Source organism: Sphingomonas faeni (assembly GCF_040407565.1).
GTDB lineage: Bacteria > Pseudomonadota > Alphaproteobacteria > Sphingomonadales > Sphingomonadaceae > Sphingomonas > Sphingomonas faeni_F.
Window position 1 is genome coordinate 1 of sequence record NZ_JAPZPR010000007.1, and the last position, 57,549, is coordinate 57,549.

Here is a 57,549-nt window from a genome sequence, read left to right on the forward strand (position 1 = left end):
CGCCAGCAGCAGCGACCCCGCCATTGCCAGCCTCCGGTTCCGCTTCGCTCCACCTACGCCCGGCAATGGCGGCGGAGGCGACAATGCACTAACTATCTACCCGGACCACCCGGTGGGGGCTGCTCAGCTTGTCGTGGGTCAGCGACATGAGCGATGCTGGCCCCGGTAAGCGGGACCGGCTTTCGGTTGAACTGGATCCGCTTGGCTGTCAGGCTCAGACTATTCGATCAGGGAGAGGCGCGATGGACACGATACGGCGGATTGGCTGGTTCTATTTCATCGGGTTCATGGCGGTCGTCGCGATCGGGTATGTTCCCGCATTCCACGATGCCGACGGCAATCTGTTCGGGCTGTTCAAGCTCGACCTGTACGACGACAGCCTGCACGCATTTTCGGGACTATGGGCCGGGGTCGCAGCCTGGTGGTCCTATGGCGCGACGCGAACCTATTTCCGGCTGTTCGGTCCGCTCTACTTTGCCGACGGGGTGATGGGGCTGTTCCTGGGCAGCGGCTATCTGGACGGCGGCATCTTCCTGTACGGGCCCATCAAACAGTCGCTTTATGCGCATGTCTTCGCCAATCTGCCCCATTTGCTGATCGGCGGGTATGCGATCTGGGTCGGCTATCGGTTGGCTGCGACGCAACGGACGGCGGTCGCGTGAAGCGACGCTGGCGCCTGCTCGCGGGCCTTGGCGCTATAGCAGCCGCGTTGGTGCTGGTGCCGATCGGCGGGATCGAACTGGGCTGTCCCGCGGTGCCGGGGGGCGCCAAGATGCCGCCGGGCCAAGGCATAGTTCCCGTCGCCGCGCGTCGGCCGGAGGCGCGGACGTGGCTGACCTATCCCGAATGGCACATCGTCTATTCGGCCGAGAGCCTGGGGCGCTATCTCGGCAAGGGCGGGCGGCCTAGCGGGTATGACTATGGTGCGGATGTCGCCGGCTTCTGGCGCAGCTATTGCGCGATCAACCGCATCGCCGGAGCACAACCGGGCGCCGCCGACGCCAAGCAGATGATCTACGTCATCGGCATTAGTTTCACTGTCGAGATGGCAGTCAAGGCGGGCTGGGAGTCGACGATCGGCCGGGTCAGCGAATGGCTGGGTGGCTGGCACAGCCCGGAGGATCGCTACGCTGCCCGCGTTCAGCAACGCTATGGCGCATTCATGCACGAGGTACCGTGGTACGGCTTCGACTTCGTCGGCACGCTCGCCGGTCTGTGGCGTACGCATGGCGCCTGGTCGATCGTACGCCGCCCCGAGCGACGCGTCGCGCTGAGCATGGAATATGGCGTGAAGGCCGTATACGCAACGGGGATCGGCGCGCTCGCGGCGATGCAGCCCGACGCTACGACGCTGGTCATGACCGTGGACGCGACGCCGCCGGCCATCGCGGCCGTTGATAGGCGTCTACATCCGCTGGCGACGAAAGACGGCCGAACGCGCGTGAGCGCGCCGCGTTACGGGCAGTTCACCGACTTGCTGGTCAAGCTGGCGGAACACCGCGTCGTGGTGGAGAGCATTGCCGGCAACCGCACCATCTTCATGACGGTGCTCGCGCCGACCCCAGCGGTGCCCAGCGCGGCGCTGCTCGCGATGCCGCTCGGCGATCGCCCGGGCTGGTCGCGCTACGGCGTGTCCTTACCGGTGACGGAACTGACGGGGCGCATCGCCGCTGTCCGCGCATCGGGGGCGACGATCGAGCACGTCTATGATTACTAGGGTCGCGCGCACGGTGGCGTTGGCCCTGCTGGTGCTCGGGCTTTGGACGCTGGTGATGGTCGCGATGCCGTTCGTCGGCCCTGCGGGGCGACAGGTAGCGGTGATAGGCGACGGCGCCGCTGCGGTGCGGGCGATCGCAGCGGCGGGCGGCAGCGTCGTCGAGGTCCGCCGCGGTGCGACGCTGGCGCGCTCTGCCGATCCCCGCTTCGTGGCAGCGCTTTACGCCGCGGGGGCACCGCTCGTGATCGAGGGGCGGGTAGCCGCCGGATGCTTCGCGAACGCGGGGGCGTAGCGCGCGTACCAGGTGTTGCTGAAGAGCCCGTCGGGATCCCAGGCACGCTTGGCGGCGAAGAATGCGCCGATCTCGGGATAGGCGCGTTCGAGCTGCGCGGGCGAATAGTGAAGCTGATACGGCAGGAAGAACCGCCCGCTTTGCTTCGAGGTCAGGTCGATGAGGTCGCTGGTCAGCCGACGCATCCGCGCAGTCCCTTCCGCGGTGGTCGGCTGATTGAGGTAGAGGACGACCGAAAAGGCGGGGGCAGGGGCATAGGACAGCGCGTTGTCCTCGATCCCGACCGCACGGATCGAGGCGTTGACGACATTGGCGTCCTGCGACCGGAAAATGTCGCGCATGCCATCGATGAACGGCACGATCCGGTCACGCGGCACGAAATACTCGTGGAGGATATCCGTCTCGCCGGGGAGGTCGTTGAACAGATAGGCGACCGAATCGTGCATCGGGTCGTTGCGCGCGACCAGGCAGGCTTCGCCCGCCCCCTGCGCCTGCGCACGCGTCACGGTACAGGTCTCGATCCGGTGCTCGATGTTCTTCTCGCTCCACCATTTCAGCGACTTGAACAGGTCGTTCTTCTTGGCGAGGTTGACCGTCAGCCGCCGAACCTTGGTCGACGCGACCTCGCCCAACGGTTGCCGCAGCAGCGTCTGATCCTCGGGGAAGCGCCGATATTCATACACCAGCGCCTCCTGCAGCAGTGTCTTGGGCGCGGTCGAGAGGTGGACGTAGCTGAGGCCGACACTGGGATCCGCGGCGATCCGCGCGAACGTGTCGGGAAAGGCGCGATAGTCGATCAGCTGGCGTTCGGAGCGGTAGATGTCGTTCGGCACGACATCGAGCACCGCGGACAGGATCACGGCGAACAGCCCATAGCCGCCGACGATGTGGCGGAAGAGATCGGCATTCTCGTCGCGCGAGGCGGTGACGATCCGGCCGTCCGCGAGCATCACGCGCAGGCTGCGCAACGATCCCATCACCGCGCCCGCCTGATGATCCATGCCGTGCGCGTTGACCGAGATCGACCCGCCGACCGAGAAGATGTCGGTCGACTGCATCGCCTTCACCGCGAAGCGGGGATGCACCGCAAGCTGGATCGCATGCCAGGTCGCGCCGCTGCCGACGGTCACTGTCCGCGCGTTCTCATCCAGCCGGATCGTCTGCATTCCCCGCATGTCGAGCACCACGCCGCCCGCGCGGAACGCCTGTCCGCCCATCGAATGCTTCACGCCTGCCGCCGATACCGGCAGGTGGTGTGCTCGTGCATAGGCGAGCGCGGTCGCGACATCGGCCTCGCTGCGCGGGCGGACTACGCCCGCCACGGCGGTACGGCTGAGGCAGCTTGCGTCGTTGACGGTGCCGCCGCGTTGCGACCAGCGCGGCTCGGCGACCGTGGCCGACGCAGTCGATGACGCAATCCCGGGCAGGTGGGGTAGAACGTCGGCGCAGTCCTTGGGCCCGGTCGGATCAGCCGCGAGCGGTGCGACATAAAGCGCCCCGGCGCCGGCGGTCAGCGCCAAGGCGGAGACGCCCACGAGAAGATATCGGCGTCGTGACACGGGACCTCGCCTTCTGCGTCATGATCGCGCCCAAGCCGTTGCCAAGGTCGCGTCAGTGACGTTCGTTGCTAACTCGCTGGAGGCCGCCATGCAAACCCAGTTGGCCACGCAGGGTCGCCTCGCGACCAACACACCCTGTTGGCGCAGCTCCAGCGGAGGCACGTACGCGGGCGATGGGCCCTCACAGAACGAAGCGGCCGAGTTCCGGTGCCGGGAAGGTACGATATCGCCTGAAGTCCCAGGAAACTGCATTTGCCAGGCGATCGACTTCAGCGAAGTCTCCCGCATCAGCCTTCGCCGAGTCTTCTTCGAGCAGCGCCAAGCCAGTGCTGTATGATACAGCCCCGTGGGAAAGAGGCACTACCAGGACGTGTCGGTATCTGGAACCATCGCAACCGCTTACATCGACCTCGTAGAGCGTGTACCGGGACTCCACCTCGGACACGATCTTCGGATCATTGACGAGCCGATACGTGAGGTCTGTTCCGTCCCCCTTCAGGTATCGCTTGAAACGTTTCATCGAATGGCATCCTGACACAACGAACCTAGTCCCCTTGGGCAAGGACCTATCGGCGGACCTTACAAAGCCAGTAGCTAGCGGACGATGGCATTTTCTTGAAACCGAGCCTGCAAGGCTACACGGTCGCAGCGGTTATCGAACGCTTCCTTGGCCGGAGATGCGGTTTGCTCAGCTGCCTTCGGGACCTCACCGTGTGGAGGTGCGGTAAGCTATCGGACGCAGCTACCACCGTCGCGGTATTTGGGGGGGGGCGACGGCGGTGCAGTTCGGTGCGGATCGCGGCCGCACAACGGGGGCGACGTGAATTCGCGCATGCTCCCCAGGAGGCACGGGACGGCGCAAGCCGACACGCTCACCAGCGGCCGGTGGATGTTGAACCCGTTGGGTTCGGGGCTTGGGGAGCTTCAAAGTGCTCACGCTATCGGCGGTCCTTTTGTATTTAGATCTCACAGGGCCTCTGTGTGACCGCTCGGCGGATTTGCACGATCAACAAAAGCGCGGACGCGGGCGAGGATGGCGCGCAGTTCGGGGCGGCGGACCTCGGCGATCACGTCATCGACCGTCGCGGTGTCCAGCTTCCTTCGGCGCGCAAGCTTCTCGGCAACAGCGCGGCCGCACCCGCTCGGCTTGCGGAGCATGCGGCGGACGCACTCGAGCACGGTGGGCGGCTGTAGCAGGATGAAGGCGTTCGAGATTCGCTCGCTCTGTTATTCGTCAGGCAGTGCGTCCTCGATCGGCACGCACCGCCGGATCCAGTCTGGGAAACCGCACGCCTTCAGTCGATCGAACGCCTCACCGACGGCGCTTCACGGTGTATCTTGTCCGCGATCCACCGATAGGTCGGATCGAGCCGGTCGTCCTTGGGGCGACGTGATACGGTTCAACCTCGCACCGCAGCTTGCGTAGCCATGCCTCGGCGGTTGGTTTCTTCCATACCGATCGACAAAGAACTGCGCAGAAGAGCAATTACGGCCCCGCCAACCGTACACCCGCCAACCGTACACGCGACCGCAACCCGGAAGCCCTTGTCGGCAGGTTCGTAGACGGCTCCGCTGTCCCGAGGCGGTAGCAACAATGGTAGAATAACCCCGAGGGGAACGAGCGATTCTAGAATGGACAGAAGCGTCCTGCCCACCTGTGACGACGCCACAAAGAACGATCCGAAGGCAATCCGTCGTAATGTCAGCACCATCTCAGGCACGAACCTCTGCTCCATTGTCAGCAGTGACGAAGGCATCCGCAGAGGGGGGGCTTTGACAAGACGAACTCGAAAGAGCGGCCCTGCCTGAAGGCTGCTGAACCCGGTAAGCGATGACGCCCTCACGAAGGCCGGCGTCATACTCGACGATCTGCTGTCCGAAGGCGAGCGGCCACGCGCGCTGTTCGAAGCTGACACGGCCAAGCGCGACCGACGGATGGACGCACGCGACACGGTCAACGGCAAGTTCGGCACGTGGACGGCGGTGACGGCATCGCTGGGGCTTACGCGCGAGTGGAAAATGCGGCCGGAGATGCGGTCGCCAGCGTGGACGACCAACATTGCACAGGTACTTGTAATCCGGGCAAAACGGTTGAAGAAACACCGTATTGGCCGCGCTTTTCAAGGACATGTGATGCTCGAAGTCGGTCATGTCGACCTGCAGTTTCTCCGTCGGCCCAAGCCGCCGTCCGTCAGGATCGAAGTGCCTGACCGCTCTGCGTCCTACGTTGCATTCGACGCGGACGCCTTCGAGGTCGAGGCTGCGGTTGCCCTGCGGGGCGATGGAACTGGCGCGCGCATCGGTTGGACGCAATTGCAGACGCTCGAGGTCGATCGCGCGGTGTACCGCGGCCTGACGCCAGACGCCGGCAAGGTGCATGTTTTCCGCGACCGCTCAAAACTGGGTGGGGTAGGCCCCTGCCGTGACGTTTCGTTTGCAACTGACGTGTTCACCGCGCCTCCGGGTACGCAGAGAGCGTTGGGATACACGCCATTGCGCCCCTTGAACGTTGCCCTGACGGCCGCGCGTTTGCCCGGGACGGTTCGAGTTTCGCATGGCGACAAGCCCGGGCAGTGGTACGACGCCCTGCGCGACAATGACCGCACGAACAAGCCGAACTACCTGTCATGGGCACTCGTCGAGATGCGCTTCTGCGCTGTGCTTATCCTCCAACACAAAGGTGGCCGGCTAGAGCAACTGAAGCATTTCAAGTGGAGCTTGCGGTGGGAAGACCGCTTCGAACCGGTAAGAGCCAATGGCAAAGTCGCTACCGTCCGCAGGGTCGGCGGGGCGACGGGAAATAGGATCGCGTTCGAGCCTTTCAGGGATGGCCCCGTCACCGATGGGCGCCTCGCCTCTCTTATTGCGGCCAGCACGGCGCAAACGTGCAACAAGCGGGGGGAGTTACGATACAATACCCCTGAAGTGCACAATTATGCCAGTTGGTAACCGCTGATGGCGGTCATGACCGATCGCCGTCGGACGGAAGGCAGGTCGAGCACAATCGCCGCCTCATACGGGCTTGTTGCGCGTAGGAAACACTGGTCCACGCACGGACATGCTGACCGCCGGATATGGCCGCTGCAACGCCAGCACGTCGTCATAGCTACCGGTCAGCCAGCGGTCGTGATCGTCCGGCCGCAGGATCGTGATCATCGCCTTCGGATGGATCGGAGCCACCAGTTCGTTCGCGTCGCAAGTGACCATCGCGAAATAGCGCTGATCGCCAACCTGCCGCCAGAAGCCCGCGACCGCGAATACGGGCTGGTCGGTCACCCCGAACCACATCTCTCCCTTGATCGGCGTCTTGCCATCGCCGAGGTCGGTGGGCTCGCGGGCCCATTCGCAAAACTCCGTTAGTGGGATCAGGCAGCGGTTGGCCGGATCAGTGACGAGCGACCGCCATTGCGGCAGATGAAGCGTGCGCACGTTGGTCTGCGCGACCTTGCGTCCCGCCTGCTTCGCCTGCCCCGCCAGGACGTCCCATTCCATCACGTCGAGCCCGCGGCGGCCGCCTTCGTTCCGCACGACGTACGCCCGGCCGAACGGCCGTAGTTCCTTCGGGTCGAACCGGTTGTCCATCGGCTTATCGGCAAGCCATGCCGCACCGAACCGTTCGGTGATGGTTTCAGGCTCGCCGTCGAACCGGGCACGATTACACATCGATCAGATCCCGAGGCCGCGACGCTTGATCTCGCCAAGCAACGCTTCGGCTACCGGGTGGCCCACTTCGCCACCCGACTGTTCGTAGGCGCTGGTCAGATCCGCGTCCGATGCATCGTTCAACAGGCCTCTGACTTCGGCGCTGAACTCGTCGACTTCCCCGGCCGCGGCATCCGCAGCGTCGTCGCTGGTGATGGCGGGCTCGTCGCCGGGTGCCGGCGCATGCGCCATCATGGCATCCTGCTTGAACAGGTCGAAGGCGTCCGCAGCTTCGTTGCGTTCCTCCAGGGCGATCTCGAGGCGGGTGAACAGGTCGAGCGACGGTGCGGTGTTTTCCATCGCGCGAGCCTAAGCCCGGTTCGTCGTGTCGCGCAATACGGCGCTGAGGCACGTAGATGGGGCGCAGGTCGTTCCGCGCGACGCTTGTCGTCTAATCGGTGAGTCGATCGCTGGTGGGGGGCTGCCGGGAACTAAATGGCGCAGCAGCTATTGGTGAGTTCTGATCAAACAGGGGTAAAAAAATGAAGAAGGCATTCGTTATCGCGGTGGCAGCAGGGCTCGTCTCTCTGTCGGCATGCAATTCCAGCCCACGCGAACAGGCCGCCGACAAAATCGAGTCCAACACGGAAGCCGTCGCAGACAATTTGGAAGACGCCGCGGATAACGTCAGCAACGACGCCGCCGAGGCACGCCTTGAGAACAAGGCGGATGCAGTTCGCGCAACGGGTCAGAATCAGGCTGAAGATATGCGGACGAACGATCCCGACACCAACCTGTCGAACGGTATCTGATTTCACGACACAGAACGAGCCGCTCCCAAGCACAGCTCGAACTGGAGGGGCACCTGAGGACACTCGGGTGCCCTTTTCGTTTAAAGGATTGCCGCAGGAAAGCGTGCCGACGCTGATCGACGCGGAGTTCGCGAACGCGCCGAGGACGAATTGTGCGTGCTCGCCGATCAAAGGACCGGCGCTATCTTTGACACGGGTGGACCAGCCATCGACGCATCGCGGGCTAACCCCCGATGCGCCGAGTCTCGTACAGGTTAGAAACGCACGCCCATTGCGTACACGACCTGCTGTCGCGTCGGCTTCAAGCTTGCGCTAATGACGTCGGTTTCTGCCGACAGCCGGCCGTATTTCGTGTAGACGTATTCCAGACGCCCATAGACGCCGCCGCTCAGTGCGGCTTCGACCCCGGCACCGACGTGAAAGCCGTCAAGATTGCGACCAACATTCTCGTCGGCCAGAATAAGTTCGTAGTCGCGGTAGTCGACAGATACGCGACCATTCGAATAGCCGCCCTTGCCGTAGACCAAGAATGATTCCCCGACGACTGCGCCGACCCGAGCACCAGCCGTAATGTTGCGGCCCGCTCTCACGCAGAGCCGGTCCAGACCGTAGAGTTCACTGCAGGCTTTCGTGGTGGAGCCCTCGACGCCCGCATAGCCGCCGATGACCAGCTTGTTGTCGGGGCTGTAGTCGTAGCCCACCTCGCCACCGTAGGTGAAACCGCTCTTGTCCGCCGACCGGCTGACGCGATTGCGGTTGTCGGACAGTGTCGCACGGATGTCGGGGTTGTCCCATCCCGCACGCAATTCGATACGCGGGCCGTTGAACGTCTGGACGATGTCCTGAGCAAATGCAGACGTGGAAACGAGAGCGGCCAAAGCGGCGGCTCCAAGGGCAACGATCTTCATTAGTACCTCCCGTAGCCAGCTCGATCACTGGCTGCTGCCTTAAAGCCGAATTAGGTTAACTAACTCATCGGTTGGCCTTCGCCGGCGAGCAAGATCACCGTCAAAAAGCATTTCGATGTTACCCCGTCGATGGGGATGATGGGCTTTCCATGGAAAGAGACCGCGCCGTTGGTCCGTATGGCCGCCGCCGGTCAAGTGGGACGATCGGTCGAGCGATATACTGTTCGAAGGGTCGGATCAGGTTGAATCGCTGAGTTGCAGACAAACGCCGAGGCTACGCTTTCGGTGCTGCGGTTCGATCGCGATCGGCGAATATGAAAACTGGGAAATCTGCAATTTCTGTGGTCGGGATGACGATCCTGTCCGAGCGGCTGATCCTGATTTTAAAGGCGGCGCAAACCGTGAAAGCCTCGACGAGTCCCAATCGCGGATAGGGCTTGCTTGCTGGCCGGCTGGCTGGCGTTGCGAAGTGGACAAGCTTACCGCCGTCAACGCGAGCACCGTTACCGGCATAATTATAGAGGGTACGTTCGCGCGATCAGCGATGATGTGATGGCCCGCCGGGGCTGTTACTTCGGCGATCGGATGGTTGATCAATGCGCCAAGCGAATGATCCGGTATCGTCGTCTGTCGAGTGGCTCCCGGCGACGAACGTTGACCCTAAGTCCGCGGTTGTCTGACCAACATCAGTCGCGCAACATTGGTCGCGCACACCGACCTATTCGATCGCGAGGAACGCTGTAACCGTCAAGCGCCCGTTAGCCGGATTGGCGGAGAAAACCGCGCTGGGCGAGATCGCGCCGCTGTGCAGAACATAACTTCGATACAGCAATGCGCGATTATACATCGCGTCGATCAAGGCCGTACGTTCGAACAGGGGCGTATCCCCGGCGATATATCCGCCGGGTGCAGTAGCGTCGACCTGGTTGCCGAGCCGCGCGAAGAATGCAGCGGCTCGCGTTTCGTCGATCGTCTCGAACCCGGTTTCGCGATGCCGGAAGAACGCGGTACCGTCGCGGATCGTTGGTGAGAGATAATGCACCAGCGCGATCCGGTCGCGGCCATAGGCGTCAACGTGCGGCAGGCGTTGCCGGATGTCGAGCGCGTCGGGCGATACAGTGACGATCGCGAATTGGGCGTCGATCACGCGGATGCGGCGACATGGCCCGAAATCACGCCCCAGCGCGCGCGCGATTCGAGGAAGCTGATGGCGAAGGTACGTGTCCGGGAGCGGTGCGCGAATGCCCGGATAATGCTGTCCCGCAGCCTTGAACACGGCTTCCGCTGCCGCCTTGCGCAACGCGTCCGGGTCTGCGGCGAATCCATCGATCATGATCAGCGGCTCCGCTTCGTAGCCGATATGCCGCCTGACGATCCTCGGAATACTCATATATGTTCGTCGCCCTTGATCGCCGATGCCAATACCGGACACCGGACTTCTCGGATCAGCGAGACGACATCGACGATCCGGCAAACTCCAGCAATCCCGCAGAATAAACCGAAACCACTTTTCGTCGCCGCTTCATTCGGAACCTGACCCTTAGGACGAAGCCACTGTGCCGCACGCGAGCGCATCCCATGCAGACGAGTGCCTAGGCATGGCGACTATCCCGAACTTACAGATGCCAACGGCGCGTCGCCTCCAAGGTGATCGGCGCCTCGCAGTGCTGGCCGGAGGTCGGGATGCAGAGAAAATCTGCAGGTCTGCTCGACCTATATCGCCAAAATAGCTGTACTTTTATACAGAGAAAGGGCCTCGCCGGTGGTTTCCCAACCGGTGAAGACCGTGGTGCCCGGAAGAGGACTCGAACCTCCACGACCTTGCGATCGCCAGCACCTGAAGCTGGTGCGTCTACCAATTCCGCCATCCGGGCACGGGGTAGGAGGGCGCCTCTAGGGGAGGGTCGCGATGCTTGTCAACACGCCTCTTGCTGGGGCAAGGGGTTATTCGTGATTGGCAGGCAAAACAAAGTGGACGGACGCGCGATGAACGACAAACTGGTGACGCTGATCGGGGGTGGCGGTTTCGTCGGCCGCTATGTCGCACAGGCGCTGCTGGCGACGGGCGCGCGCGTCCGCATCGCGCAGCGCGATCCGCGGCAGGCGTTCTTCCTGAAGCCGCTCGGCGGGCTGGGCCAGACGCAGTTCGTCGGTGCCGACGTCACCAAGCCCGAGACAATCGCGCATGCGATCCACGGCTCCGACGTGGTGGTGAACCTGGTTGGCGTGCTGGCCGGCGATTTCCAGCGTGTCCAGGCTCTTGGCGCGCAGACGGTGGCACAGGCTGCGGCGAAGGCCGGCGTGGGCGCGCTCGTGCACGTCTCGGCGATCGGCGCGGATCCGGAGTCCGCGTCGGCGTACGGCAAGTCCAAGGGGCAGGGCGAGGCGGCCGTGCTGGAGGCGTTCCCCAACGCGACGATCCTGCGGCCGTCGATCGTGTTCGGCCAGGAAGACCAGTTCGTGAACCGCTTTGCCGGGATGATCGCCAAGGCGCCGGTGGTTCCTGTGCTGCGCGCGGGCGCGAAGTTCCAGCCGGTGTTCGTCGGCAACGTGGCGGACGCCGTGGTGGCGGCGGCGTCCGATCCCGAGGCGTTCGGCGGCCAGACCTTCGAGCTCGGCGGGCCTGACATCATCACGATGGGCAACCTTATCCGCTGGATCGCCAAGACGATCGGCCGCAACCCTTCGATCGTCGAGCTGCCGGACTTTGCCGGGGCGCTGATCGCCAAGGGCGGTTTCCTGCCGGGCGCGCCGATCACCGAGGACCAGTGGACGATGCTGCAGACCGACAATATCGTCACCGGCACCGATGGCCTCGCCGCGTTCGGGATCGAGGCGACGCCGTTGTCGACGGTCGCGCCGGGCTGGCTGGTGCGCTTTCGCAAGGCCGGACGGTTCGGCCGTCGCGCCGAGACGCATGCGGAAGTCCATGTCGCCTGATCCTGTGCGTGCTACCTACCCTTTGAGACTGCCCTGACCTTCCGCGCCGGAGCTCCCGCTTGACCGAACTTCTCACCGTCATCCTCCTCGGCATCGTCGAGGGGATCACCGAATTCCTGCCCGTCTCCTCGACCGGGCATCTGATCCTCGCGACGCGGTTGCTCGGCTATGATGCGGGGCGTTGGGAGGTTTTCAACGTCGTGATTCAGCTCGGCGCGATCCTAGCGATCGTCGTACTGTACTGGCGGACGTTCTGGGCGGTCGGCATGGGGCTCATCAAGCGTGAGCCAAAATCCTGGCTGTTCCTGCGCAACTTGGTGGTCGCGTTCATCCCGGCGGCGGTGATCGGTCTCGCGCTGCACAAGCATATCGAGGCGTTGCTCGGGAATGCGGAGGTCGTCGCGATCGCGCTGATCGTCGGCGGCTTCGCGATCCTCGCGGTCGAGCGGTTCGCGCCGCGCAGCGATATCAGTGGCGTCGCGGATATTCCGTTGAAGACGGTGATCGGCATCGGCTTCCTACAGTGCCTTGCGATGATCCCCGGCGTCAGCCGGTCGGGTGCGACGATCCTCGGTGCGCTGGCACTGGGCGTCGAGCGGCGGACCGCGGCCGAGTTCAGCTTCTTTCTCGCAATCCCGACGATGCTGGGGGCAAGCGCGCTCGAACTGCTGAAGAACCGCGATGCGATCGCCAGCGGCGGCGGTGTCGGGCTTAGCGCGATCGCGATCGGCGCTGCGGTGTCGTTCGTCGTTGCGCTGCTGGTCGTGAAGTGGTTCGTCGGGATCGTCACCAAGCACGGGTTCGTGCCTTTTGCCTGGTACCGGGTAGCTGCCGGCTCGGCCGCGCTGGTCTGGTTGCTCAGCAAGTAGGCCCAATTCGGTATCAATAAGCCTTGTTGAGGATTGTTCCTAGACAACTTAGCTAATTTGACGAGTTAATGAGACAGCTTTGCTGACATGCTGGTCGATTTCACCGTGACAAGCTTCCGATGGCGCAATAACGCGGCTGTCGGAGGCATGTATGGCGAACGATTCGATGCTAAAGTTTGTCGGGCGGGAGCAATCCTATCCGGCAAAGCGCACCGCGGATGAGCGGCAGGAGGATTTCCGCGAGATCGCGCAGCGATACGCGGTCCAGCCCGCCGAAGAGCAGGCCGGGCGCTGCTCGCAGTGCGGCGTGCCCTATTGCTCGGTCCATTGCCCGCTGCACAACCATATCCCCGATTGGCTCCGGCTGACCGCGGAAGGTCGGCTGCGCGAGGCGTACGAGCTCAGCAACGCGACCTCGACCATGCCCGAGATTTGCGGTCGGATCTGCCCGCAGGACCGGCTGTGCGAAGGCAATTGCGTCATCGAGTTCACCGGGCACGGCGCGGTCACGATCGGCTCGGTCGAGAAGTTCATCACCGACACCGCCTGGGAGAATGGCTGGGTCGAACCGCTGGTCCCCGGCAAGTCGCGCGGCCAGTCGGTCGGCGTGATCGGTGCGGGACCCGCAGGTCTAACCGCGGCGGAATATCTGCGCGGGCACGGCTATGACGTGCACGTCTATGACCGCTACGACCGCGCGGGCGGGTTGCTCACTTACGGCATCCCCGGCTTCAAGCTCGAAAAGCCGATCGTCATGCGCCGTGTAGAGCGCCTCAAGGCCGCCGGCATCGTCTTCCACGAAGGCTTCGCGGTCGGCGACGATACGAGCCTCGATGATCTGCGCCAGCGCCACGATGCGATCCTGATCGCGACTGGCGTCTATAAGGCACGCGCGATGGATCTTCCCGGCGGCGGATCGAACGGCGTGGTCGCCGCACTCGACTTCCTCGTCGCCTCGAACCGCAAGGGCTTCGGCGACGCCGTCCCCGCGTTCGACGACGGCAGCCTCAATGCGGAGGGCAAGGACGTCGTCGTGATCGGCGGCGGCGACACCGCGATGGACTGCGTCCGCACCGCGATCCGCCAGGGCGCCAAGTCGGTGAAGTGCCTCTACCGCCGCGACCGCGCCAACATGCCTGGCTCGCAGCGCGAAGTCGCCAACGCCGAGGAGGAGGGCGTCGAGTTCGTCTGGCTGTCGGGCCCGCAAAGTTTCGACGGCGGCGATACCGTGTCGAGCGTCAAGGTGCGGAAGATGCGTCTCGGCGCACCCGATGCGAGCGGCCGCCGCGCGCCCGAACCCGATCCCGCTGGCGACTATTCGGTGAACGCCGATCTCGTCATCAAGGCGCTCGGCTTCGATGCCGAGGATCTGCCGACGCTGTTCGCAACGCCGGAACTGGGCGTGAGCCGCTGGGGCACCGTACTGGTCGACGGCAAGACGCTGATGACCTCGCTCGACGGCGTGTTCGCGGCGGGCGACATCGTCCGCGGTGCAAGCCTCGTCGTCTGGGCGATCCGCGACGGCCGCGACGTCGCCGCAACGATGCACAAATGGCTGAAGACCAAGGCAGCTAACGCGAAGGTCGCGGCATGAGGCTGAAACCCGAAGAGGTTGCGGCGATCAAGGAGGCCGCTGCGGAGACGTTCGGCGAAACTGCGGTCGTGCGCCTGTTCGGCAGCCGGGTCCACGATAGCGAGCGCGGCGGCGATATCGATCTCCATATTGAGGTCGATGACGTTGCAGACGAAGGGCGTGCCCGCGGGAAATTCGAGGACAGGCTATTTCAACGGATCGACCCGCAAAAGGTCGACGTGGTGCTTACGATCCGTGGCGGTACGCCGCGTGGGTTCGAGCGCATCGCCTATCGCGATGGGATCGTGCTGTGACGGAACCCGAGGAGGACATCCTCGAAATCATCTGCGACCGGGTGCGGTCGCTTACCATCGCTCTCGACGAGGATATGCGGTTGCTCGGTACCGTGCCGACCGATCTGACGGCGTTCGAGGCGATGACGGAACACGGCCGCGTCGGGTCGCGCGCGCTGCTGAAAACGGTCGAGCAGTTGGAAGACCAGTTGATGCGGCTGTTCCGTACCATCCTCCAGGCACGCGCCGTGGATACGAAGGACCTGTACGCCCGCGACGTTGCCAACCGGATGGAGTCGCTGCGGATCATCGATAGCGCCGACGGCTGGATGGAAGTCGTCAAGCTGCGCAATCGTCTGGTCCACGACTATCCGCTGACCAGCGAGGCGCGGTTCGCCAAGCTGGTCGAGGCGGTCCGGGCCACTGATATTCTCCGCGCCGCCACCCAGCGCGCGCTCACCTACGTCGACAAGAAGGAATGGTTGGCATGACCAACGAAACCGAACGCGCCCGTCTCGCCGAGCACGGTATGTACCGCCCCGAATTCGAGGGCGATGCGTGCGGTGTCGGCCTCGTCGCCGCCACCGACGGTCGCGCGTCGCGCCGCGTCGTGCAGTCGGCGGTCGATGCGCTGAAGGCCGTGTGGCACCGCGGCGCAGTCGACGCCGACGGCAAGACCGGTGACGGCGCAGGTCTGCATATCGACCTGCCGTTGCGCTTTTTCGACGATGCGGTCGCCGCGTCGGGGCACAAGGTGCGCCCGAACCGTCTCGCCGTCGGCATGATCTTCCTGCCGCGCACCGATCTCGGCGCGCAGGAGGATTGCCGGACGATCGTCGAGAGCGCGATCATCGAGGCGGGGTACACCATCTATGGCTGGCGGCAGGTGCCGGTCGACGTGTCGGTGATCGGCCAGAAGGCGCAGACCACGCGTCCCGAGATCGAGCAGATCATGATCGCCGGGCCGCTGCCCGAGGAGCAGGACGCCGCCGAGTTCGAGAAGACACTGTACCTCGTCCGCCGCCGGATCGAGAAGCGCGTCATCGCGGCGCAGATCCAGGGCTTCTACATCTGCTCGCTGTCGTGCCGATCGATCATCTACAAGGGGCTGTTCCTCGCCGAATCGCTGTCGGTCTTCTACCCTGATCTGTGCGACCAGCGGTTCGAGAGCCGCGTCGCGATCTTCCATCAGCGCTATTCGACCAACACCTTCCCGCAATGGTGGCTGGCGCAACCGTTCCGCTGCCTCGCGCATAACGGCGAGATCAACACGATCCGCGGCAACAAGAACTGGATGTTGTCACACGAGATCCGCATGGCAAGCCTCGCGTTCGGCGACAATTCGGAGGACATCAAGCCAGTGATTCCCGCCGGCGCGTCCGACACCGCCGCATTGGACGCCGTGTTCGAGGCGATCTGCCGCTCGGGCCGCGATGCGCCGACCGCCAAGCTGATGCTGGTCCCCGAGGCCGCCAGCCCGGACATGCCTCCTGAGCATACCGCGATGTACCAGTATCTCGCGTCGGTGATGGAGCCGTGGGACGGCCCCGCCGCGCTGGCGATGACCGATGGCCGCTGGGCAGTTGCGGGCATGGATCGCAACGCGCTGCGTCCGCTCCGCTATACGCTGACCTCGGACGGCCTGCTGATCGTCGGCTCCGAGAGCGGCATGGTCGTCGTTCCCGAATCGACGATCGTCGCCAAGGGCCGCCTCGGGCCCGGCGAGATGATCGCGGTCGACCTCGATGAAGGGCGCCTGCTCCAGGATCGCGAAGTGAAGGATCGCATTTCCGGCGAGGCGGACTACGCCGCGATGATCGGCGAATTCCACACGCTCGCCGACCTGCCCTCGGTCGAGGACGCCGTGGTGCGCTACGACCGCGCGGAGCTCGCACGTCGCCAGGTTGCGGCGGGGCAGACGATGGAGGACATGGAGCTGATCCTGTCGCCGATGGTCGAATCCGCCAAGGAAGCGATCGGATCGATGGGCGACGACACGCCGCTCGCCGTCATCTCGGACAAGCCGCGCCTCATCAGCCAGTTCTTCCGCCAGAACTTCTCGCAGGTGACCAACCCACCGATCGATCCATTGCGTGAGCGCCACGTGATGTCCCTGAAAACGCGGTTCGGCAATCTCGCCAACATCCTCGACGTGCGCGACCAGCGCGAGCGCGTGCTGGTGCTCGATTCGCCGGTGCTGACGGGCGAACATTGGTCGCGGCTGAAGGCGCATTTCGGTAACGCGGTCGCCGAGATCGACTGCACCTTCGACGTCGGCGGTGGCCCCGAAAAGCTCCGCGCGGCGATCCAGCGGATCCGCAACGAAGCGGAACAGGCCGTCCGCCAGGGCAAGAGTGAAATCTTCCTCACCGACGAGGCGATCAGCGAAGACCGCGTCGGCATCGCCGGCGTGCTCGCCGTCGCCGCGGTGCACACGCATCTCGTCCGCCGCGGCCTGCGCTCCTATGCGTCGATCAACGTCCGCTCGGCCGAATGCCTCGACACGCATTATTATGCCGTGCTGATCGGCGTCGGAGCGACGACCGTGAACGCGTATCTCGCCGAGGCCGCGATCGTCGATCGCCAGTCGCGCGGGTTGTTCGGCGATCTCGACCTCGCCGAATGCCTCCGTCGCCACCGCGTCGCGGTTGAGGAGGGGCTGCTCAAGATCATGTCGAAGATGGGCATCGCGGTCATCTCGTCGTACCGCGGCGGCTATAATTTCGAGGCGGTCGGCCTCTCGCGCAGCCTGGTCAACGACCTGTTCCCCGGCATGCCCGCCAAGATCAGCGGCGAGGGCTACGCCTCGCTCCACGTCAACGCGACCGATCGCCACGAAGCCGCGTTCGACCCGGCGGTGGCGACGCTGCCGATCGGTGGCTTCTATCGCCAGCGCCATACCGGCGAGACGCACGCCTATTCCGCGCAGCTGATGCACCTGCTCCAGACCGCGGTCGCGACCGACAGTTATACGAGCTACCTGCAATTCTCGCGCGGCGTGTCCGATCTGCCGCCGGTTTATCTGCGCGACCTGCTCCAGTTCAACTTTCCCGCGGAGGGCGTTCCGGTCGACCAGGTCGAGGCGATCACCGAGATCCGCAAGCGCTTCGTCACCCCCGGCATGTCGCTCGGCGCGCTGTCGCCGGAAGCGCATGAGACGCTCGCGATCGCGATGAACCGGATCGGCGCGAAGGCCGTCTCGGGCGAGGGCGGCGAGGACAAGTCGCGCTTCGTGCCGTACGCGAACGGCGACAACGCCAACTCGTCGATCAAGCAGGTCGCGTCCGGCCGGTTCGGCGTGACGGCGGAATATCTCAACGCGTGCGAGGAGATCGAGGTCAAGGTCGCGCAGGGCGCCAAGCCCGGCGAGGGCGGCCAGCTGCCCGGCTTCAAGGTCACCGAGTTCATCGCCAAGCTGCGCCATGCGACGCCCGGCGTGACGCTGATCTCGCCGCCGCCGCATCACGACATCTACTCGATCGAGGATCTTGCGCAGCTCATCTACGACCTGAAGCAGATCAATCCGCGCGCCCGCGTGTGCGTGAAGCTCGTCAGCTCGGCGGGCATCGGTACGGTCGCGGCGGGCGTGGCGAAGGCGCATGCCGACGTGATTCTGATCGCCGGCCATGTCGGCGGTACCGGCGCGTCGCCCCAGACCTCGATCAAATATGCCGGCACGCCGTGGGAGATGGGCCTGTCGGAGGTCAACCAGGTGCTGACGCTCAACGGCCTGCGCGGTCGCGTGCGGTTGCGCACCGATGGCGGGCTGAAGACCGGTCGCGACATCGTCATCGCCGCGATCCTGGGCGCGGAAGAGTTCGGAATCGGCACGCTGTCGCTGGTGGCGATGGGCTGCATCATGGTGCGACAATGCCATTCGAACACCTGCCCGGTCGGCATCTGCACGCAGAACGACGCGCTTCGCCAGAAGTTCGTCGGCACGCCCGAGAAGGTGATCAACCTGATGACCTTCATCGCCGAGGAAGTCCGCGACATCCTCGCGCGGCTCGGCGTGAAGAGCCTCGACGACGTGATCGGCCGCACCGAGCTACTGCGGCAGGTGAGCCGCGGGGCGGAGCATCTCGACGATCTCGATCTCAATCCGATCCTGGCCAAGGTCGACGCCGACGATTCGCAGCGCCGGTTCTCGCTCTCGACCTTCCGCAACGAGGTCCCGGACAGCCTCGACGCGCAGATCATCAAGGACGCGTCCGCAGTGTTTTCGCGCGGCGAGAAGATGCAGCTGACCTATTCGGTGCGCAACACGCATCGCGCGGTCGGCACGCGGCTGTCGTCGGAAATCACCCGGAAGTTCGGGATGTCGACGCTGGCGGACAACCACGTGACGATCCGTCTGCGTGGGTCGGCGGGCCAGTCGCTCGGTGCGTTCCTGTGCAAGGGCATTACTTTGGAGGTGTTCGGGGATTCGAACGATTACGTCGGCAAGGGCCTCTCGGGCGGCACGATCATCGTCCGGCCGGCGGTGAGTTCGCCTTTGGCGTCGCAGGACAACACGATCATCGGCAACACCGTGCTCTATGGCGCGACCTCGGGCCGGCTGTTCGCGGCAGGGCAGGCGGGCGAACGCTTCGCGGTCCGCAACTCGGGTGCGATCGTGGTCGTCGAAGGCTGCGGTGCGAACGGGTGCGAGTACATGACCAACGGCATCGCCGTGGTGCTGGGCGCGGTCGGCGCGAACTTCGGTGCGGGGATGACCGGCGGGATGGCGTTCGTCTACGATCCCGACGGTGTGTTCGCGAAGCGGGCCAACCCCGAGAATATCACCTGGGACCGCGTGAAGTCGCTCCACTGGGCTGACGTGCTGCTCGACCTGGTCCGTGATCATGCGGACCATACCGACAGCAAATGGTCGAAGGGGTTGCTGGAAGATTGGGACCGCGTGGCGCCGCATTTCTGGCAGATCGTCCCGAAGGAAATGCTGACCCGCTTGTCGCACCCATTGGACGACAGCGCGGAACTGGTCGCGGCGGAATAAGCCCAAGCCCTCACACCACCCCGGCGCCCGCCCGGGGTGGTGCAAGTTAGAGGGTTTCACGCGGAGACGCGGAGACGCGGAGCTAAAGTCCCTCTGCATCTCTCTTATTGCGATCGATGGTGAAGGAGCTTCGCTCGCAGCGAACGCAACACCTCCGCGTCTCCGCGTCTCCGCGTGAACCAAATCTTCTTGCTCCGCGCCAACCCGCGCTAGTGACACAGCCGCCCCCTACCGCCTAAACGGATGGCATGTGGCAGCTTTATCAATTCCCCCTGTGTCCCTTCTCGCGAAAGGTGCGCCTGCTGCTGGGCGAGAAGGGGGTCGGCTACGAACTGGTCCGCGAATCGCCCTGGGATCGCCGCGACGAGTTCATGGACATGAACCCCGCCGGCCAGACCCCGGTGATGGTCGACGCGTCGCGCGGCGTCGCCCCGCTGATCGATTCGATGGCGATCTGCGAATTCTTCGAGGAAACCGTCGAGAAGGCGGCGATGATCAACGGCACCGCGACCAACCGCGCCGAGATCCGCCGGCTGGTCACGTGGTTCGACACGCATTTCTACCGCGACGTCACCGGACCGCTGCTCCACGAACGCATGGTCAAGCGCCTCGCCCACCGCACCGCGCCCGACGCGAAGGGCCTGCGCGAGGCGATGAAAGCCGCGGTCGGGCATCTCGACTATATGGATTACTTGCTCGATCACCGGAACTGGCTCGGCGGCGCGACCATGAGCCTCGCCGATCTGGCAGCGGCCGCGCAGATCTCTGTGACCGATTACCTTGGCGGGATCGACTGGAAGGGCCACGACCAGACCGCGCGATGGTATCGCGGCTTCAAGAGTCGCCCGAGCTTCCGCCCGCTGCTGTCCGAACGGATGGAGCTGATCTCACCCCCGGCGCACTACGACAATGTCGATTTCTGAGGTGATCGCGTATCCGGACTTCGAGAAGGTCGACATCCGCGTCGGCACGATCGTCGAGGCGGAACCCTTCCCCGAAGCGCGCAAGCCCGCAATCAAGCTGCGGATCGATTTTGGTGCGGAGATCGGCGTGAAGCGCTCGTCCGCGCAGATCACCGAGCATTATACGCCTGAGACGTTGGTCGGGCGTCAGGTCGCGGCGGTCGTCAACTTCCCGCCGCGCCAGATCGGCCCGATCATGTCCGAAGTCCTGACGCTCGGCTTTCCCGATGCGGATGGGAAGGTCGTGCTGATTTCGCCGACCGGACCAGTCCCGAACGGCGGGCGGCTGTTCTAGAGTTTAATCCTCCCCCGCCAGGGGGAGGTGGCTGGCCCTTGCCAGACGGAGGGGGAGGACAGGGCAACGTTCGTTGCGTGTTCCTCCCCCTCCGTCACCTTCGGTGCCGCCTTCCCCTTGCGGGGGAGGATCCGCAGAACGCCAGCGCTTACTGGCGCAGGTCGTTCTGCGTGATCGGCACGATCTTCACCTCGACGCGACGGTTCGCCGCCCGCCCGGCATCGGTATCGTTCGAAGCGATCGGCTGCGTTTCGCCGTAGCCGCGCGTGCCGATACGCGCAGTCTGCACGCCGTGACCCGCCAGATAATCCGCGACCGACCGCGCGCGGCGCTCCGACAGCGTCTGGTTGTACGCGTCGCTACCGGTCGAATCGGTATGCCCGTACACGTCGATATACGTCTGGTTGTACTGCGACAGCGTATCCGCGACCTGGTCCAGCGTCCGCTGGAACTGCGGCTGCACGTTGGCGCTGTCATACGCGAAAGTGATGCCCGACGGGATGTTGAGCACCAGGTCGTCGCCCTGGCGGATCACCTGCACGTCGGTGCCGGCAGTGCGCGCGCGCAGGTCGCGCTCCTGCTTGTCCATGTATGCGCCGATGCCCGCACCCGCGAGACCACCGATGCCCGCGCCGAGCAGCTTCTCGGTCCGGTCATGTCGTCCACCGACCACGTCGCCGAGCAGATAGCCGCCCAGCGCGCCGCCGATACCGCCCAGCGCGGTCTTCGAGATCGTCTGGCGACCCGTCTCGGGATCGGTCGTGCAGCCGCTGGTGGCGATCAGTGCAGCAATCGCAGCACCTGCGAACATCTTGGTTTTCATAGATAATCTCCCTGGGACGTGATGGATGACGGCATTTCGCCCGATACCGCCGATAACCCGGTGTCACGACGATTGTTCCGCCTGCGCACTGAACCGAGCCTGACCATCTTCGCGTTCCGATGTCGAGTATGCACAAGCCAGTACGTATGGACGGTTGTGCGACGGACCGTTGTCCTGCAAAGAGCGCCTGAGCCAATGGCACCGCTTCCCCCCTTCCCCTGGATCGACGTCGCGATCATCCTCGCGCTCGTCGCATTGAACGGCGTGTTCGCGATGAGCGAGCTCGCGATCGTTTCCGCACGCAAAGCGCGGCTCGAGGCGATGGCGCGCTCGGGCAAGAAGGGCGCACGCGCCGCGCTCGTGCTGGCCGCCGACCCCGGCAAGTTCCTCTCGACCGTCCAGATCGGCATCACGCTGATCGGCATCCTCGCGGGTGCCTATTCGGGCTCGAGCCTCGGCATGCCGACCGCCGCGCGGTTGCAGGCCTGGGGCCTGTCCGCCTCGACCGCGGAGACCGCCGGCTTCGCGATCGTCATCGGCCTGACGACCTACGCGTCGCTGATCATCGGCGAGCTCGTGCCGAAACAGTTCGCGTTGCGCGCGCCCGAAGCGATCGCCTCGTTCATGGCGCCCGTCATGCGCTGGCTCGCGATCGGCACCGCGCCGATCGTGTGGGTGCTCGATTCGACCAGCGCACTGATCTTCCGCGCGCTCCGCCTCAATCGCGAATCGGAAGAGCACGTCACCGCCGAAGAACTCCACATGATCGTCGCCGAGGCGTCGAAGTCGGGGATCATCGAGGAGCATGAGCGCTCGATCATCTCGGGCGTCGTCCGCCTCGCCGACCGTCCGGTGCGCGAAGTGATGACGCCGCGCACCGAGATCGACTGGCTCGACTGCGACTGGGGTCCCGACGAGATCCGCGAGACGCTGCTCGCCTCACAGCACACCCGCCTGCCAGTCGGCGAAGGCTCGATCGACGCGGTCAAGGGCGTCGTCCAGGCGCGCGACATCGCCGCCGCGCTGTTCCGCGGCGAGCCGATCGACCTGCGCGCGTTGATGCGCAAGGCGCCCGTCGTGATCGACCAGATCGACGCGATGGATGCGTTGCTGGCGTTGCGCGAGGCCGAAGTGCCGATGGCACTGATCCACGACGAATACGGCCATTTCGAAGGCATCGTCACGCCGGCCGATCTGCTCGCGGCGATCGCCGGCGAGTTCAAGTCGGACTCGGATCCGGACGATGCGCCTTCGGTCGTGGTGCGCGACGACGGCTCGCTGCTCGTGGCGGGCACGATGGCGGCGGATTCGCTCGCCGATCGCCTTGGCATCGACCTGCCCGAGGACCGCGACTACGCCACCGTCGCCGGGCTCGCGCTGTCGGTGTTCCGCCACCTGCCGGGCGAGGGCGAGAGCTTCGTCGAGCAGGGCTGGAAATTCGAGATCGTCGATCTGGATGGGCGGCGGATCGACAAGTTGCTGGTGAGCGAAGTCTGAGGACTGGCGCGGCGCGGGTAAGGTCGAACACGGCGTCTCCGTATTGTGCCACCCCGTGGAGGCCGGGGCCCAGTTGGCGAGGTCGCGGTAACGGAGCGCTGCCTTGAGTCATCAACGTCCCCCAACTGGGCCCCGGCCTCCGCCGGGGTGGTGATTTGGGTGGGTTGAGTGCGGTATTCGCTCCTCACGCAGGGTTTCTTCCTCTCACGCGGAGGACGCGCTGCCCCCCAACCTTCCGTTCGTCCCGAGTAGCTGCTGAGCTTGTCGAAGCGGCGTATCGAAGGACAGGTTAGCGCGCGGAACCCATGCTTCGATACGAGCCCTCGATACGCTTCTGCGAAGCTACTCGGTCTCTACTCAGCACGAACGGAAAGGGCAGGGGGAGGGAAGAAGAGACAAGCCCGTTCGGCTCCGCCCCTTTTTACTGACCGGTTTCGCCAGCCGGCTTCGCATCAACCGCCGGCGTCTCGACCACCGAAGCCTTCTCAGGCACCTCCGAAACCGGCTTGGCCCCAGGCTCCAGATCGCTCGGCACGAACGGCACGACGCTCGGCGGCGGCCCGGACATCCCCGCCGGATCGCCTTCGACGCGCCCATGAAGATGGTCGATCTCCGCCTGCCGCCGGTTGAGATAGAACGATCGCGTCGCCGCATACGGATCGGGCGAATTGTCGTGCAGGTCCTTCAAGGTCTGGTCGAACTCCGAGCGGTGGTCGAGCGCGCCCAGGATCCCCGCCGGCACCGTGTACGAGGTGCTGGTGAACGGATGGCCGACGCCGACCGGCAGGATCAGCCGATCGATCGCACCGCCGAACAGGTCGCGGATCGTGGTCGGCCCGACGATCGGCAGGAACAGGAACGGGCCGTTCTTAACGCCGTAATAGCCGAGTGTGTTGGCGAACCCGTTCGACCGCCGCGGCAGGTGGAACGGCTTTTTCTTGGCGACATCGAGCACGCCGGCGACGCCGATCGTCGTGTTGATCGCGAACCGCCCGACCGTCTCCGCCGCCTTGCCCGGCTTGAACTGGAGCAGGAAGTTCAGGAAGACGATCGGCTCGCGCAGATTGTAGAGGAAATTGTGGATGCCGCGCCGAATGGGGCTCGGCACGGTCTTCTTGTAGGTTCGCGCGACCGGACCGATCACCGCGTCGTCGACCTTCTGCGTTACCGCGAACGATTCCGCGTTGACCGCGCGCAGCGGATCGCCCGCGGTTTCCTTTCGGCCAGTCACGATGATGTCGTTGGGCGTCCGTTGGGCAGGCGGGGTCCCCAACGGAGCGGGACCGACTGGCGGAATGTCCTGCGTCGACAGCCCCTGGGCGAAAATCTCGATCGCCGGAAGCGACGCGGTCAGGGCTAGCGGCGAAACCGCCATCGCCGCGACAGGCTGGAAGTCACCCGCGAACGGCGACATTACCGCGCCGGGCAACGCGACGCTCGCACCGACGCCGGGCAACGCTATCGGCGCGGCCATCACGTGAACGGGGGCAGCCGTTAACAGCATTGCGCTCATCGTTACCAGCATGTGCACTCATCGCCCTGTTATCGGCCGCTCTCCTACATCGAGATGCGACGCGCCCGACATGCCCGTCGGCGCGCGTGGAGCATAGAGCCAATCGTCATCCGAGACGCAGGATCGCGGTTAACCGATCGCGTCGCGATTCCGTCCTGAGCCGCGCGCGGACGGGTAGCCTAGAGCTTGCCGAACACCGCCTCGAAGCCGGTCTTGTCGCCCGCCGCGAGCAGCCGCGCCTGCTCGATCCAGCGATCGCGCCCCATCCGCCCGGTAAAATTGCCGAGCTGCGCGTCGATGCTCTGCGCCTCGCTCTCCGACAGCGCGGCCATCTGGCCGACCGTCGCGACGCCGAGCACGCCAAGCTGCGCCGCAACCTTGGGTCCGAGGCCCTTCAACTGCGTGACAGGGCCGTCCGCGTAGGACTGCACGGGTGCGGGCGCTTCGGCCCGCTGCTCCTCGGCCGGCGCTGCGGCGGCGGGAGCGACCGTTTCGGTTGCCGGGCTGGCCTCCATTGGCGACGCGGCCGCGATCGGCTCATCGGCCAGACGGTCGCGCGTCTCCGGTATGTCGTCATCGCGCGATACCGGCGTCGGCTCGGGTGCGCTGCGGACCGGCTGCACCGGCTCGGAGCGAGGGGGGCGCGGCGCGACGGGCGCGGGAGCAGGCGGGCTTTGCGTCTGCGTCTGGGATTGCTCGACCTTGCGCTCTTCGACCACAGGTTTCGCCGAGATCGGCTCGGGGGGAACGCCGGCTTCCTTGGCATTGGCGATCACATCGTGCGCGGCCTTCACGCGGCTGCGCTTGGCGCGGATGCCCCAGATCAGGCCGATCACGACAAGGATCGCCACCACGGCGATGATCGTGAAGTGGATCGCCGTCAGCGTGGCGATGCCGTCGGGCAACAGGCTGAGGCCCGAGGCGGAGGTCGCGGAAGTTTCGTTCATTCCCATACCGTAGCGCTGCGAGCGAAGGGGGGCGAGACCTAATCCGCGCTGCGCTGCGGGAGCCTAATCGTTCGGCACCCGACGATTGCCGTCACGCGCGGCCAGATCGGTCAGCTGCAGGAATTCCTGCCGCCAATAGCCGTCCGCGCGCCCCGCGAGTGCGCGCATGTTGGCGTAGCGATATTGGCTCAGATACGGATCGCCGCGGAGCTTCTGCCCGAACGCCGCCACCGCCGTCGCGAACGCGAAGTCGCCGGTGGGTGCGGCGGCAGTGCGGACGAGTGCCGCGGGGACGGGCCGCACGATCTCTTGCGAAGTCGTCCCGTCGGGCAGCTTGTAGCGCAGCTTGACCACCGCCAGTTCGGTCCCGGCCGATGGCGTGGCCGTGGTCCGGTTCGCGGGATAGCGCCGCGTCGGCACCCAGCCCTTGGCGCCGACCGGCACGATCTCGTACAGGGCGGTCACCTGATGCCCCGCGCCGATATCACCGGCATCGACCGCGTCGTTGGTGAAGTCCTCTTCCTTCAAAGCGCGGTTTTCATAGCCGATCAGCCGGTATTCGCTGGCCATTGCGGGATTGAACTCGACCTGCACCTTAACGTCCTTGGCGATCGTGACGAGGGTTGCGGACAGTTCGTCCTCAAGCACCTTCTTCGCCTCCAGCGCGCTGTCGATATAGGCGTAGTTGCCGTTGCCGACGTCGGCGATCCGCTCCATCATCGCCTCGTTGTAATTGCCCGTGCCGAAACCGAGCGTGGTTAGCGTGATGCCATCGTCGCGGTTTGTCTTGACCAGTGCCTCCAGCGCCTTCGTTTCGCTGACACCGACGTTGAAATCGCCGTCGGTCGCCAGGAATATCCGGTTGACGCCACCTTTGCGGAAATTCGCGCGCGCCGTCGCATAGGCTAGCGCGATACCTTCCCCTCCAGCGGTCGAACCACCTGCACTGAGGCAGTCGAGCGCGGCCTTGACGTACCGCTTGTTGGCGGTCGGTTCGAGGACGATGCCGCTGTTACCCGCATAGACCACGATCGACACCCGGTCGGCCGGTTCGAGGCGGTCGGCGAGGCCCATCAGCGCAGCTTTGACCAGCGGCAGCTTGTCGGGTTCGTTCATCGATCCGGACACGTCGACCAGGAAGACGAGGTTTGCGGGCGGGCGCGTCGCCCCGCTCACGTCATACCCGCGCAAGCCGATCCGGAGCAGCCGCGTCTCCGCATTCCACGGCGTTCGCGCGACATCGGTGGTCACGCTGAACGGCACCGCGCGATCGGTCGGGCGCGGATAATCGTAGCGGAAATAGTTGATCATCTCCTCGGTCCGCACCGCTTCGGCGGGCGGCGCGTCCCCCTTGGTCAGGAAGCGACGGACATTGGCGTAGGAGCCGGTATCGACATCGACCGAGAAGGTGGAGACCGGGTTCGTCGCGACCTGCTGGACTGCGGCCACCGCGCGGCCATCATAGCGTTCGGTGTTCTCGGGCGATCCGAACGGCGCGGACCGCTGCAAGGCGAAGCTCTGGGTCAGCGGTGCCATCGGTGCACTGGGCGCCGAAGGCGCCATCACCGGCATGACCGCGAGCGGAGGCGGGGCCGGCGGCGGCGGTGGCGGGGGCGGGGGTGGTGCGGGGGGAGCGGGCGCGACTCTCGATCCCGTGACGACGATGTTGCCGCCTCTTCGACCGGGCCCGCGCATCTCGGGATCAGTCACCCGGCATCGAACCGGGGAGTCATTGCCGATGGGAGATGGCCCGGCGATCCGAACGGGCGGCGGCGGCGCTGCCGACGTCAGGATCAGCGCGACGATGGCAAGCGACGGTACGGACAAGATGCGCATCGCGACCACTCTCCCGGATAATGATCCAGGAGAGTGTCACGTCGCCCAACCGCATTCAAGCAGCCCCGTTCAAGCCCCTCTCGCTCGGGCGCTCTCGGTCAGGCCCCTCGCGCGATCTCACGCCAGCCGATGTCGCGGCGGTAGAAGCCTTCCGCGAAGTCGATCGCCTCGACCGCGCGGTAGGCGTTCGCCTGCGCCGTCGCAACGTCGTCGCCGGTCGCCGTCACGGCCAGTACGCGCCCACCCGATGCGACCAGCCCGCCATCTTCCAGTCGCGTGCCTGCATGGAACACCGTGCCGCCCGCAGCCCGCGCGGAATCCAGCCCGACGATCGCGCCACCGGCCTTGGGCGTGCCCGGATACCCCTCTGCCGCCATTACCACCGTCAGCGCGGTCTCGTCGCTGAACTGCGCCGCGGGCATGTCGCCGAGCCGGCCTTCCGCCGTCGCCAGCATCGTCGCGAGCAGGTCGCCCTGGAACCGCATCATCAGAACCTGCGTCTCGGGATCCCCGAACCGGGCGTTGTACTCGATCAGCTTGGGCCCCTGCGGCGTCAGCATCAACCCTGCGTACAGGACGCCGGAGAACGGCATGCCCTCCGCCGCCATCGTAGCGACGGTCGGCGCGACGATCTCGTCGATCGCGCGCCTCTCCAGCGCGGGCGTCAGCACGAGCGCAGGGCTGTATGCGCCCATACCGCCGGTGTTCGGACCGGTATCGCCTTCGCCGACGCGCTTGTGATCCTGCGCGGAGCCGAACGGCATCAGCGCCACGCCGTCGGTCAGCACGAAGAGGCTCGCCTCTTCGCCCTCCAGAAATTCCTCGATCACCGCCTCGGCTTCCCCGTCGGCGAACAGCGCGTCGAGCGCGGCATCGGCTTCGGCCGCGCTGAACGCGATGACCACGCCCTTGCCCGCAGCCAAGCCGTCCGCCTTGATGACCACAGGTAGCGAGAAGGTGCGGGCGAGCGCGATATCCGCCTCTTCGCGGCTCTTCACGCGGACATAGCCCGCGGTCGGAATGCCAGCGCGCAGGCACAGGTCCTTGGTGAAGCCCTTCGACCCCTCCAACTGCGCCGCCGCCTTCGACGGCCCGAACACCGGAACGTCCGCTGCGCGCAGCGAGTCCGCCAGCCCGTCGACCAGCGGCGCCTCGGGTCCGATCACGACCAGACCGACCTCATGCTCGCGGACGAACGCAACCACCGCGCTATGATCCGTCGCATCCAGCGGCACAAGCGTCGCAACGCGCGCGATCCCGGGGTTGCCCGGCGCGGCATACAGCGTATCGAGACCGCGAGATTGCACCAGCTTCCACGCGAGCGCATGTTCGCGCCCCCCCGAGCCCAGCAGCAGGACGTTCATGCCCGATCCCTTTTCCGATGAATTGTCCAGCGACATGGGCCGGCTGGTAGCCGAGCAAGTCCCCGGCGACAACGCACTCGCCATGTCGGTCGGCGAACTGGCGTTCAAGCTGAAGCGGATGGTCGAGGGCGAATTCGGCCATGTCCGCCTGCGCGGTGAGATCTCGGGCTGGAAGCGCGTCGCCTCCGGGCATTGCTACATGTCGCTCAAGGACGACCAGGCGGTGATCGACGGCGTCATCTGGAAGGGCAATGCGTCTAGCCTCGCCTTCGTGCCGCAGGACGGCATCGAAGTGATCGCCACCGGCAAGCTCACCACCTATCCCGGCCGCTCGAAATACCAGATCGTCATCGAGCGCATGGAGCTGGCGGGCGCCGGCGCGCTGATGGCGCTGCTCGAGAAGCTGAAGGCGAAGCTCGCGAGCGAGGGGCTGTTCGACGGTACGCGGAAAAAACGCCTGCCGTTCATGCCGAAAGTGATCGGCGTCGTCACCTCGGGCACCGGCGCAGTGATCCGCGACATCCTCCACCGCCTTGAGGATCGCTGCCCGACGCACGTCATCGTCTGGCCGGTCAAGGTGCAGGGCGAGGGTTCCGCCGCGGAGATCGCCGCTGCGGTGCGCGGGTTCGACGCGATTGCGCCCGGCGGTCCGGTGCCGCGCCCCGACCTCGTCATCGTCGCGCGCGGCGGCGGTTCGGTCGAGGATCTCTGGTCGTTCAACGAGGAGGTCGTCGTCCGCGCGGTCGCCGCCTGCACGATCCCGATCATCTCCGCTGTCGGGCACGAGACCGACACCACCTTGTGCGATTTCGCCGCCGACCTGCGCGCGCCGACGCCGACCGCGGCGGCCGAGATCGCAGTGCCGGTGCTCGCCGATCTGCGCCTGACGATCGACAGCCACCGCAACCGTACCGAGCGGTGTGCGCGGCGCCATGTCGAGCGCGGGCGCGAACGCCTCGATGCACTGGCGCGGTTGCTGCCGAAGCGCGACCAGTTGCTCGGGCCGCAACGCCAGCGCGCGGACGATTTCGGCCAGCGGTTGGATCGCGGGCTGGAGCGTAGGCTTACCCTCGCACGCGGTAGCCTGGACCGCTCGGGAGCGGCGCTCCGTCCCGCCACGTTGGAGCGTAAACTCGAAGCGAAACGCGCGCAGCTCGATGCCACGTGGCGCTTGGTCCAGTCGCTCAACCCCGACGCAATCCTCGACCGCGGCTATGCCCGCGTCACCGCACGGCCCGGCGGCGAGACGCTCGCCTCCGCCACATCGGCGCGTGACGCGGGGGCCCTGACGCTCCACTTCCGCGACGGCGTGGTCGACGCGGTGACGGACACCGGCCTTGAGCGCCCCGCCGCCAAAACCTATGCTGCCCCCAAGGCAAAGCCCGCGCCCGACGCGGCGCCGCGCCAGCCGACCCTGCTGTAAAGAAGACCCGCAATGCTGATGTCCAACTCCGACCGCGCCGCGCGGCTGCACTATATGGCCAATGGTTTCCGCGTGCTCAGCCCGGGCGACCACGTCGCCTGCGCCGCGACCGGCCACCGCATCGCGCTCGAAGACCTGCGCTACTGGAGCGTCGCGCGCCAGGAAGCCTACGCCACCGCCGCCGCCGCCAGCGAAGCGATGGCCCCACGATGAGACTCGGAGGCGCCGTGCTGAAGCGGGCTGCGGCGCTCCTCCTGCTGGCCGCCACCAGCGCCACGGCGCAGGTGCCGCCGCCGACCACCGCGACCCAGTCCACGTTCCGCTGGACCGGTACGCTCAGCCAAGGCGGTCTGATCGTCGGTACTGCCCCGTCCGGAACGCGCACGCTCACGCTGGACGGCAAGCCGATCGCGCTTGCCCCGGACGGCCGCTTTCTCGCCGGCTTCGACCGCGATGCCGGTCCGCAGGCGATGCTCGCGGCGACGCTCGCCGGCGGCCTCGTGCTCCGGCAATCGCTGACGATCACGCCGCGAAGCTGGGACATCTCGCGCCTGTCTACCCTACCCAAATACCCCGTTCCGGAAGCGGAATTCACGCGGATCCGCCCCGGCGAACTCGCCCAGATCAAGGCCGCGCGAGAAATCTCTGCAGCGTCGGACGGCTGGCAACAGGCGTTCGCCTGGCCAGTGACGGGGCGTATCTCGACGCTATTCGGCTCGCAGCGCATCTACCGCAACGGCGAGGCGGGATCCTATCATTCGGGCGTCGACGTAGCGCGTGAGATCGGCGCGGTCGTCCGCGCCCCCGCCGACGGCGTCGTGATCCTTGCCGCGGATCACCCTTTCACGCTGGAGGGCAACCTTCTGATGATCAACCACGGTATGGGTCTCAACAGCGCATTCCTGCATCTGTCGCGGATCGACGTGAAGGTCGGCGACCGCGTCATCAAGGGGCAACCTGTCGGCGCCGTCGGCATGTCCGGCCGTGCCACTGGCCCTCATCTCCATTGGTCGCTGCGCTGGAACGCTGCGAAGCTCGACCCGGTGCTGGTCGCGGGGGAAATGCGGTAATCAGTCTGTCTAATAAATGTGCGGTGCTCTGGCGTTTGCCCACAAACTAGGCTGTTGATTTCAAAACAAGGGCAGCAAGTGTGCCATTTGTGCTACAGGTCTGATCAAAGCGTCATGTTGTTACAAAACCGCCCTTTACAATAATATGACGTATTGTTCATCTTCCGCTCATGTCTCTCGGGGGTCGCGAACAGCGCGGCCGAAAGAGGACGGCAAACGCCTTGGGCGCAGACGGTAGAGCCGCTGCGACCAAGTTCAGCGAGGGGTGTACGAGTGATCAAGTCATCGAACTATCTACGCGGGGGGGCTGCATTGCAGGCCTTGGCTCTCATGGGCGCCGGTCTCGTCGGGGCGACGACCCTGTCCGCCCCGGCAGCAGCGCAGGATTTCACGAACGGCGCGATGGTCGGCGTGGTCGTTACGCCCGAAGGCACCCGCGTTTCGGGCGGCACCGTTACCGTTGTGTCGAACGCGCAGGGCTTCACGCGCACCACGCAGATTGCCGCCGACGGCGGTTTCCGTGTCCCGGCGCTGCCGGTGGGCTCGTATTCGGTAACCGTCGCGTCGCCGGGCTACCAGTCGGTGAATGATCGAAACGTCTCGGTGGTCGCAGGCTCAAGTGCGACCTACACCTTCACCGTGGCCGCGGTCGCCGCTGGCGCACCCGCCGATGGCGCTGAGATCGTGGTTACGGGTCGCGCCGTGCGCGGCAACGACTTCAGCACCAACACCGGCGGTCTTGCGATTGGCAACGTCAGCGACCTGCTGAACAGCACGCCGATCGCGCGCAACCAGACCGCGCTGACCTTGCTCGCGCCGGGTGCGACCGCAGGCGACACGACCTTCGGCAATCTTCCCTCGCTAAGCGGCGCGACGATCGCCGAGAACCAATATTATGTGAACGGCCTGAACGTTACCAATTTCCGCAACTTCGTCGGCAGTCAGAACCCGCCCATCGAATTCTACCAGAGCTTCGATACGAAGACGTTTGGCCTGTCTGCGGAATATGGGCGTGCTCTCGGCGGCTTCACGACCACCGTCACCAAGTCGGGTTCGAACACGTTCAAGGCGGGCGCGATCGTCGCATTCTCGCCGGATGGTCTGCGCGATGACTCGCCCAACACCTACGCCGCATACAACCAGACCGACTATATCGATAACGTCGAGGCCAATTTCTACCTGAGCGGGCCAATCATCAAGGACCGCCTGTTCTTTTACGGTCTTTATAACCCCAACTACAGCAAGACGCAGAATAGCAGCATCACGCTGGGCCAGCGCCTGACGGAAACAAACAGTTCGCCGTTCTTCGGCGGCAAGATCGATGCGATCATCGCCGATGGGCATCGTCTCGAAGGAACGTATTTCCGCAACGCGCAGACCGTCCGGACGCGATACGACGCGTTCAACGGCACGACCGGCGCGATCGGCGCGCCGATCGGCGAAATCAGCGAGAAGTCGGGCGGCGACAATTTCGTCGGCAGCTATACGGGGCAGTTCAGCAAGTGGCTGACGCTGTCGGCCGCCTATGGTGAAAATCACGATAATCGATCGTTCGCGCCTTCGCCGGTCCAGTCGCTCATCCAGAGCACGCTGACCGGTACGACCACGACCGCTCGGGGCTTCGACAGCGGACTCAGCACCGACGAAGACGTCCGCAAGTTCATGCGTGCGGATGGCGATATCTACGTCAAACTGCTCGGCTCGCATCATTTCCGGTTCGGGTATGAACAGGAAAAGCTGACCTCGACGACCGACACTCGGTACGCCGGGACGTACCGCTACCTGCTCGCGCCAACCTACGTCTATCGGTACAACTACGTGAACGAGGGCACGTGGAAATCGAAGAACGAGTCGTATTACATTCAGGACAATTGGTCGCTGATCAACGATCGACTGACGTTGCAGCTTGGTCTGCGCAACGATCGCTTCAGCAACGATACGCTGGAGGGAACGACCTTCAACAAGTCTGGCAATCAATGGGGGCCGCGCCTGGGCGCCGCGTTCGACGTGTTCGGCGACAAGCGTACGACGATCCGCGGATCGTGGAGCCGCTACTTTCTGCCGGTGGCGACCAACACCAATATCCGCCTTGGCGGTGCCGAACTTTACTATCGCCAGCGCTTTGCGTATCCGACCGGCGTCAACCCCGCGGTCTTCGACGCAAACGGCCTGCCTGCCGGGCTCACCTATGATGCCTTGGGCAACATCCAGGGTCTGAATGTCCGTACCGGCGGCGTATCGGGCGCTTGCCCTTCGGTCGGCCCGGATGCAGGACAAAGCTGCAGCAGCGTCACGTCCGATGGCGTCCTTGGCGCGACCGACACGCTCGTCTCTTCGTCGCTCAAGCCGAGTTACACCGATGAATGGACGATCGGCGCGCAACAGCGGCTCGGCGACTGGACGTTTGGCCTGACGTATATCAACCGCCGGCTGGGCCGGACGCTGGACGACGTCGCGATCGATGCGGCGGTACTGTCCTATTGCGATCAGAACGGCATCAACGGTTGCGGCGATGTGTTCACCGGCTTCCATCAGTATGTGCTCGCCAACCCGGGCCAGGACATCAAGGTGCGGCTTGACGGCGATTGCGCTGCGGATTCGCGCCAATGCGAAGTCGCCACGTTGTCTGCCGCGAACCTGGGCTACCCGAAGGCCGTCCGCAAATATGACAGCGTTCAGTTCGAGTTCGAAAAGGCACCGTCCAACGGCTGGTATGTACGTGGCTCGTACACCTACACCAAGCTCCGCGGTAACTATGAGGGCGCGGTCAAGTCTGACAACGGCCAGGACGATGCCGGCCTGACGCAGGACTTCGATCAGCCAGGCCTGCTTGATGGTGCGTATGGTACGCTTGCCAACGGACGTGCGCATTCGTTCAAACTGTTCGGCAGCTACCGCGTGACAAAGGACATCAGCATCGGTGCCAACATGCTGTTCGAATCGCCGCGCAAATTCTCGTGCATCGGCCAGCATTACGACTCGAACAATTTCGCGTTCCAGTATGACAATGCTAGCTATTATTGCACGCAGCCGCAGTTCGCGGACCGTCCGAGCTTTGTCGATCCTACGGATCCCACGCGGACCTCGTATCTTGTCGACCGGAGCACGGCGTTCAAGAGCCAGTGGCGCAAGCAGATCGATATCAACGTGCAATATGATATCGCGGCATTGCCGGGCAGCTTCATGAGCGTCGACGTGTTCAACGTGTTCAACTTCAAGTCGAAGCTGGATTACAATGAGTTCGGCAACAACGCCGGTGGTTCGCTGAACTCGCAATATGCGCAGGTGACGGGCTATCAGGCGCCACGCTCGGCTCGCCTGACGCTCGGTCTTCGCTTTGGTGAACCAGCACGCGGCGAGTAACGCTTCGGCCTGACCTACCTTTGGGGCGGCACACATGGTGTCGCCCCTTCTTGTTTGCGTCGGCGACTGCCGCCTTTGACACTGCCCGTCGCGAATGGTGGAAACCTCCATGACCTCCGCTCCCCTCGCCGATCTTCAAGCCCTGCTTGCTGCCCGTGATCGCCGCGGGATCAACACGCTGCTCGCCGACTGGCTCGACCGCGATCTCGTGGTGGGAGATCGCTGGGGCGCTTTCGCCGATATCCTGGCGCAGCACGGCGAATGGACGCTCGCCCTACGCGCGGTCCGCCGTCATCGTGCCGCTGCCCCGGAAGATCGGACGCAATGGTTCGCGGAAGCGGTGATGCTTGCCCGCGCCGGTCGCAACGCCGATGCGCGCGCCTGTATCGCGCCACTGCTGGAGAAGTTGCCCGGGGACGTCCGGCTGGCGCATTTCATGGGGGCGCTTTCGTCCGAGGCGGGGTTGTTCGACGATGCCCGCCGATATTTCGGCCTGGTACTCGACGCCGATCCGCAGTCCGGGCAGACGTGGCTCGAGATGTCCGCGATCCATCGTTTTACGCAGGGCGATCCGTTGCTGGACCGGCTGCGTCGGACCGTATCCAATGACGCGCCGAACGGGTCGCGTGCGGCATCGTTATATGCGCTGGGTAAGGCGTTGGACGACATCGGCGACAGCGACGCTGCGTTTTCGGCATTTGCGCGAGGAGCTTCGCTGGTGGCAGCGGAGCGTCGATACGACGCGGCGGCCGATCGTGCTCAGGCGGACGCAGTACTCGCGGCATGGGACGGCGTCGTGTTTCCCGATTTCGATGGCGCGGCCGGGTCTAAGCGTCTGTTCGTGACTGGTCTCCCCAGGTCGGGCACGACGCTCGTCGAGCAGTGTCTCGCGAGCCATCCCGCGGTGGCGGGGGGCGGAGAATTAAACCTGATGTCGATGGCCGCGCGGGAGTCAGGCGGGCTTGGTCCCGCCGCCCTCGCCGCGTTCACGTGCACGGGGCGGGGCCGGGGCACATTGGCCGGGTTGTACGATCATCTCGTGGGCGAGCGCTTCGCGCCAGGCATGCGCGTGGTCGACAAGACGCTTGATGCGAGCCGCCTGCTTGGCGTGATCGCGACAGTAATGCCCGATGCGCCAATCATCTGGATGCGGCGCGATGCGCTTGATACGGCATGGTCGTGTTACCGCACCTATTTCGCCCGCGGCGTGCCGTGGAGCTGGTCGCAGGATGCGATCGCCACACATTTTGCGCTGGAGGACCGACTGTTCGCGTTCTGGCAGGCGCGACTCGGGACTCGGTTGCTCTGTGTCGACTATGAAGCGCTGGTCACGGATCCCGGGACATGGATTCCCCGCATCGTGGCGCATGCCGGGCTTCCCGACGATCCGCGGACGCTGTCGCCGCACGAGACAGAGCGTGCGGTGCTGACCTCAAGCGTTGCGCAGGTTCGTCAACCGATCAACCGCAGTGCGATTGGGTCAGGTGATCGCTACCGCCGCCACCTGACCCAATTTCTCGACGCCTATGCCCGTCAGGCGACCTGAAGCACCAGCTTGCCGTCGCCCTCGTCGATCTTGACGGTGGAGCCGTCCTTGACCTCGCCGCGCAAAATCATGTCGGCGAGCGGGTCCTGCAGATACCGCTGGACCGCGCGCTTCAACGGCCGCGCTCCGTACACCGGGTCGTAGCCCACCCGTCCGAGCCACGCTCTCGCGGCGTCGGTCAGGTCGAGGACGATCTTGCGATCGGCGAGCAGCTTGTCGACGCGCGACACCTGGATGTCGACGATCGGCGCCATGTGCGACTGGCCGAGGCGGTGGAACAGGACCACTTCGTCGAGCCGGTTGAGGAACTCCGGACGGAAGTGCGAGCGGACGATCTCCATCACCTGCGGCTCGACCGACGAGACGTCGTCGCCCTCCGCCATGTTCGCCAGATACTGGCTGCCCAGGTTCGACGTCAGGATGATCAGCGTGTTGCTGAAATCCACCGTGCGCCCCTGGCCATCGGTCAGCCGCCCGTCGTCGAGCACCTGCAACAGCACGTTGAACACGTCGCCATGCGCCTTCTCGACCTCGTCGAACAGGATGACCTGGTACGGTCGCCTGCGCACCGCCTCGGTCAGCACGCCGCCTTCCTCGTAACCGACATAGCCCGGAGGCGCGCCGATCAGCCGCGCGACCGCGTGCTTCTCCATAAACTCGCTCATGTCGATGCGGACCATCGCCGACGGATCGTCGAACAGGAACTCGGCCAGCGCCTTGGTCAGCTCGGTCTTGCCGACGCCGGTCGGTCCGAGGAACAGGAACGAGCCGAGCGGCCGGTTGGGATCCTGCAACCCCGCGCGCGCACGGCGGACCGCGGTCGAGACGGCCTTCACCGCGTGCGCCTGGCCGATCACGCGCTTGCCGATCGTCGCTTCCATCGCCAGCAGCTTGTCGCGCTCGCCTTGCAGCATCCGCTCGACCGGGATGCCGGTCCAGCGGCTGACCACGCCGGCGATGTCGTCGGCAGTCACTTCCTCGCGCAACATCGCGCCCTTGGTCGCGCCCGCCGCCTCGTCGAGCTGGCGCTGCAACCCCGGAATCGTTCCGTAGGAAAGCTCGCCTGCTTTCGCCAAGTCACCTGAGCGCTGCGCCTGCTCCAGCTCGAGCCGTGCGGCATCGAGCTGTTCCTTGACCCGCGCCTCGGCGTTGATCTTGTCCTTCTCGCCCTTCCAGCGTGTCGTCAGTTCTGCGGATTGCTCCTCCAGGTTGACGAGCTCGCCCTCCAGCGTGTCGAGACGGTCGACCGACGCGTCGTCGGTCTCGCGCTTCAACGCTTCGCGTTCGATCTTGAGCTGGATGATCCGACGGTCGAGATTTTCGATCGCCTCGGGCTTCGACTCGACCTCCATGCGGATTCGCGACGCGGCCTCGTCCATCAGGTCGATCGCCTTGTCGGGCAGGAAGCGGTCGGTGATGTAGCGATTCGACAATGTAGACGCGGCGACGATCGCGCCGTCGGTGATCCGCACGCCGTGATGGAGTTCGTACTTCTCCTTCAGCCCGCGCAGGATCGAGATCGTGTCCTCGACGGTCGGTTCGCCGACCATGACGGGCTGGAATCGCCGCTGCAAAGCCGGGTCCTTCTCGACATATTTGCGGTATTCGTCGAGCGTGGTCGCGCCGACGCAGTGGAGTTCGCCGCGCGCGAGGGCGGGCTTGAGCAGATTGCCCGCATCCATCGCGCCCTCGGATTTGCCCGCGCCGATCAACTGGTGCATCTCGTCGATGAACAGGATGATGTCACCCTCGGCGGCCTTCACCTCGTCGAGCACGCCTTTCAGCCGCTCCTCGAACTCGCCGCGGTATTTCGCGCCCGCGATCAGCGAGCCGAGATCGAGCGACATCAGCCGGCGATCCTTGAGCGTATCGGGGACGTCGCCATTGGCGATCCGCAGCGCGAGTCCCTCGGCGATCGCAGTCTTGCCGACGCCGGGTTCGCCGATCAGCGCGGGGTTGTTCTTGGTCCGGCGCGCGAGAATCTGGATCGTGCGGCGGATTTCCTCGTCGCGACCGATGACGGGGTCGAGCTTGCCGTCCCGCGCCGCCTGGGTGAGGTCGCGCGCGAATTTCTTCAGCGCGTCGTAACGATCCTCGGCGCCTGCTGTGTCGGCGGTGCGGCCTTGACGCAGGCCGTTGATCGCGGTGTTCAGTCCCTCGGGCGTCACGCCGCCGGCCTTCAACGCCTTGCCCGCTGCTGTGTTGAGCGATAGCGCAAGCGCGACCAGCAGCCGCTCGACGGTGACGAAGCTGTCGCCTGCCTTGCTCGCGATCTGCTCGGCTTGATCGAGTACCCGCACCGCGTCGTTGTCGATTCCCGGCGTGGTCTGCGCGCCCGACCCCGACACGACCGGGATCTTGGCGAGCGCGAGATCGGTCTCCGAGGCCGCGCGCTTGGCGTCGCCGCCCGCGGCCGCGATCAGCCCGGCGGCCATGCCTTGCTCGTCTTCCAGAAGTGCCTTCAACAGATGCTCGGGGGCGATCCGCTGGTGGTTCATGCGGATCGCGACGGTCTGCGCGGATTGCAGGAAGCCCTTCGCGCGGTCGGTGAATTTGTCGATGTTCATGACGAATTCCTGTGGGAGTGTTTCGGTATTGGCCGAAAGATGGTGTTGTATTATGGCAACACAAGAGGCGGGTGCAGGCAGGATGCTAGGGCCCGCGCGGCAGGTCTGGAATAGCGTTTATTGTCGGTATCGAAGCGCCGCCGTCATCGCTATGTTCAGGTTCGCATGCTATATGCAGCGCGTGTCCACAGCGCTCCCCCATACCTACGCCATCGGCATCGAGCCGGCCGACATCGACTTCATGGGTCACGTCAACAACGCGAACTATCTGAAGTGGGTACAGGCCGCGGTGATCGACCATTGGCAGCGCCTCGCGCCGGCCGAGGCGGTCGCCGGGCACCTCTGGGTCGCGCTGAAGCACGAGATCACCTATCGCAAGCCGGCCTTTCTCGACGACGACGTCATCGCGACGGTGCTGCTCGAGAAGGTCCAGGGTGCGCGTGCGTTCTACGAGACGATCATCAAGCGCGGCGAGGACGTGCTCGCCGAGGTGAAGTCGAGCTGGTGCTGCCTGGACGCGGAAACGCTGCGGCCGTCGCGGCTGGCGAACAGTGTGGTCGAGCATTTCTTTCCGAAAGATGGTGCAACGGCGGCCTGATTGAGCCCCTCCCGGGTGGACTTACCACCCCGGCGAAGGCCGGGGCCCAATTGGAATGTCGGAAGTAACGGCTCTCGGTCCTTCGTTATCGCTGTCCCCCAATTGGGCCCCGGCCTTCGCCGGGGGGGTGCATTGGGTCTAGCGAGTCACACTACCTCGTACGGCACCGCCCCGCGCCGGTCGGGATCGACCCGTATTCCACTCGCTGCCGGCGGGAACGCGCGTTGGTCGCAATCCGTCCGCAGGCAGACGCGGCACGAAGATCCGATCGGTGTGGCGATCCCGCCCGTCCCCAGCGCATCCGCATAGATGAACTCCGACGCGTTCGCCTCCTCGCACCCCAGCGCCACGGCATAGCGCCGCGCCGGCCGTGTGTACGTCTCGGACGGCTTCACCAGCCCCTTCGCCATCGAGACGTAGCGGATGCCGTCGGTCGTCTCGATCAGCTGTGTCAGGATCCGGTCGGGGATCGCGACGGCCTCGTGGACGATCCACAACGGGCAAGCTCCCCCGAACCGCGCGAACTGCAACCGCGTTGCGGAGTGCCGCTTGGTGATGTTCCCCGCCATGTCGACGCGGCAGAAGAAGAATGGGATGCCCAGCGCGCCCGGTCGCTGCAACGTCGAGAGCCGGTGACACGTCTGCTCGAAACTCGTCCCGAAGATCCGCCGCAACCGGTCGATGTCGTGACGGACACTCCGAGCCTCCGTCCGGAAGCGGGTGTAGGGCATGACGATCGCCCCGGCCGCGTAGTTGGTCAGCCCCGCGGTCAGCAGCGCACGCGCGGTTTCCGACGCCATTTCCGACGCCGCGACGATCCCGCCGATGACATCGCCGAACTCATGCCGTGCGACCTGGTGCGCTAGCGAGAACAGGGTCGTCTCGCCTGGCTGCGACCCGTCGAGCCGCAAGGTCGCGCCGTCGTAATCGCGCAGCGGTGCCGCAAGCGCTCCCGAGATTGCGACCGACACGCCGCGCTCCGCAAGCCGAGCCTCCAGCGACGCGATCCGATCCGCCCCCAGCGTCTCGCCAATCTCCTCCGCCCGCCGATCGAGCGCATCGACATAATTGCCCGCCGCATGAAACCAGTCGCGCACGTCCTCCCATGGCAGCAACCCCGGCGCGCCCGATCCCGCCACCAACCGATCGTCGAGCGCACGCAACTGCTCCTGCGCGCGGCGATACGCATCGTGCATCGCGACCAACCGCTGCGCCAGTAACGGCTGGTGCTTCACCGCGCGCCGCACCGCGGTCTCGTCGAGCGCGGGCGCCTCGACGCTCGTATCCGACACCGCCTCCAGCGTCGCGATCAGCAACGCGGTATCGTCCGCCGCGTCGATGCTCCCCCAATCCGCCGGAAACTCGCGCGCCAGCGTGATCAGCACGCCCTCCGTCACCGGCCGATCGCCATTCTCGATCTGCGAGAGATAGCTCACCGACAGCCCGATCCGCGCGGCCATCGCCGCCTGGCTGATTCCCAGAACGCGGCGCAGGTCGCGTAGTCGGTGTCCGACGAAGAGGCGACGAGCGGGCAAAGTCATATCCCCGCCTAGTTTGCAAACATGCCTCGAACAAGTTTGCAACATTGCATTTGCGCATCGCGTCCCGCTCTGTGAAGGCAGTCAGCAGGACGGAGAGACGATGTCATCCACGATCGAAGAGCTTGAACGCCGCCGCGAAGCCGCCAGAGTCGGCGGGGGCCTCAAGCGGATCGCAGCGCAGCACGCCAAGGGAAAGCTCACCGCGAGGGAGCGCCTTGACGTGCTGCTGGACGAGGGATCGTTCGAGGAACTCGACATGTATGTCGAGCATAATTGCGTCGATTTCGGCATGCAGGATCAGGTGATCCCCGGCGACGGCGTGGTTACCGGCTCGGGCACGATCAACGGCCGCCTCGTCTTCGTCTTCAGCCAGGATTTCACCGTGTTCGGCGGCAGCTTGAGCGAACGTCACGCGCAGAAGATCTGCAAGGTGATGGACAGCGCGATGAAGGTCGGCGCGCCGATCATTGGCCTCAACGACAGCGGCGGCGCGCGCATTCAGGAAGGCGTCGCCTCGCTCGGCGGCTATGCCGAGGTGTTCCAGCGCAACGTGCTGGCCAGCGGTGTTGTGCCACAGCTTTCGCTGATCATGGGGCCCTGCGCCGGCGGTGCGGTCTACAGCCCCGCGATGACCGACTTCATCTTCATGGTGAAGGATTCGAGCTACATGTTCGTCACCGGCCCCGACGTCGTGAAAACCGTCACCAACGAGGTCGTCACGCAGGAGGCGCTCGGCGGTGCGGTGACTCACACGACCAAGACGTCGGTCGCCGACAACGCATTCGAGAACGACATCGAGGCCTTGTTGGCCGCGCGCGATTTCTTCGACTTCCTGCCCGCATCCAATCGTGAGGGCGTGCCCGAGCGGCCGACCGCGGACGAATGGGACCGGATCGAGGAGAGCCTCGACACGCTGATCCCGGCGTCCGCGAACCAGCCCTACGACATGCACGAGCTGATCCGGAAGACCGTCGACGAAGGCGATTTCTTCGAAACGCAGCCGGCGCATGCCGCCAACATCATCACCGGTTTCGGCCGGATCGAGGGCCGCACGGTCGGCTTCGTCGCGAACCAGCCGATGGTGCTGGCGGGCGTGCTCGACATCAATTCGTCGAAGAAGGCGGCGCGGTTCGTCCGCTTCTGCGACGCGTTCGAGATCCCGATCGTGACCTTCGTCGACGTCCCCGGCTTCCTGCCCGGCACCGCGCAGGAGCATAACGGCATCATCAAGCACGGCGCGAAACTGCTGTTCGCCTATGCCGAGGCGACCGTGCCGAAGATCACCGTCATCACGCGGAAGGCGTATGGCGGCGCGTACGACGTGATGGCGTCAAAGCACCTGCGCGGCGACTTGAATTATGCGTGGCCGACCGCCGAGATTGCAGTGATGGGCGCGAAGGGCGCGGTCGAGATCATCTTCCGCGGCAAGACGCGCGAAGAGATCGCCGAACGCACTGCGGAATACGAGGCGCGGTTCGCCAACCCGTTCGTCGCCGCGTCGAAGGGCTTCATCGACGAAGTGATCCAACCGCACTCGACCCGCCGCCGCATCGCGCTCGGCCTACGGAAACTCCGCGGCAAGTCGCTCGAGAATCCGTGGAAGAAGCATGATAACATCCCGTTGTGACGATCCAGTCGCTCGGGAGGCGATCTTGAAGAAACTGCCACTGTCGAAACAGTTTATATTCGTCGGCATCGTTGTCGGCGTGGCGATGCTCACGTCGTTCGTGCTGGCCTTTTTCGCGGCCGCCGCGGCAGGGCGAAGCGGTCAGCCGCTGCCGTCGCCGATCATCGGCCTTTCTTTGGGAGTCGTGGCAGGCGCGATCTATCTCGGGCTCGCCGGCAACAAGCGGGTCGCGCTTGCGAGCGGCGATGCCCGGCAGGCGGCGTTGGCCCCGGTGGTCGACGGCACCGCGCGACTGATCGTCTTTCGTCGGGGTTTCGTCGGCAAGCTGGCAGGGGTTGACGTGTATCTCGATGGCGAGGTGCGGACGCAGCTGAAGAGCCCGCGCTTCGCGGCGCTGACGGTGGAGCCGGGAACTCATACGCTCGAAACCAAGGTGCAGAACAAGTCATCCAAGCCTTTTGCCGTCGAAGCGGTCGCCAACACGACCGCCATCGTCGAGATCGAAGTCGGGTTGAAGCAGCAGGTGCTCGTCCAGCGGGCCGATGATGCCAATCTTCGAACGGTGCTCGCCGGTACGCCGATGGTGATCGCGTGATGCTCGGTCTGCTCCTTCTCCAGGCCGTCGCCACAGCTACGCCCGCCCCCGCCTGGAAGCTTGCCGATCGCACCAACCCGGCGGGCGTGCGCAGTATCTCCGCGTCGGTCACCGGCAATGACGGGCTCTCGCGGTTCGTCGTGAAGTGCGATGTCGCCTCCGAGCCGATCGTGTCGATCCAGTTCATCCAGCCGCAACCCCTCGGGTCTGGCGCGGACAAGCCTGTCGCGGTGCGTTTCGATGGCGGGCCGGCGTTCACGTACAACTGGCAATTTCCGGGCACCGGCACGTACATTACCGATCCCGAGGCCATCACCAGGCTGACCACGTTCCTCGTCAAGTCGAAGATGGTCCGAGTCGAGACAACCAACGGCGCTAACTTCGCAGTACAGGCGAACTTCGTCGCGCCTACCAGCGATGCGATGGTCCGCCAGGTGCTCGGCGTCTGCGGCTACACGCTCGGCGTCGTCCCGCCGCTCCCGGCCAAGCCAGCCGCCGAGCCCGCGGAATGACGCGTTGTATCCGCGTCACCCGCACATTATCATGTCATGATAAGGAGTCATGACATGCAGACCGAACGCGTGACGTTTCTGACCTCGCCGGATCACAAGGCGGCGCTCGATGCCTTTGCCGCGAGTAACGGCAAATCGGTCGGCCACGTCCTCCGCGCCGCCTCGACGCGCTATCTCGTCGAAGGTGAGGCGGACGAGGAGGCTGCACTGGCATTGCTCGTCCGCGAAGTCGAGGCGGCCGTTCCCTTGATGCGCGCCGATATCCGCGACACGATCGCCTCCATCCAGCGTGCCAACGATGCCGTGGACGCGGTCCTCGCCGGTGAGAGACCTAGCGCATGAGCGTTGTCGGCGATGCATTGAAGGCGATGCGGACCGTCCTGCTGATGCAGGAGGATCTGCGCGTGATGAAGGACGCCGCGCACGCGCAGGGCGACCGGCTCGCACGTCTTGCTGAGGCGCATGGCGCATTGCGCGACCGCGTCAGCCGGCTCGAAGGAATCATCGAGGGCGCCGCGATGGCGCGCCGCATGCCCGACCAGCCGAGGATCGAAGGATGACCGCCACTCTAGGCCGCCTCAACCACGTCGGAGTCGCGACGCCGTCGATCGCGAAGTCGGTCGAGACGTATCGCCTGCTGCTGGGCGCGACCGCGATCGGCGAGCCGTTTGACCTGCCCGCGCAGGGGGTGAAGGTGTGCTTCATCGATGCGCCAAATACGCAGATCGAGCTGATCGAGCCGTATGACGAGAGTTCGCCGATTGCGGGCTTCCTGCGCAAGAACCCGGCGGGCGGGCAGCATCATGTCTGTTTCGAGGTTGCCGATATCTCCGCGGCGGTCGCCGACCTGAAGGCGAAGGGCGCGACCGTGCTCGGCGAACCGCGGATCGGCGCGCATGGCACGCCGATCGTGTTCGTGCACCCGAAGGATTTCGGCGGCATGCTGGTCGAGTTGATGGAGACGCCGGGCGATACCGGCGCGCACTAGGAGAGATCTGATGGCCGCGTACGAGCATATCCTGAGCGAACGGCGCGGCGACGTGCTGGTGTTGACGCTGAACCGGCCCGACCGGCTGAACGCCGCACCGCCGGCGATGTTCGAGGAATTGCGCGCGGCGCTGGGCGATCTGGATGGCGCGCGGGCGGTGCTGATTGCCGGCGCGGGGCGCGCGTTCTGTTCGGGGGCGGATGTCGGCGGGGGCGCGCTCAGCTCGGACAATCCGGGCGAGGCGACGTTCGCGGCGCTGACCGGAAGCTACAATCCGACGATGACGGCGATCGCGGAGCTCACGGTGCCGGTGGTAAGCGCAGCGCGCGGGCCGGCGGCGGGGATCGGGTGCAGCCTCGCGCTCGCCGCCGATTTCTGCGTCGCGAGTGAGACCGCGTATTTCCTCCAGGCGTTCGTGAACATCGGGCTGGTGCCGGACGGCGGCGCGTCATGGATGCTGCCGCGGTTGATCGGCAAGGCGCGGGCGACGGAAATGATGATGCTTGGCGAGCGGGTGCTGGCGGCGAAGGCGCTCGACTGGGGCATGGTGCACAAGGTTGTAGCGGACGACGCGCTGGATGCCGAGGCGTTCGCGCTGGCGGAGCGGCTGGCGGCGATGCCGACGGTGGCGCTCGGGTTGATGCGCCGGGCGATTACGGCGGCGTACGAGACGGATTACGCGACCGCGATGCAGGCCGAGGCGGCGAACCAGCGCGATGCGCGCGGGTCTGCGGACTCGATGGAAGGCGGTATCGCGTTCCTGACGAAGCGTAAGCCGGTGTTCACGGGGAAATGATCTCCACCTCCACCACCACCCCGGCGAAGGCCGGGGCCCAATTGGGCAACGGCTCTTTGGCCGATGCTACTCTCCGTTACAGCAACCTTTACAATTGGGCCCCGGCCTTCGCCGGGGTGGTGTTCTCCGCATGACTGACAAACCGAACCCAACCCTCGCAGACTGGCAGGCCGCCGCTACTAAGGAAGTCAAAGGCGCCGACCTCACCTGGCCGACCCCCGAAGGCATCGACGTCAAGCCGCTCTACACCGCGGAAGACGTCACCACCGACCCCGGCCTCCCCGGTTTCGCCCCCTTCACCCGCGGCGTTCGCGCGTCGATGTACGCCGGTCGCCCCTGGACGATCCGCCAATACGCCGGCTTCTCCACCGCCGAAGCCTCGAACGCATTCTACCGCCGCAACCTCGCTGCCGGCCAGAAAGGCCTGTCGGTAGCGTTCGATCTCGCCACGCACCGCGGCTACGACTCCGACCACCCGCGCGTCACCGGCGACGTCGGCAAGGCCGGCGTCGCGATCGATTCGGTCGAGGACATGAAGATCCTCTTCGACGGCATCCCGCTCGACAAGATGTCCGTCTCGATGACGATGAACGGCGCGGTGATCCCGATCCTCGCCTTCTTCATCGTCGCCGGCGAAGAGCAGGGCGTCGACCGGAAACTCCTCGACGGGACCATCCAGAACGACATCCTCAAGGAGTTCATGGTCCGCAACACCTACATCTACCCGCCCGAGCCGAGCATGCGGATCATCTCGGACATCTTCGGCTACACGAGTCGCGAGATGCCCAAGTTCAACAGCATCTCGATCAGCGGCTATCACATGCAGGAGGCGGGGGCGACGCAGCTCCACGAGCTCGCCTTCACGATCGCCGACGGCATGGAATATGTGAAATACGGCGTCGCGTCGGGCCTCGACATCGACAAGTTCGCCGGGCGGCTGAGCTTCTTCTTCGCGATCGGCATGAACTTCTTCATGGAGATCGCCAAGCTCCGCGCCGCCCGCGTCCTCTGGCACCGCGCGATGACGCAGCTAGGCGCGCAGGACGAGCGGTCGAAGATGCTCCGCACGCATTGTCAGACCAGCGGCGTCTCGCTCACCGAGCAGGACCCATACAACAACGTCATGCGCACCACGATCGAGGCGATGGCGGCGATGCTGGGCGGCACGCAGTCGCTCCACACCAACGCGCTCGACGAGGCGATCGCGCTGCCGACCGACTTCTCGGCACGGATCGCGCGCAACACCCAGATCGTGATCCAGGAAGAGACGGGGATGACCAAGGTCGTCGATCCGCTCGGCGGCAGCTATTATATCGAGAGCCTGACGCAGTCGCTGGTCGATGGCGCGTGGAGCCTGATCGAGCGCATCCAGTCCGAGGGCGGCATGGCGAAGGCGGTCGCGGCAGGCTGGCCCAAGGCGATGATCGAGGAAGCCGCGGCTGGGCGGCAGGCGCGCGTCGATCGCGGCGAGGACGTCATCGTCGGCGTCAACAAGTACAAGCTCGCCGAACAGGACGCGATCGAGATCCTCGACGTGGACAACGTCGCGGTGCGCGCAGGCCAGATCGAACGAATCAACCGCGTAAAGGCAACGCGCGACGAGACGGCGTGCCGCGCCTCGCTCGATGCGCTGCGTGAGGGGGCTAAGGGCTCGGACAACCTCCTCGCGCTCGCCGTCGAATGCGCCCGCGCCCGCGCCACGCTCGGTGAAATCTCGTCGGCGATGGAGGACGTGTTCGGCCGCTACGGCACGCAGCCGACCCCCGTCTCCGGCATCTACGGCGGCGCGTACGAGGACGACGCGCGCTGGACCCGCCTCACCGACGGCGTCGAGGCGACCGAGCGCCGCATGGGTCGCAAGCCGCGCATGCTGGTCGCCAAGATGGGCCAGGACGGTCACGACCGAGGCGCCAACCTCGTCTCGTCGATGTTCGGCGACCTGGGCTTCGAGATCGTTCCCGGCCCGCTGTTCCAGACCCCCGCCGAGGCCGCCGCGCTCGCGCTCGAGAAGGACGTCGACATCGTCGGTGCCTCGTCGCTCGCAGCGGGCCACAAGACGCTGATCCCCGAGCTGATCGGCTACCTCCGCGAGGCGGGCCGCGCGGATATCAAGGTGATCGCGGGTGGCGTTATCCCCGCACAGGACTATCAGGCGCTGCGCGATGCGGGGGTCCAGGCGATCTTCGGCCCCGGCACCAACCTGATCCAGGCCGCCGAGGACGTGTTGAAACTCCTCGGCCACAACATGGCCCCGCAAGAGGAAGCCGCCGAATGACAACCACTACGCTGATGTCCCCCTCCCGCTCGCGGGAGGGGCTAGGGGATGGCAGTGCCGCAAACACTACCGCCGCCGCTTCTGGACAGCCCCTCCCCCGACCCCTCCCGCAGGCGGAAGGGGAGTCTAGGACCGACTGGACCCGTCCCGAGATCGCCGCGCTGTTCGACCTTCCGTTCGACGAACTCATGTTCCGCGCGCAGACCGTCCACCGCGCGCACCACGCGATCGGCGAGGTGCAGCTCTGCACGCTGCTCTCGATCAAGACGGGCGGCTGCCCCGAGGATTGCGGCTATTGCTCGCAGTCCGCCTCCTCCGACTCCGGTCTCAAGGCGGAAAAGCTGATGGACGTCGACGCCGTCCTCGCCGACGCCGCGCAGGCCAAGGCCGCAGGATCGCAGCGTTTCTGCATGGGTGCCGCGTGGCGCAACCCGAAGCCGCGCGACATGCCGAAGGTCGTCGCGATGGTCGAAGGCGTCCGCGCGATGGGCTTGGAAACGTGCATGACTCTCGGCATGCTCGACGCCGATCAGGCCAGGCAGCTCGCCGACGCCGGCCTCGATTACTATAATCACAACATCGACACCTCGCCCGAGAATTACGGCAACGTCATCACCACGCGCACCTTCGGCGATCGACTGGAGACGCTGGCGAACGTCCGTGACGCGGGCATCTCGGTCTGCTGCGGCGGGATCGTCGGGATGGGCGAGACGCGCAGCGACCGCGTCGGCTTCGTCCACGCGCTGGCGACCTTGCCGCGCCACCCCGAGAGCGTCCCCGTCAACGCGTTGGTCCCGGTCAAGGGCACGCCGCTCGGCGACATGCTCGCGGGCACGCCGATGGCGCAGATCGACGACATCGAGTTCGTCCGGACCGTCGCGGTCGCGCGGATCACGATGCCGCTGAGCATGGTCCGCCTGTCGGCCGGGCGCGAGAGCATGTCCGAGGCGACGCAGGCGCTCTGCTTCATGGCGGGTGCGAACTCGATCTTCACCGGCGACAAGCTGCTCACCACCGGCAACGCCGGCGACAGCGCCGATGCGACGCTGCTGGGGAAGCTGGGGATGAAACCGATGGTCGGCGCCGAGCCGATGAGAGAGGCCAAGACATGCTGTTGATCGCACTTTTGATGACTGCGGCTGCACCAATGCAGTCGCAGGCGACGATGAACGCATCCGCCGGTACGAGTTATGCCCGGGCGGATGCGGCGATGGCCGCGCAGTGGAAGCGGACCTACGCGTATATGAAGGGTCGCGATGCGCAGGACGGGTCGCGCGGCGGCGGGTTCGGCTATGCCGCGGCACTGTTGGAGAGCCAGCGCGCTTGGCTCAAGTTCCGCGATACGCAGTGCGTGATCGAAGGCGGCCAATATGCCGGCGGTTCGGCGCAGGGCATGACGACCGCCGGGTGTCGGACCGAGCTGACGCAGGCCCGCACGAAGCAGCTCAAGACGATGATCTGGTACCAATAACCAGTCCGCACCCGGACCGCGTCCGGCAAGACGGCACAGAGTAGGGCGAGTGATGTTCAAGAAAATCCTGGTCGCCAATCGGGGCGAGATCGCATGCCGCGTCATGCGGACCGCCAAGGCGATGGGCATCAAGACCGTCGCGGTCTATTCCGACGCCGACGCGCGCGCGCCGCATGTGCTGATGGCCGACGAGTCCGTCCGGCTCGGGCCGGCACCCGCCGCCGAAAGCTATCTCAAGGCCGAGCTGATCCTGCTCGCGGCCAAGGAAACCGGCGCGGACTGCATCCACCCGGGCTACGGCTTCCTCTCCGAACGCGAGAGTTTTGCGCTGGCGTGTGCCGAGGCCGGGATCGCCTTCGTCGGGCCTCCCCCGAAAGCGATCGCCGCGATGGGCGACAAGATTGAATCGAAGAAGCTCGCCAAGGCCGCGGGCGTTAACGTCGTGCCGGGCTATCTCGGCGAGATCGACAGCACCGACCACGCGGTCGAGATCGCCGGCGGCATCGGCTATCCGGTGATGATGAAGGCGTCCGCCGGCGGCGGCGGCAAGGGCATGCGCCTCGCCTACAGCGAACAGGACGTCCGCGAAGGCTTCGAGGCGACCAAGCGGGAAGGCCTCGCCAGCTTCGGCGATGACCGCGTGTTCATCGAGAAGTTCATCGAGTCGCCGCGTCACATCGAGATCCAGCTGATCGGCGATCAGCACGGTAACATCGTCTATCTCAACGAGCGCGAATGCTCGATCCAGCGCCGCCACCAGAAGGTCGTCGAGGAGGCGCCGTCGCCATTCGTCACGCCTGCCATGCGGAAAGCGATGGGCGAGCAGGCGGTCGCGCTGGCGCAGGCGGTCGGCTATTATTCGGCGGGCACGGTCGAGCTGATCGTCTCGGGCGCGGATACGACGGGGGAGGGGTTCTACTTCCTCGAGATGAACACCCGGCTTCAGGTCGAGCATCCGGTAACGGAGGAGATCACCGGGCTGGATCTGGTCGAACTGATGATCCGGGTGGCGGCCGGTGAACCGCTCGGGTTCTCGCAGGACGAGGTGAAGCTGAACGGCTGGTCGATCGAGAACCGCGTGTATGCCGAGGACCCGTATCGCGGGTTCCTGCCGAGCATCGGTCGCTTGGTCCGCTATAATCCGCCGCATCCGTCCCCCTCCCGCTCGCGGGAGGGGCTAGGGGAGGGCGTGACATACACCCCGGCCACGACGCCGCTGGGTGAGCCCCTCCCCCAACCCCTCCCGCAAGCGGAAGGGGAGCCAAGGGTCCGTGTCGACGATGGTGTCCGCGAGGGCGGCGAGGTCAGCATGTTCTACGATCCGATGATCGCCAAGCTCATCACCTGGGCACCCGCCCGCGACGGAGCGATCGCCGCGCAGATCGCCGCGCTCGACGCGTTCGAGCTGGAAGGCCCCGGCAACAACATCGATTTCCTCTCGGCGATCATGCAGCATCCGCGCTTCCAGTCGGGTGCGCTCACCACTGGCTTCATCGCCGAGGAATATCCTGACGGCTTCCACGGCGCACCCGCGGACGCCGAACTGCTGAAGACGCTCGCCGCCGTTGCCGCGTTCGCCGCGACGGCCGAAGCCGACCGAGCGCGCCGGATCGACGGGCAACTCGGCAAAAGGCTCCGCCCGCCCGCTGATTGGGTGGTGTCGATCGACAAGACCAATCACGCCGTCACGATCTCGACCGATGGCATCACGGTCGATGGCGAAGAGCTCGACCTGGCGCTCGAATACACCCCCGGCGACCGGATGGTGGTCGCGGACGGCCACGGCGTGGATGGCGACGAACACCTGACGATCCGTATCGCCAAGGCCCGCGCCGGCTTCAAGCTGACGACGCGCGGCGCGATCCACGTCGTCCGCGTGCTGCCCGCTCGTGTCGCGCCCTACACCGCGCACCTTATCGAGAAGGTTGCGCCGGATCTGTCGAAGTTCCTGATCTGCCCGATGCCGGGTCTGCTGGTGCGGCTGGACGTCGCGGCGGGGGACAAGGTCGAGGCGGGGCAGGCGCTGGCGGTGGTCGAGGCGATGAAGATGGAGAACATCCTGCGCGCCGAGAAGACGGGGACGGTGAAGTCGGTGGCGGCGAAGACTGGTGATAGTTTGGCGGTGGATCAGGTGATCCTGGAGCTCGACTAGATCCGTTCATCCACGTCATGTCGGACCCTTCGGCTACGCTCAGGAGAGCCTCGTTCCGGCATCCACCGTTCCGCATGATCGAGAGATCCGAATGTGCGGAACGGTGGGCCCCGCCTTCGCCGAGATGACGGAATTGGGGAGCGTCTACGTCAGTCGTCGAGTGATCGGCGGAAGGTTTCGGGGAGCAGGAACAGCCCGATGGCCACCGTCGCTGCCGCGGCTACGACGGGGTACCAGAGCCCGTAATAGATGTTGCCGGTTGCCGCGACCATCGCGAACGCGGTCGTGGGCAGGAAGCCGCCGAACCAGCCATTGCCGATGTGATAGGGCAGCGACATCGAGGTGTAGCGGATTCGCGTCGGGAACAGCTCGACGAGCAGCGCCGCGATCGGTCCATAGACCATCGTCACGTACAGCACGAGGATCGTCAGCCACAGCACCACCAGCGGCTTGTCGATCCGCGCGGGGTCTGCCTTGTCGGGATAGCCGACCGCGGCCAGCGCCGTCTTGGCTCGCCCGCCGAACGCCTTGATCGCGTCCGCGCGCGCCGGGCCGCTCACTATCTGTGGATCGACCGTCTCCACCACGGTATTCCCGATCCGGATCGTTGCGATCGTGGCTGCCGGGGCGACGACGTTCTCATACGAGACGCCGGCCTTCGCGAGATAGGATTTGGCGATGTCGCACGAGGTCGAATCGAACCTGTTCTTGCCGATCGGATCGAACTGCACCGAGCATTCCGCCGGGTTCGCGACGACGCTGACGGGCGCGCTCTGCTGGGCGGCATACAGTGCGGGGTTGGCGGCGCGCGACAGTGCGTGGAACAGCGGGAAGTAGGTGATCGCGGCGAGCAGGCAGCCGGTGAGGATGATCGGCTTGCGCCCGATCCGGTCGGACAGCCAGCCGAAGAACACGAAGGCGGGCGTCGCGATCAACAGCGCGATCGCTATAAGGATGTTGGTCGTCGCGCCGTCCACGCGCAGAGTCTTCTCGAGGAAGAACAGCGCATAGAACTGCCCGGTGTACCAGACCACGCCCTGGCCCATCACCGCCCCGAACAGCGCGATCAGCACGACCTTGCCGTTCTTCCACTGCCCGAAAGCCTCGGTCAGCGGGGCCTTCGACGTCTTGCCCTCGTCCTTCATCTTCTGGAAGACCGGGCTCTCGTTCAGCTGCATGCGGATCCACAGCGACACGCCGAGCAACGCGATCGAGGCGATGAACGGGATACGCCAGCCCCATGCCGCGAACGCCGTCTCGCCGACCAGTGTCCGCACGCCGATCACCATCAGCAGCGCGGCGAACAGCCCAAGTGTGGCGGTCGTCTGGATGAAGCTGGTGTGTAGGCCTCGCTTTCCCGGCGGCGCATGCTCGGCGACATAGGTCGCCGCCCCGCCATATTCGCCGCCGAGCGCGAGGCCCTGCAACAGTCGCAGCAGGACGAGCAGCAGCGGCGCGGCGACCCCGATCGACGCGTAACTGGGGAGCAGCCCGACGACGAAGGTCGAGACGCCCATGATCCCCATCGTGACGAGGAACGTGTTCTTGCGCCCGACCATGTCGCCGATCCGCCCGAATACCAGTGCGCCGAACGGCCGCACCGCAAAGCCGGCCGCGAATGCCGCGAGCGCGAATATGAAGCCGGTGGTCTCGTTGACGCCCGAGAAGAACTGCGCGGTGATGATCGTGGCCAGCAGGCCGTAGAGATAGAAGTCGTACCATTCGAACACCGTGCCCAGCGACGAGGCCAGGATGATCAGCTTCTCGCTCTGCGGCGCTTGCTGCGCAGCCGCTCCACCTTGTATCGACGCCATTCCTGCGACCCTCTCCCGGTTTCAGGCGCCCTTTGTCGGGGGCGTCGTCGGCGAACACAAGCGCCATCGGGAAGGGCCTTCGCGAAAGGTCTGGAATGCCCCGTCTGTCGAACCGTCTGCTCAAATACCTGTCGATCCTGCTTTTCGCGGTTACCGCGATTTCGGCCCCGGTATCGTCATCGGCACAGGACGAACCCAAGGTCGCGACCGTCGCGGCCGGTTTGACCAAGGCTTCGGCCGAGCTCCAGTCGATCGACGACGGCACCCCCTCGGCGCGCGACGACAAGGCGCGGCAGGCGTTGCGGGACCGTGCGCAGGCGGTGCAGACGATCGCTGCCGACGCGGTTCGCACGCTGACGCCCGAGATGGCTCTGGTCCAGGCACGCGTAGCCGAGCTCGGCGCCGCCACCCCCGGCGTGGTCGAGGCCCCCGAGATTCGCCAGCAGCGCCGGCTCCTCGCGCAAAGCCAGTCGGCGATCGATTCCGCGATCAAACGCGCCAAGCTGATCGGGATCGAGGCTAAGCAACAGATCGACGATATCGGCGCGGCGGAAGCGGAGGAACTCGGCCAGCAATTGTCCGAAAACACGGGATCGCCACTGTCGCCGCTTTTGTGGGCGGCGATCGTCGATCATCTGCCGCGCGACACCGCGCGAATGATGCGGTTCGCCAATGTCGAGATCCGCCAGTTCGGTGCGCGGTTCGACATGCGCGCCGGCACCGGTCTGCTGATCGGCATCCTCACCGCGCTGGTACTGATTGTGCCGTTGCGGCGCTGGCTGCACGGCGTTGGTCGGCGCTACGCCACCAATCACGCGCCGGGTGGCCGCCTGCGTCGCTCGGCCTACGCACTCTGGCTGGTGGTGATCGGCACCGCGCTGCCGGGCCTAGCTGCCTGGGCGATCGTCGCGTCGCTACGCTGGGCCGGGCTGGTGTCGCCCGCCTGGAGCCAGTTTGGTGCGACCTTCGTCGGGATTTCGTGGTTTTGCGCGTTCGTGTCATCGCTCGGCGGTGCGCTCTTGCTGCGCGGCCAGTCGACGTGGCGCCTGCTGCCGATCGGCGACCAGGCGTCGCAGGCGTTGCGGCCGTACACCTGGATGGCCGCCGGGCTGATCTTTTTCGGCCAGGTGCTGATCGCCACCAACACGTTGATCGGCATCAGCGCACCGGCGTCAAGCGCCGCCAACGCCGTCGTTGCGCTGCTCCACATCGTCCTGCTCGGGGCGATCCTGGTGACGCTCGGCCGGTTGCGCGCCGCCGCGCTGCCCGACCCGACCAAGCCCGCGCGCAATACCTTGCTCGCGATCGTCGCCACGCTCGTCTGGCTGGTCCTGCTCGTGACGCTGATCGCCGGACTGATCGGCTATGTGAATTTCGCGCTGAAGGTCGCGACGTGGTTGCTGTGGGGCGCGATCGTCGGCGCGACCTTGTACCTGATGATGACTTTCACGGACGATGCGTGCCGGACGTTGTTGTCGAGCGGCAACCGTCTGGGCCGTTCGGCGAACAGCGGCTTCGGGGTCGACAACAAAACCGTCGACCAGATCGGCGTGCTGCTGTCGGCGGTGCTGCGGCTGCTGCTGATCCTGCTCGCGGTCGGCGCGGTGATGGCGCCGTTCGGGGCAGGGGTCGGCTCCGCATTCGAGCTGTTCGGCACTGTTGCGAACGGCGTGACGGTCGGCCAGGTCACAATTTCGCCAGGGGCGGTGTTGCGCTCGCTCGCGGTATTGTTCGTCGCGCTGGCGATCATGCGCGGGCTTCAGCATTGGCTGGTCAACAGCTATCTGCCGACCACCGCGATGGACGCCGGCGCGCAGAATTCGGTCACGATGGTCGCACGCTATGCCGGGATCATAGCCGCAGTGCTGTGGTCGCTTGGTGCGCTCGGCATCGGGATGGAAAAGCTCGCGGTAGTGCTCGGCGCGCTGTCGGTCGGAATCGGTTTCGGCCTGCAGGCGATCACGCAGAACTTCGTTTCCGGGCTGATCCTGCTCGCCGAGCGCCCGGTGAAGATCGGCGATCTCGTCCGGATCGGCAACATGGAAGGCGACGTGAAGCGGATCAACGTCCGCTCGACCGAGATCGAGGTCGCGGACCGCTCGACGCTGATCGTGCCGAATTCGGAACTGATCACCAAGACCATCCAGAACATGACGCTGGCCGCGCCGATCGGCCGTGTACAGCTGCAGTTCTCGGTTCCGCTCGAAGAGGATCTGGATGCTGTGCGGACCATGTTGTTTGCGGCATTCGCCGAAAAGCACGAGGTGCTCGATGATCCCGGATCCAAGGTGTTCATCGATTCGATCGACGCCGGCCGTGCCAAGTTCAACTGCTTCGCTTATGTCGCCAGTCCGCGCGATGCGTATCCGGTGCGCAGCGAATTACTATTCACGCTGCTCCGCCAGTTCCGCGAGGCGGGGATCGAAGTCGGCACGACCGCGACCAAGATGGAGCTGGTCGGATCGTTACCGCCGGTCGTCGGGTCCGACCCCTCGGCGCAGGATCTGGGAGATGGCGGCGATCAGAACAGAACGTAAGGCAACGACACGCTGAAGCTTGATCCCGCCGCCATCGTTCCGCGAGGACGCACGCGGACAGTCGTGACCGCTTTCGGTGCGGCGGTCGGATCATAGGTCCAGCTGGTGCCGCCGTTCGCTGAGAAATCGACGTCATCGGTGGTGCTTGCCGGTGTGGTGTAGGTTACGGCGAGCGATGAGGCGGGAGACCCTTCCGCGGTGGTTACATACGCAGTCGATGCGGTGCCATCGCCGTCGAGGGCCACCGCGCCGCGATTGGGTGTGGGCAGGATGACCTTGAGCGAGTCGGCATCGACCGCCACGATATCGGTATTGGTCAGCGTGATCGTGGTCCGCTGTTTGCTGCCGGGGATCGAGCGCGGGTTGTTGGTGGCGGACAACGGATCATACGTTGTGCGCGTGGTGATGACGACGGCAACCGGCCGCAACGTCACCACCATCGACACCGCGACGGTCGCTGTGACTGGGACCGTGCTCTGCGTGTATCCGGTACACACGACCGCGGACAGCGACCTACACAGCTTCCATTCCCAGGCAAGACTGAACGATCCCGTATAGGTTCCCGGGGTCAAGGCGGCGGCCCCCAAGGGTTTTACGTAGATCTGCACATTCCGCGTACTGTTGCCGAGCAGTCCGGCAAGGTTGATCAGGCTGCCGTTGAGATAGTGGAACTTGGTGCCCGCCGGTATCGGGGTGGCGCCGTTGGCATCGGCAGCCAGCACATAGTCGGCGGTATCAGTGCCGCCGGCGAGTTTGAGCTTGAAGTTCGTCGTACTGGTCGCGGTGACGGCGAGGGTGTTGTTGCTCAGCAGGGACAGCAGCGCATCCGCGCAGTCGAATCCGCCCGCGACTTTCGCATAGGGCGCCGCGCCTTTTTGCAACGCGGCCGACGAATAGGTCCCGAGCGCCGTGTCGGAGGTATTGCTGACGGTACAGGCCGCCCAGGCCGAGCCCGGCATCGCGAACACCAAGGCGATGATCAGCTTCGTGAATCCAGTCCGCAACGCTTCGCCCCTTTTCGTCTGTTATCGACCGGGCTAGCCCTGCAATCCTTAATGTGATTTCAAAGACCTGAAACGGGTGTTTTCGCCTTCCGAAACGAAAGGCGTTGGCCTTGCGGCGGGCGTCGAACTGTTCGAAACAGGAGCATGATGAACGTTTCCACCGTACCCTGCCGCGCATGAGTGTTCATGCAGCCCCGCTTCGACCGCATACCGTGCTGATCGCAAGCGTCGCCACGGCGGCACTAGCGGGACTGTTGTTCGGGTTCGACACCGCGGTTATCGCCGGCGTCACAGGAGCGTTGAAGGCGAAGTTCGCGCTCGGCGATGCGGGGCTCGGCTTCACCGTGTCGTCAGCGCTGTGGGGAACACTGATCGGCGCATTGTTCGTGGGCACGCTCGGCGATCAGTATGGCAGTCGGAACGTGCTGCGGATGCTCGCATTCCTGTATGTCGTGACCGCGATTGGCTGCGCGCTTGCGTGGAGTTGGTACAGCTTCATCGGCTTCCGCTTCGTCATCGGTATCGCGATCGGCGGCTCGTCGGTACTGGCGCCGGCCTATATCGCCGAACTCGCGCCGCCTGCGACGCGTGGGAGGATGGTCGGCGGGTTCCAGTTCGCGATCATCCTTGGGATCCTGCTCGCCTATGTGTCGAACGCCGTCATCGGCTCGCTTGGCCTGGGCGACAGCGAATGGCGGTGGAAGCTCGGCATCGTCGCGCTACCGTCGCTGGCGTTCTTCGCGTTGCTGTTCCGCATTCCGAACTCGCCGCGTTGGCTGCTTACCAAGGGGCGCGATGCGGAGGCGAGCGATGTGCTGGCGCTGGTCGGGAT

The 57,549-nt window shown here is 65.3% G+C and carries 50 protein-coding genes, 1 tRNA gene and 1 pseudogene (1 of these 52 only partly in view); 36 read left to right on the forward strand and 16 right to left on the reverse strand.

All coding sequences use genetic code 11. The annotated features are described in order from the left end of the window. From O6Y00_RS14835 to O6Y00_RS14850, 4 genes and pseudogenes are all read left to right on the forward strand, one after another. Positions 1–92, forward strand: a pseudogene (locus tag O6Y00_RS14835) (integrase catalytic subunit); the annotation flags it as partial. A 150-nt stretch (positions 93–242) separates the two neighbouring features. Then, positions 243–662: a DUF4383 domain-containing protein gene (locus O6Y00_RS14840; protein ID WP_353443355.1), complete on the forward strand. Its 420-nt coding sequence runs from the start codon at positions 243–245 to the stop codon at positions 660–662. Next, on the forward strand, positions 659–1,717 hold the full coding sequence (locus O6Y00_RS14845; protein ID WP_353443356.1) for a hypothetical protein: 1,059 nt from the start codon (positions 659–661) through the stop codon (positions 1,715–1,717). The genes O6Y00_RS14840 and O6Y00_RS14845 overlap by 4 nt, the downstream gene beginning before the upstream one ends. 13 nt (positions 1,718–1,730) lie before the next feature. Then, positions 1,731–2,009 carry a hypothetical protein gene (locus O6Y00_RS14850; protein ID WP_353443357.1) on the forward strand — a complete coding sequence of 93 codons (279 nt, stop codon included), beginning with the start codon at positions 1,731–1,733 and terminating at the stop codon, positions 2,007–2,009. Here the strand turns inward: O6Y00_RS14850 and O6Y00_RS14855 are convergent. Further along, positions 1,937–3,568, reverse strand: coding sequence for an FAD-binding oxidoreductase (locus tag O6Y00_RS14855; RefSeq protein WP_353443358.1), 1,632 nt, complete (start codon positions 3,566–3,568; stop codon positions 1,937–1,939). The genes O6Y00_RS14850 and O6Y00_RS14855 overlap by 73 nt on opposite strands. A 181-nt stretch (positions 3,569–3,749) precedes the next feature. Further along, positions 3,750–4,088, reverse strand: coding sequence for a hypothetical protein (locus O6Y00_RS14860; protein WP_353443359.1), 339 nt, complete (start codon positions 4,086–4,088; stop codon positions 3,750–3,752). Positions 4,089–4,549: 461 nt separating this feature from the next. Between O6Y00_RS14860 and O6Y00_RS14865 the strand changes: the two genes are divergently transcribed. Further along, entirely contained in the window at positions 4,550–4,762 is a 213-nt protein-coding gene (locus O6Y00_RS14865) for a hypothetical protein (protein WP_353443360.1), read from the forward strand. A gap of 741 nt (positions 4,763–5,503) precedes the next feature. After that, on the forward strand, positions 5,504–6,517 hold the full coding sequence (locus tag O6Y00_RS14870) for a DUF4113 domain-containing protein (RefSeq protein ID WP_353443361.1): 1,014 nt from the start codon (positions 5,504–5,506) through the stop codon (positions 6,515–6,517). A gap of 63 nt (positions 6,518–6,580) precedes the next feature. On the opposite strand, the gene O6Y00_RS14875 is transcribed toward O6Y00_RS14870, so the two are convergent. Next, positions 6,581–7,231 (reverse strand): SOS response-associated peptidase, encoded by a 651-nt coding sequence (locus O6Y00_RS14875; RefSeq protein WP_353443362.1) that lies wholly within the window; start codon positions 7,229–7,231, stop codon positions 6,581–6,583. 3 nt (positions 7,232–7,234) lie between these two features. Continuing rightward, complete coding sequence (locus tag O6Y00_RS14880; RefSeq protein WP_353443363.1) at positions 7,235–7,570, reverse strand: hypothetical protein; 336 nt, start codon at positions 7,568–7,570, stop codon at positions 7,235–7,237. Between the two features lie 182 nt (positions 7,571–7,752). Between O6Y00_RS14880 and O6Y00_RS14885 the strand changes: the two genes are divergently transcribed. Then, a complete protein-coding gene (locus O6Y00_RS14885) occupies positions 7,753–8,022 on the forward strand; it encodes a hypothetical protein (RefSeq protein ID WP_353443364.1) in 270 nt (89 codons plus the stop codon). A gap of 254 nt (positions 8,023–8,276) precedes the next feature. On the opposite strand, the gene O6Y00_RS14890 is transcribed toward O6Y00_RS14885, so the two are convergent. Continuing rightward, complete coding sequence (locus O6Y00_RS14890) at positions 8,277–8,930, reverse strand: outer membrane protein (protein WP_353443365.1); 654 nt, start codon at positions 8,928–8,930, stop codon at positions 8,277–8,279. A 298-nt stretch (positions 8,931–9,228) separates the two neighbouring features. On the opposite strand from O6Y00_RS14890, the gene O6Y00_RS14895 reads away from it, so the two are divergent. After that, positions 9,229–9,483: a CPCC family cysteine-rich protein gene (locus O6Y00_RS14895; protein WP_353443657.1), complete on the forward strand. Its 255-nt coding sequence runs from the start codon at positions 9,229–9,231 to the stop codon at positions 9,481–9,483. A 165-nt stretch (positions 9,484–9,648) separates the two neighbouring features. Here O6Y00_RS14895 and O6Y00_RS14900 read toward each other — a convergent pair whose 3' ends face one another. Both O6Y00_RS14900 and O6Y00_RS14905 read right to left on the reverse strand, forming a co-directional pair. Further along, positions 9,649–10,320 carry a DUF6445 family protein gene (locus O6Y00_RS14900; RefSeq protein WP_353443366.1) on the reverse strand — a complete coding sequence of 224 codons (672 nt, stop codon included), beginning with the start codon at positions 10,318–10,320 and terminating at the stop codon, positions 9,649–9,651. Positions 10,321–10,717: 397 nt separating this feature from the next. Further along, positions 10,718–10,804: transfer RNA gene (locus O6Y00_RS14905), tRNA-Leu, on the reverse strand. A 112-nt stretch (positions 10,805–10,916) separates the two neighbouring features. On the opposite strand from O6Y00_RS14905, the gene O6Y00_RS14910 reads away from it, so the two are divergent. The 8 genes from O6Y00_RS14910 to O6Y00_RS14945 all read left to right on the forward strand — a co-directional run bounded on the left by O6Y00_RS14910 (position 10,917) and on the right by O6Y00_RS14945 (position 20,858). Continuing rightward, on the forward strand, positions 10,917–11,870 hold the full coding sequence (locus tag O6Y00_RS14910) for a complex I NDUFA9 subunit family protein (RefSeq protein WP_353443368.1): 954 nt from the start codon (positions 10,917–10,919) through the stop codon (positions 11,868–11,870). 59 nt (positions 11,871–11,929) lie between these two features. Beyond that, a complete protein-coding gene (locus O6Y00_RS14915; RefSeq protein WP_353443369.1) occupies positions 11,930–12,739 on the forward strand; it encodes an undecaprenyl-diphosphate phosphatase in 810 nt (269 codons plus the stop codon). Between the two features lie 151 nt (positions 12,740–12,890). Further along, a complete protein-coding gene (locus tag O6Y00_RS14920; RefSeq protein WP_353443370.1) occupies positions 12,891–14,333 on the forward strand; it encodes an NAD(P)-dependent oxidoreductase in 1,443 nt (480 codons plus the stop codon). Next, positions 14,330–14,626 (forward strand): nucleotidyltransferase domain-containing protein, encoded by a 297-nt coding sequence (locus tag O6Y00_RS14925; RefSeq protein WP_353443371.1) that lies wholly within the window; start codon positions 14,330–14,332, stop codon positions 14,624–14,626. The genes O6Y00_RS14920 and O6Y00_RS14925 overlap by 4 nt, the downstream gene beginning before the upstream one ends. Further along, positions 14,623–15,096 (forward strand): HepT-like ribonuclease domain-containing protein, encoded by a 474-nt coding sequence (locus O6Y00_RS14930; protein ID WP_353443372.1) that lies wholly within the window; start codon positions 14,623–14,625, stop codon positions 15,094–15,096. Before O6Y00_RS14925 ends, O6Y00_RS14930 begins: the two co-directional genes overlap by 4 nt. Further along, positions 15,093–19,601, forward strand: coding sequence for a glutamate synthase large subunit (gene gltB / locus O6Y00_RS14935; RefSeq protein WP_353443373.1), 4,509 nt, complete (start codon positions 15,093–15,095; stop codon positions 19,599–19,601). The genes O6Y00_RS14930 and gltB overlap by 4 nt, the downstream gene beginning before the upstream one ends. A gap of 248 nt (positions 19,602–19,849) precedes the next feature. Continuing rightward, entirely contained in the window at positions 19,850–20,524 is a 675-nt protein-coding gene (locus O6Y00_RS14940) for a glutathione S-transferase family protein (RefSeq protein ID WP_056054264.1), read from the forward strand. Then, positions 20,511–20,858, forward strand: a complete 348-nt coding sequence (locus O6Y00_RS14945) for a tRNA-binding protein (protein WP_353443374.1) — start codon at positions 20,511–20,513, stop codon at positions 20,856–20,858. The genes O6Y00_RS14940 and O6Y00_RS14945 overlap by 14 nt, the downstream gene beginning before the upstream one ends. A gap of 148 nt (positions 20,859–21,006) precedes the next feature. Here the strand turns inward: O6Y00_RS14945 and O6Y00_RS14950 are convergent, their stop codons facing one another. Further along, on the reverse strand, positions 21,007–21,681 hold the full coding sequence (locus O6Y00_RS14950; RefSeq protein WP_120300741.1) for an OmpA family protein: 675 nt from the start codon (positions 21,679–21,681) through the stop codon (positions 21,007–21,009). Between the two features lie 195 nt (positions 21,682–21,876). Here O6Y00_RS14950 and O6Y00_RS14955 point away from each other — a divergent pair, with 195 nt between their 5' ends. Next, a complete protein-coding gene (locus O6Y00_RS14955) occupies positions 21,877–23,178 on the forward strand; it encodes a hemolysin family protein (protein WP_056488005.1) in 1,302 nt (433 codons plus the stop codon). A gap of 421 nt (positions 23,179–23,599) precedes the next feature. Here O6Y00_RS14955 and O6Y00_RS14960 read toward each other — a convergent pair whose 3' ends face one another. The 4 genes from O6Y00_RS14960 to purD all read right to left on the reverse strand — a co-directional run bounded on the left by O6Y00_RS14960 (position 23,600) and on the right by purD (position 28,838). Next, on the reverse strand, positions 23,600–24,652 hold the full coding sequence (locus O6Y00_RS14960; RefSeq protein ID WP_353443375.1) for an MlaA family lipoprotein: 1,053 nt from the start codon (positions 24,650–24,652) through the stop codon (positions 23,600–23,602). A 218-nt stretch (positions 24,653–24,870) separates the two neighbouring features. Beyond that, positions 24,871–25,638 (reverse strand): hypothetical protein, encoded by a 768-nt coding sequence (locus O6Y00_RS14965; RefSeq protein WP_353443376.1) that lies wholly within the window; start codon positions 25,636–25,638, stop codon positions 24,871–24,873. A gap of 63 nt (positions 25,639–25,701) precedes the next feature. Beyond that, complete coding sequence (locus tag O6Y00_RS14970; RefSeq protein ID WP_353443377.1) at positions 25,702–27,174, reverse strand: vWA domain-containing protein; 1,473 nt, start codon at positions 27,172–27,174, stop codon at positions 25,702–25,704. 398 nt (positions 27,175–27,572) lie between these two features. Then, positions 27,573–28,838, reverse strand: a complete 1,266-nt coding sequence (gene purD, locus O6Y00_RS14975; RefSeq protein ID WP_353443378.1) for a phosphoribosylamine--glycine ligase — start codon at positions 28,836–28,838, stop codon at positions 27,573–27,575. Between purD and xseA the strand changes: the two genes are divergently transcribed. From xseA to O6Y00_RS15000, 5 genes are all read left to right on the forward strand, one after another. Continuing rightward, on the forward strand, positions 28,837–30,261 hold the full coding sequence (gene xseA, locus O6Y00_RS14980) for an exodeoxyribonuclease VII large subunit (RefSeq protein ID WP_353443379.1): 1,425 nt from the start codon (positions 28,837–28,839) through the stop codon (positions 30,259–30,261). The genes purD and xseA overlap by 2 nt on opposite strands. A 12-nt stretch (positions 30,262–30,273) precedes the next feature. Then, positions 30,274–30,474 carry a DUF2093 domain-containing protein gene (locus tag O6Y00_RS14985; RefSeq protein WP_055881745.1) on the forward strand — a complete coding sequence of 67 codons (201 nt, stop codon included), beginning with the start codon at positions 30,274–30,276 and terminating at the stop codon, positions 30,472–30,474. Continuing rightward, positions 30,471–31,331: a M23 family metallopeptidase gene (locus O6Y00_RS14990; RefSeq protein WP_353443381.1), complete on the forward strand. Its 861-nt coding sequence runs from the start codon at positions 30,471–30,473 to the stop codon at positions 31,329–31,331. Before O6Y00_RS14985 ends, O6Y00_RS14990 begins: the two co-directional genes overlap by 4 nt. A gap of 273 nt (positions 31,332–31,604) precedes the next feature. Beyond that, positions 31,605–34,694, forward strand: coding sequence for a TonB-dependent receptor (locus tag O6Y00_RS14995; RefSeq protein ID WP_353443382.1), 3,090 nt, complete (start codon positions 31,605–31,607; stop codon positions 34,692–34,694). 109 nt (positions 34,695–34,803) lie between these two features. Continuing rightward, positions 34,804–36,240 carry a tetratricopeptide repeat-containing sulfotransferase family protein gene (locus O6Y00_RS15000; RefSeq protein WP_353443384.1) on the forward strand — a complete coding sequence of 479 codons (1,437 nt, stop codon included), beginning with the start codon at positions 34,804–34,806 and terminating at the stop codon, positions 36,238–36,240. Here O6Y00_RS15000 and clpB read toward each other — a convergent pair. After that, entirely contained in the window at positions 36,228–38,807 is a 2,580-nt protein-coding gene (clpB, locus tag O6Y00_RS15005; protein WP_353443385.1) for an ATP-dependent chaperone ClpB, read from the reverse strand. The two genes, O6Y00_RS15000 and clpB, sit on opposite strands and share 13 nt — an antisense overlap. A gap of 181 nt (positions 38,808–38,988) precedes the next feature. Here clpB and O6Y00_RS15010 point away from each other — a divergent pair, with 181 nt between their 5' ends. After that, positions 38,989–39,405: an acyl-CoA thioesterase gene (locus O6Y00_RS15010; RefSeq protein ID WP_353443386.1), complete on the forward strand. Its 417-nt coding sequence runs from the start codon at positions 38,989–38,991 to the stop codon at positions 39,403–39,405. A gap of 146 nt (positions 39,406–39,551) precedes the next feature. Here the strand turns inward: O6Y00_RS15010 and O6Y00_RS15015 are convergent, their stop codons facing one another. Next, positions 39,552–40,946 (reverse strand): helix-turn-helix domain-containing protein, encoded by a 1,395-nt coding sequence (locus O6Y00_RS15015; RefSeq protein ID WP_353443387.1) that lies wholly within the window; start codon positions 40,944–40,946, stop codon positions 39,552–39,554. A 100-nt stretch (positions 40,947–41,046) separates the two neighbouring features. Between O6Y00_RS15015 and O6Y00_RS15020 the strand changes: the two genes are divergently transcribed. The 11 genes from O6Y00_RS15020 (at position 41,047) to O6Y00_RS15070 (ending at position 51,362) form a co-directional block, all read left to right on the forward strand. After that, complete coding sequence (locus O6Y00_RS15020; RefSeq protein WP_353443388.1) at positions 41,047–42,573, forward strand: acyl-CoA carboxylase subunit beta; 1,527 nt, start codon at positions 41,047–41,049, stop codon at positions 42,571–42,573. Between the two features lie 25 nt (positions 42,574–42,598). Beyond that, complete coding sequence (locus O6Y00_RS15025; RefSeq protein ID WP_353443389.1) at positions 42,599–43,168, forward strand: hypothetical protein; 570 nt, start codon at positions 42,599–42,601, stop codon at positions 43,166–43,168. Beyond that, positions 43,168–43,680 carry a hypothetical protein gene (locus tag O6Y00_RS15030; protein ID WP_353443390.1) on the forward strand — a complete coding sequence of 171 codons (513 nt, stop codon included), beginning with the start codon at positions 43,168–43,170 and terminating at the stop codon, positions 43,678–43,680. The genes O6Y00_RS15025 and O6Y00_RS15030 overlap by 1 nt, the downstream gene beginning before the upstream one ends. 54 nt (positions 43,681–43,734) lie before the next feature. Continuing rightward, entirely contained in the window at positions 43,735–44,022 is a 288-nt protein-coding gene (locus O6Y00_RS15035) for a hypothetical protein (protein WP_353443391.1), read from the forward strand. Next, the gene (locus tag O6Y00_RS15040; protein WP_133029647.1) at positions 44,019–44,240 is read left to right on the forward strand and encodes a hypothetical protein; all 222 of its coding nucleotides are present in this window, start codon (positions 44,019–44,021) and stop codon (positions 44,238–44,240) included. The genes O6Y00_RS15035 and O6Y00_RS15040 overlap by 4 nt, the downstream gene beginning before the upstream one ends. Then, the gene (gene mce, locus O6Y00_RS15045) at positions 44,237–44,668 is read left to right on the forward strand and encodes a methylmalonyl-CoA epimerase (RefSeq protein ID WP_307087416.1); all 432 of its coding nucleotides are present in this window, start codon (positions 44,237–44,239) and stop codon (positions 44,666–44,668) included. Before O6Y00_RS15040 ends, mce begins: the two co-directional genes overlap by 4 nt. A gap of 10 nt (positions 44,669–44,678) precedes the next feature. Then, on the forward strand, positions 44,679–45,464 hold the full coding sequence (locus O6Y00_RS15050) for an enoyl-CoA hydratase-related protein (protein WP_353443392.1): 786 nt from the start codon (positions 44,679–44,681) through the stop codon (positions 45,462–45,464). A gap of 130 nt (positions 45,465–45,594) precedes the next feature. After that, on the forward strand, positions 45,595–47,739 hold the full coding sequence (gene scpA / locus O6Y00_RS15055) for a methylmalonyl-CoA mutase (RefSeq protein WP_353443393.1): 2,145 nt from the start codon (positions 45,595–45,597) through the stop codon (positions 47,737–47,739). A gap of 14 nt (positions 47,740–47,753) precedes the next feature. Next, positions 47,754–48,857: a biotin synthase BioB gene (gene bioB, locus O6Y00_RS15060; RefSeq protein WP_435368641.1), complete on the forward strand. Its 1,104-nt coding sequence runs from the start codon at positions 47,754–47,756 to the stop codon at positions 48,855–48,857. Continuing rightward, positions 48,848–49,210 carry a lysozyme inhibitor LprI family protein gene (locus O6Y00_RS15065; protein ID WP_353443395.1) on the forward strand — a complete coding sequence of 121 codons (363 nt, stop codon included), beginning with the start codon at positions 48,848–48,850 and terminating at the stop codon, positions 49,208–49,210. Before bioB ends, O6Y00_RS15065 begins: the two co-directional genes overlap by 10 nt. A 52-nt stretch (positions 49,211–49,262) precedes the next feature. After that, entirely contained in the window at positions 49,263–51,362 is a 2,100-nt protein-coding gene (locus tag O6Y00_RS15070; protein WP_353443396.1) for an acetyl/propionyl/methylcrotonyl-CoA carboxylase subunit alpha, read from the forward strand. 149 nt (positions 51,363–51,511) lie between these two features. Here the strand turns inward: O6Y00_RS15070 and O6Y00_RS15075 are convergent, their stop codons facing one another. Then, complete coding sequence (locus O6Y00_RS15075; protein ID WP_353443397.1) at positions 51,512–53,176, reverse strand: MFS transporter; 1,665 nt, start codon at positions 53,174–53,176, stop codon at positions 51,512–51,514. Positions 53,177–53,271: 95 nt separating this feature from the next. Between O6Y00_RS15075 and O6Y00_RS15080 the strand changes: the two genes are divergently transcribed. After that, positions 53,272–55,713 (forward strand): DUF3772 domain-containing protein, encoded by a 2,442-nt coding sequence (locus O6Y00_RS15080; RefSeq protein WP_353443398.1) that lies wholly within the window; start codon positions 53,272–53,274, stop codon positions 55,711–55,713. Here the strand turns inward: O6Y00_RS15080 and O6Y00_RS15085 are convergent. Further along, positions 55,698–56,717: a protein CsuE gene (locus tag O6Y00_RS15085; RefSeq protein WP_353443399.1), complete on the reverse strand. Its 1,020-nt coding sequence runs from the start codon at positions 56,715–56,717 to the stop codon at positions 55,698–55,700. The genes O6Y00_RS15080 and O6Y00_RS15085 overlap by 16 nt on opposite strands. Before the next feature lie 212 nt (positions 56,718–56,929). Between O6Y00_RS15085 and O6Y00_RS15090 the strand changes: the two genes are divergently transcribed. Then, positions 56,930–57,549, forward strand: partial view of a sugar porter family MFS transporter gene (locus O6Y00_RS15090; protein WP_353443401.1) — the 5' end (the start) only. Its footprint extends 667 nt past the window's final position; the window shows 620 of its 1,287 coding nt (coding positions 1–620); the start codon lies at positions 56,930–56,932; the stop codon falls past the right edge of the window.

What these genes read in the sequence shown, in the direction of transcription:
- O6Y00_RS14990 (WP_353443381.1), top strand. Translation starts at nt 30,471, where the DNA reads ATGAGACTCGGAGGCGCCGTGCTGAAGCGGGCTGCGGCGCTCCTCCTG.
- O6Y00_RS14960 (WP_353443375.1), bottom strand. Translation starts at nt 24,652, where the DNA reads ATGGCCGCGCCGATAGCGTTGCCCGGCGTCGGTGCGAGCGTCGCGTTG.
- O6Y00_RS14970 (WP_353443377.1), bottom strand. Translation starts at nt 27,174, where the DNA reads ATGGCACCGCTGACCCAGAGCTTCGCCTTGCAGCGGTCCGCGCCGTTC.
- O6Y00_RS14950 (WP_120300741.1), bottom strand. Translation starts at nt 21,681, where the DNA reads ATGAAAACCAAGATGTTCGCAGGTGCTGCGATTGCTGCACTGATCGCC.
- O6Y00_RS14955 (WP_056488005.1), top strand. Translation starts at nt 21,877, where the DNA reads ATGGCACCGCTTCCCCCCTTCCCCTGGATCGACGTCGCGATCATCCTC.
- O6Y00_RS15030 (WP_353443390.1), top strand. Translation starts at nt 43,168, where the DNA reads ATGCTCGGTCTGCTCCTTCTCCAGGCCGTCGCCACAGCTACGCCCGCC.
- mce (WP_307087416.1), top strand. Translation starts at nt 44,237, where the DNA reads ATGACCGCCACTCTAGGCCGCCTCAACCACGTCGGAGTCGCGACGCCG.
- O6Y00_RS14870 (WP_353443361.1), top strand. Translation starts at nt 5,504, where the DNA reads ATGGACGCACGCGACACGGTCAACGGCAAGTTCGGCACGTGGACGGCG.
- O6Y00_RS14985 (WP_055881745.1), top strand. Translation starts at nt 30,274, where the DNA reads ATGCTGATGTCCAACTCCGACCGCGCCGCGCGGCTGCACTATATGGCC.
- O6Y00_RS15070 (WP_353443396.1), top strand. Translation starts at nt 49,263, where the DNA reads ATGTTCAAGAAAATCCTGGTCGCCAATCGGGGCGAGATCGCATGCCGC.
- O6Y00_RS15050 (WP_353443392.1), top strand. Translation starts at nt 44,679, where the DNA reads ATGGCCGCGTACGAGCATATCCTGAGCGAACGGCGCGGCGACGTGCTG.
- O6Y00_RS15035 (WP_353443391.1), top strand. Translation starts at nt 43,735, where the DNA reads ATGCAGACCGAACGCGTGACGTTTCTGACCTCGCCGGATCACAAGGCG.
- O6Y00_RS14885 (WP_353443364.1), top strand. Translation starts at nt 7,753, where the DNA reads ATGAAGAAGGCATTCGTTATCGCGGTGGCAGCAGGGCTCGTCTCTCTG.
- O6Y00_RS15040 (WP_133029647.1), top strand. Translation starts at nt 44,019, where the DNA reads ATGAGCGTTGTCGGCGATGCATTGAAGGCGATGCGGACCGTCCTGCTG.
- O6Y00_RS14840 (WP_353443355.1), top strand. Translation starts at nt 243, where the DNA reads ATGGACACGATACGGCGGATTGGCTGGTTCTATTTCATCGGGTTCATG.
- O6Y00_RS14940 (WP_056054264.1), top strand. Translation starts at nt 19,850, where the DNA reads ATGTGGCAGCTTTATCAATTCCCCCTGTGTCCCTTCTCGCGAAAGGTG.
- gltB (WP_353443373.1), top strand. Translation starts at nt 15,093, where the DNA reads ATGACCAACGAAACCGAACGCGCCCGTCTCGCCGAGCACGGTATGTAC.
- O6Y00_RS15015 (WP_353443387.1), bottom strand. Translation starts at nt 40,946, where the DNA reads ATGACTTTGCCCGCTCGTCGCCTCTTCGTCGGACACCGACTACGCGAC.
- bioB (WP_435368641.1), top strand. Translation starts at nt 47,754, where the DNA reads ATGTCCCCCTCCCGCTCGCGGGAGGGGCTAGGGGATGGCAGTGCCGCA.
- O6Y00_RS15065 (WP_353443395.1), top strand. Translation starts at nt 48,848, where the DNA reads ATGCTGTTGATCGCACTTTTGATGACTGCGGCTGCACCAATGCAGTCG.
- purD (WP_353443378.1), bottom strand. Translation starts at nt 28,838, where the DNA reads ATGAACGTCCTGCTGCTGGGCTCGGGGGGGCGCGAACATGCGCTCGCG.
- O6Y00_RS14900 (WP_353443366.1), bottom strand. Translation starts at nt 10,320, where the DNA reads ATGAGTATTCCGAGGATCGTCAGGCGGCATATCGGCTACGAAGCGGAG.
- O6Y00_RS15080 (WP_353443398.1), top strand. Translation starts at nt 53,272, where the DNA reads ATGCCCCGTCTGTCGAACCGTCTGCTCAAATACCTGTCGATCCTGCTT.
- O6Y00_RS14965 (WP_353443376.1), bottom strand. Translation starts at nt 25,638, where the DNA reads ATGAACGAAACTTCCGCGACCTCCGCCTCGGGCCTCAGCCTGTTGCCC.
- scpA (WP_353443393.1), top strand. Translation starts at nt 45,595, where the DNA reads ATGACTGACAAACCGAACCCAACCCTCGCAGACTGGCAGGCCGCCGCT.
- O6Y00_RS15075 (WP_353443397.1), bottom strand. Translation starts at nt 53,176, where the DNA reads ATGGCGTCGATACAAGGTGGAGCGGCTGCGCAGCAAGCGCCGCAGAGC.
- O6Y00_RS14920 (WP_353443370.1), top strand. Translation starts at nt 12,891, where the DNA reads ATGGCGAACGATTCGATGCTAAAGTTTGTCGGGCGGGAGCAATCCTAT.
- clpB (WP_353443385.1), bottom strand. Translation starts at nt 38,807, where the DNA reads ATGAACATCGACAAATTCACCGACCGCGCGAAGGGCTTCCTGCAATCC.
- O6Y00_RS14890 (WP_353443365.1), bottom strand. Translation starts at nt 8,930, where the DNA reads ATGAAGATCGTTGCCCTTGGAGCCGCCGCTTTGGCCGCTCTCGTTTCC.
- O6Y00_RS15000 (WP_353443384.1), top strand. Translation starts at nt 34,804, where the DNA reads ATGACCTCCGCTCCCCTCGCCGATCTTCAAGCCCTGCTTGCTGCCCGT.
- O6Y00_RS14925 (WP_353443371.1), top strand. Translation starts at nt 14,330, where the DNA reads ATGAGGCTGAAACCCGAAGAGGTTGCGGCGATCAAGGAGGCCGCTGCG.
- O6Y00_RS14860 (WP_353443359.1), bottom strand. Translation starts at nt 4,088, where the DNA reads ATGAAACGTTTCAAGCGATACCTGAAGGGGGACGGAACAGACCTCACG.
- O6Y00_RS14910 (WP_353443368.1), top strand. Translation starts at nt 10,917, where the DNA reads ATGAACGACAAACTGGTGACGCTGATCGGGGGTGGCGGTTTCGTCGGC.
- O6Y00_RS14875 (WP_353443362.1), bottom strand. Translation starts at nt 7,231, where the DNA reads ATGTGTAATCGTGCCCGGTTCGACGGCGAGCCTGAAACCATCACCGAA.
- xseA (WP_353443379.1), top strand. Translation starts at nt 28,837, where the DNA reads ATGCCCGATCCCTTTTCCGATGAATTGTCCAGCGACATGGGCCGGCTG.
- O6Y00_RS14945 (WP_353443374.1), top strand. Translation starts at nt 20,511, where the DNA reads ATGTCGATTTCTGAGGTGATCGCGTATCCGGACTTCGAGAAGGTCGAC.
- O6Y00_RS15020 (WP_353443388.1), top strand. Translation starts at nt 41,047, where the DNA reads ATGTCATCCACGATCGAAGAGCTTGAACGCCGCCGCGAAGCCGCCAGA.
- O6Y00_RS14880 (WP_353443363.1), bottom strand. Translation starts at nt 7,570, where the DNA reads ATGGAAAACACCGCACCGTCGCTCGACCTGTTCACCCGCCTCGAGATC.